General features: G+C 59.7%; 43 protein-coding genes and 1 tRNA gene (2 of these 44 running past the window's edge). 1 reads left to right on the top strand and 43 read right to left on the bottom strand.

From position 1 onward, the window contains the following. The 4 genes from PLH32_06845 to PLH32_06830 form a co-directional block, all read right to left on the bottom strand. Nucleotides 1–792 carry the 5' portion of a GGDEF domain-containing protein gene (locus tag PLH32_06845; protein ID HQJ64313.1) on the bottom strand. The gene continues 378 nt to the left of window position 1, outside the view, so 792 of the gene's 1170 nt are visible here — the first part of the coding sequence; its start codon is at nucleotides 790–792; its stop codon lies off the left edge, out of view. Between the two features lie 224 nt (nucleotides 793–1016). Next, nucleotides 1017–1583: a hypothetical protein gene (locus PLH32_06840; protein ID HQJ64312.1), complete on the bottom strand. Its 567-nt coding sequence runs from the start codon at nucleotides 1581–1583 to the stop codon at nucleotides 1017–1019. A gap of 101 nt (nucleotides 1584–1684) precedes the next feature. Then, nucleotides 1685–3652, bottom strand: coding sequence for a helix-hairpin-helix domain-containing protein (locus tag PLH32_06835; protein HQJ64311.1), 1968 nt, complete (start codon nucleotides 3650–3652; stop codon nucleotides 1685–1687). Continuing rightward, nucleotides 3649–4614 carry a hypothetical protein gene (locus PLH32_06830; GenBank protein HQJ64310.1) on the bottom strand — a complete coding sequence of 322 codons (966 nt, stop codon included), beginning with the start codon at nucleotides 4612–4614 and terminating at the stop codon, nucleotides 3649–3651. Before PLH32_06830 ends, PLH32_06835 begins: the two co-directional genes overlap by 4 nt. Between PLH32_06830 and PLH32_06825 the strand changes: the two genes are divergently transcribed. Further along, nucleotides 4613–5482 carry a DUF4835 family protein gene (locus PLH32_06825; GenBank protein HQJ64309.1) on the top strand — a complete coding sequence of 290 codons (870 nt, stop codon included), beginning with the start codon at nucleotides 4613–4615 and terminating at the stop codon, nucleotides 5480–5482. The two genes, PLH32_06830 and PLH32_06825, sit on opposite strands and share 2 nt — an antisense overlap. 71 nt (nucleotides 5483–5553) lie before the next feature. Here PLH32_06825 and PLH32_06820 read toward each other — a convergent pair whose 3' ends face one another. The 39 genes from PLH32_06820 to PLH32_06630 form a co-directional block, all read right to left on the bottom strand. After that, nucleotides 5554–6954 (bottom strand): MBL fold metallo-hydrolase, encoded by a 1401-nt coding sequence (locus PLH32_06820; GenBank protein ID HQJ64308.1) that lies wholly within the window; start codon nucleotides 6952–6954, stop codon nucleotides 5554–5556. Between the two features lie 87 nt (nucleotides 6955–7041). Further along, nucleotides 7042–7704 (bottom strand): MtnX-like HAD-IB family phosphatase, encoded by a 663-nt coding sequence (locus PLH32_06815; protein HQJ64307.1) that lies wholly within the window; start codon nucleotides 7702–7704, stop codon nucleotides 7042–7044. Between the two features lie 95 nt (nucleotides 7705–7799). After that, nucleotides 7800–10520: a pyruvate, phosphate dikinase gene (gene ppdK, locus PLH32_06810; protein HQJ64306.1), complete on the bottom strand. Its 2721-nt coding sequence runs from the start codon at nucleotides 10518–10520 to the stop codon at nucleotides 7800–7802. Nucleotides 10521–10554: 34 nt separating this feature from the next. Then, entirely contained in the window at nucleotides 10555–12348 is a 1794-nt protein-coding gene (locus PLH32_06805; GenBank protein ID HQJ64305.1) for a S41 family peptidase, read from the bottom strand. Further along, nucleotides 12345–13019, bottom strand: a complete 675-nt coding sequence (gene tmk, locus PLH32_06800; protein HQJ64304.1) for a dTMP kinase — start codon at nucleotides 13017–13019, stop codon at nucleotides 12345–12347. The genes PLH32_06805 and tmk overlap by 4 nt, the downstream gene beginning before the upstream one ends. Then, nucleotides 13016–14359: an MATE family efflux transporter gene (locus PLH32_06795; GenBank protein ID HQJ64303.1), complete on the bottom strand. Its 1344-nt coding sequence runs from the start codon at nucleotides 14357–14359 to the stop codon at nucleotides 13016–13018. Before PLH32_06795 ends, tmk begins: the two co-directional genes overlap by 4 nt. Nucleotides 14360–14479: 120 nt before the next feature. Continuing rightward, nucleotides 14480–15793 (bottom strand): inositol-3-phosphate synthase, encoded by a 1314-nt coding sequence (locus tag PLH32_06790; GenBank protein HQJ64302.1) that lies wholly within the window; start codon nucleotides 15791–15793, stop codon nucleotides 14480–14482. A gap of 32 nt (nucleotides 15794–15825) precedes the next feature. Continuing rightward, the gene (locus tag PLH32_06785; GenBank protein ID HQJ64301.1) at nucleotides 15826–16479 is read right to left on the bottom strand and encodes a CDP-alcohol phosphatidyltransferase family protein; all 654 of its coding nucleotides are present in this window, start codon (nucleotides 16477–16479) and stop codon (nucleotides 15826–15828) included. Between the two features lie 6 nt (nucleotides 16480–16485). Further along, nucleotides 16486–17235, bottom strand: a complete 750-nt coding sequence (gene rsmI, locus PLH32_06780; GenBank protein ID HQJ64300.1) for a 16S rRNA (cytidine(1402)-2'-O)-methyltransferase — start codon at nucleotides 17233–17235, stop codon at nucleotides 16486–16488. Between the two features lie 84 nt (nucleotides 17236–17319). Next, nucleotides 17320–18705 carry a DUF2851 family protein gene (locus tag PLH32_06775; GenBank protein HQJ64299.1) on the bottom strand — a complete coding sequence of 462 codons (1386 nt, stop codon included), beginning with the start codon at nucleotides 18703–18705 and terminating at the stop codon, nucleotides 17320–17322. A gap of 18 nt (nucleotides 18706–18723) precedes the next feature. Beyond that, nucleotides 18724–19002, bottom strand: coding sequence for a hypothetical protein (locus PLH32_06770; GenBank protein ID HQJ64298.1), 279 nt, complete (start codon nucleotides 19000–19002; stop codon nucleotides 18724–18726). A gap of 34 nt (nucleotides 19003–19036) precedes the next feature. Then, a complete protein-coding gene (locus PLH32_06765; GenBank protein HQJ64297.1) occupies nucleotides 19037–21229 on the bottom strand; it encodes a S8 family peptidase in 2193 nt (730 codons plus the stop codon). A gap of 109 nt (nucleotides 21230–21338) precedes the next feature. Further along, on the bottom strand, nucleotides 21339–22109 hold the full coding sequence (locus PLH32_06760) for a hypothetical protein (protein HQJ64296.1): 771 nt from the start codon (nucleotides 22107–22109) through the stop codon (nucleotides 21339–21341). Between the two features lie 8 nt (nucleotides 22110–22117). Next, the gene (locus PLH32_06755) at nucleotides 22118–23518 is read right to left on the bottom strand and encodes a GWxTD domain-containing protein (protein HQJ64295.1); all 1401 of its coding nucleotides are present in this window, start codon (nucleotides 23516–23518) and stop codon (nucleotides 22118–22120) included. 138 nt (nucleotides 23519–23656) lie between these two features. Continuing rightward, nucleotides 23657–24709, bottom strand: coding sequence for a PorV/PorQ family protein (locus PLH32_06750; protein HQJ64294.1), 1053 nt, complete (start codon nucleotides 24707–24709; stop codon nucleotides 23657–23659). Nucleotides 24710–24811: 102 nt separating this feature from the next. After that, nucleotides 24812–28165: a T9SS type A sorting domain-containing protein gene (locus PLH32_06745; protein HQJ64293.1), complete on the bottom strand. Its 3354-nt coding sequence runs from the start codon at nucleotides 28163–28165 to the stop codon at nucleotides 24812–24814. A gap of 123 nt (nucleotides 28166–28288) precedes the next feature. Further along, entirely contained in the window at nucleotides 28289–31261 is a 2973-nt protein-coding gene (locus PLH32_06740; protein ID HQJ64292.1) for a TonB-dependent receptor, read from the bottom strand. Between the two features lie 48 nt (nucleotides 31262–31309). Continuing rightward, nucleotides 31310–32005, bottom strand: coding sequence for a DUF4397 domain-containing protein (locus tag PLH32_06735; protein HQJ64291.1), 696 nt, complete (start codon nucleotides 32003–32005; stop codon nucleotides 31310–31312). A gap of 616 nt (nucleotides 32006–32621) precedes the next feature. Then, on the bottom strand, nucleotides 32622–33215 hold the full coding sequence (gene yihA / locus PLH32_06730) for a ribosome biogenesis GTP-binding protein YihA/YsxC (protein ID HQJ64290.1): 594 nt from the start codon (nucleotides 33213–33215) through the stop codon (nucleotides 32622–32624). Next, entirely contained in the window at nucleotides 33212–34486 is a 1275-nt protein-coding gene (clpX, locus tag PLH32_06725; protein ID HQJ64289.1) for an ATP-dependent Clp protease ATP-binding subunit ClpX, read from the bottom strand. Before clpX ends, yihA begins: the two co-directional genes overlap by 4 nt. Before the next feature lie 27 nt (nucleotides 34487–34513). Continuing rightward, nucleotides 34514–35119, bottom strand: a complete 606-nt coding sequence (gene clpP, locus PLH32_06720) for an ATP-dependent Clp endopeptidase proteolytic subunit ClpP (GenBank protein HQJ64288.1) — start codon at nucleotides 35117–35119, stop codon at nucleotides 34514–34516. Between the two features lie 15 nt (nucleotides 35120–35134). Further along, nucleotides 35135–36427 (bottom strand): trigger factor, encoded by a 1293-nt coding sequence (tig, locus tag PLH32_06715; protein HQJ64287.1) that lies wholly within the window; start codon nucleotides 36425–36427, stop codon nucleotides 35135–35137. Nucleotides 36428–36571: 144 nt separating this feature from the next. After that, a tRNA-Leu gene (locus tag PLH32_06710) sits at nucleotides 36572–36654 on the bottom strand. A gap of 124 nt (nucleotides 36655–36778) precedes the next feature. Continuing rightward, a complete protein-coding gene (locus PLH32_06705) occupies nucleotides 36779–38806 on the bottom strand; it encodes a putative glycoside hydrolase (GenBank protein ID HQJ64286.1) in 2028 nt (675 codons plus the stop codon). 265 nt (nucleotides 38807–39071) lie between these two features. Next, nucleotides 39072–40472 (bottom strand): DUF2142 domain-containing protein, encoded by a 1401-nt coding sequence (locus PLH32_06700; GenBank protein HQJ64285.1) that lies wholly within the window; start codon nucleotides 40470–40472, stop codon nucleotides 39072–39074. A 13-nt stretch (nucleotides 40473–40485) separates the two neighbouring features. Beyond that, nucleotides 40486–42324: a glycosyltransferase family 39 protein gene (locus PLH32_06695; GenBank protein HQJ64284.1), complete on the bottom strand. Its 1839-nt coding sequence runs from the start codon at nucleotides 42322–42324 to the stop codon at nucleotides 40486–40488. A gap of 23 nt (nucleotides 42325–42347) precedes the next feature. After that, entirely contained in the window at nucleotides 42348–43322 is a 975-nt protein-coding gene (locus tag PLH32_06690) for a hypothetical protein (protein ID HQJ64283.1), read from the bottom strand. Then, entirely contained in the window at nucleotides 43291–44724 is a 1434-nt protein-coding gene (locus PLH32_06685) for an MBOAT family O-acyltransferase (protein HQJ64282.1), read from the bottom strand. Before PLH32_06685 ends, PLH32_06690 begins: the two co-directional genes overlap by 32 nt. Next, on the bottom strand, nucleotides 44708–45136 hold the full coding sequence (locus PLH32_06680) for a DUF2304 domain-containing protein (GenBank protein HQJ64281.1): 429 nt from the start codon (nucleotides 45134–45136) through the stop codon (nucleotides 44708–44710). The genes PLH32_06685 and PLH32_06680 overlap by 17 nt, the downstream gene beginning before the upstream one ends. Nucleotide 45137: 1 nt before the next feature. Continuing rightward, nucleotides 45138–45863: a glycosyltransferase family 2 protein gene (locus PLH32_06675; protein HQJ64280.1), complete on the bottom strand. Its 726-nt coding sequence runs from the start codon at nucleotides 45861–45863 to the stop codon at nucleotides 45138–45140. An 8-nt stretch (nucleotides 45864–45871) separates the two neighbouring features. Continuing rightward, complete coding sequence (locus tag PLH32_06670) at nucleotides 45872–46612, bottom strand: glycosyltransferase family 2 protein (protein ID HQJ64279.1); 741 nt, start codon at nucleotides 46610–46612, stop codon at nucleotides 45872–45874. A gap of 45 nt (nucleotides 46613–46657) precedes the next feature. Beyond that, on the bottom strand, nucleotides 46658–47743 hold the full coding sequence (locus tag PLH32_06665; protein ID HQJ64278.1) for a glycosyltransferase: 1086 nt from the start codon (nucleotides 47741–47743) through the stop codon (nucleotides 46658–46660). Nucleotides 47744–47791: 48 nt separating this feature from the next. Then, nucleotides 47792–49030 carry a glycosyltransferase gene (locus PLH32_06660; protein ID HQJ64277.1) on the bottom strand — a complete coding sequence of 413 codons (1239 nt, stop codon included), beginning with the start codon at nucleotides 49028–49030 and terminating at the stop codon, nucleotides 47792–47794. Further along, complete coding sequence (locus PLH32_06655) at nucleotides 49027–50256, bottom strand: glycosyltransferase family 4 protein (protein HQJ64276.1); 1230 nt, start codon at nucleotides 50254–50256, stop codon at nucleotides 49027–49029. The genes PLH32_06660 and PLH32_06655 overlap by 4 nt, the downstream gene beginning before the upstream one ends. After that, complete coding sequence (locus tag PLH32_06650; GenBank protein HQJ64275.1) at nucleotides 50253–51668, bottom strand: flippase; 1416 nt, start codon at nucleotides 51666–51668, stop codon at nucleotides 50253–50255. The genes PLH32_06655 and PLH32_06650 overlap by 4 nt, the downstream gene beginning before the upstream one ends. Nucleotides 51669–51674: 6 nt before the next feature. Beyond that, nucleotides 51675–53444: a carbamoyltransferase C-terminal domain-containing protein gene (locus PLH32_06645; protein HQJ64274.1), complete on the bottom strand. Its 1770-nt coding sequence runs from the start codon at nucleotides 53442–53444 to the stop codon at nucleotides 51675–51677. Between the two features lie 58 nt (nucleotides 53445–53502). Continuing rightward, nucleotides 53503–54831 carry an O-antigen ligase family protein gene (locus PLH32_06640; protein HQJ64273.1) on the bottom strand — a complete coding sequence of 443 codons (1329 nt, stop codon included), beginning with the start codon at nucleotides 54829–54831 and terminating at the stop codon, nucleotides 53503–53505. 13 nt (nucleotides 54832–54844) lie between these two features. Next, nucleotides 54845–56089, bottom strand: a complete 1245-nt coding sequence (locus tag PLH32_06635) for a glycosyltransferase family 39 protein (GenBank protein ID HQJ64272.1) — start codon at nucleotides 56087–56089, stop codon at nucleotides 54845–54847. Next, nucleotides 56086–57671, bottom strand: the 3' portion of a protein-coding gene (locus PLH32_06630) for a glycosyltransferase family 39 protein (protein HQJ64271.1). The gene runs 181 nt beyond the window's last position; the window shows 1586 of its 1767 coding nt (coding positions 182–1767); its start codon lies beyond the right edge, outside the window — the gene reads right to left on this strand; its stop codon occupies nucleotides 56086–56088. The genes PLH32_06635 and PLH32_06630 overlap by 4 nt, the downstream gene beginning before the upstream one ends.

Here is a 57671-nt window from a genome sequence, read left to right as displayed (position 1 = left end):
GACCACCCGTAAGGCCTGATCTCCTGCGAGATGGCCATAGGTGTCGTTATAGGCCTTGAAGGTGTCGAGATCAATCATCAGCACAGCGAGACTGCGGTGATAGCGACGAGCCCGTTGCAACTCGGCCGGATAACGGTCAGCAAAATAGCGCCGGTTCCAGATCGCGGTTAGAACATCGGTCATGGCCTGGGCCTCGGCGTCGCGGACGCGCACCTGCGCGGAGAGATGCATGGCAAAAAGCTCCATCAGCTTGCGCAACAGATTGCGCTCGCGGACGGTGAACGCGGTCTCCTTGCGGCGCAGCAGGATGAGCCAGCCCAACGGAGCGTCGCCCGGTCGGGCAATCAACAGATCGAGACGGCTGGCATAAGCCGCAGGCAGGGCGAATGCCTCGCGCGGGGTCAAGATATGGCCATTGCGCCAGGAGAGCTGCAGCGGTGCGGCCTCCTCCAGAACCGGCGGCCACGCCAGCGCCAGCTTAAAGCGGCCGGGTTCGCGCACCCACAGGGCAAACCCGTCGACGCTGAAATGGCGCTTGAAAAAGGGAGCCAAGGCAAGAAAAGCCTCGTCGCCGCCACCAAGATGCGATAACAATCGCGTCCAGCGGATCACCAGCCGCAGCACTCTGATGCGCCGCTTCAGGCGTTTTTCGCCCAGCAGCCCAAACGCCGACCCCTTGCCAGCCGCTTTTCCCGGCGTTACACTCGACAACAAGAGCGCTCCTTCAGTCTCTCCCGATTCTCTGCCATCCCCCCGCCCGTCCAGATGCCACGCCTTTTCCCCCTTTTCCATGTCGCCTTCCGTCGTGAAGGCCGGCAGCGCTTTGGGCTACAGCAAATTTGGTGCCCAGATTATATGGTCTTTTTGTGAGTAAGATTAAGAAGTTATAAGATATTGGCGTGAGAGAGTGGCCGGAGTTCAGCCAAACCGATGGACTTTCGGGCAGCGGGTAGAGGGACGGAAAGCAGTTGCGTGCGGAAAAACCACAAGAGACGGTATTCGGGACGGGATCGGGATCAGCAAGCTGTGAGCGGCGAGGGGACGGCTTTGGGCCGGCCGAGATAGGCCAACAGCCCGGAAAACGCCCGCAGGGGATCCGGAGATCCCGAGCGAAAGAGAAAAGAGTAGTACTCCTCCCGGGCGGGATCGGCAAAACCGGCACGGACCGGAGCCCCGCTTTCCATCACAAGCGCGAGGCTGAAGAAATGCACCGCACGGTTGAGATCGACGGCCACGTCGTAGGGAGCATTGAAAATACGCTTTTTACAGGCGCTGTTCGGCCCGCCGCTGCGGTCGAGATCAGCAGGCCCCCAGACAATGAGCTGGAATCCACGGGCCATTTCGGTGGAGACGGGAATCGCGCCGTTTTGCACCAAGGTGACCTGAGCCTTGGGAAAAGTCTTGCGGATCTCCGCCAAAGCTGACACAAGGCGGTCATACTCCGCCGCCTGCTCCGGCAGACACACCAGAACCCGTTGCGCCTCCTGGAGCAGCGCGCTGAAGCTGAGGGCGTTGCTCCCCCTCGCAGCACGCCTGCGGTAGCGGCGCAGCGCCAGAGCCTGTGCCATCTTTTGCCATGCCATAAGGAGATCCCTGAAATAAATGCGGCCATAATGTACTAAAAAATAGAACCATGGTCAACAGCAAAGTGTCGCCTGGCCGGAGGCGCCCTGGGTGGGCGTGATCACCGGCCCGGCAGACGCCAGTCGAGCTGCGCCCCCAGGCTCTGCCGCGCCGCAATGCGCCGGAGCTTCTGTCCCGTGCCCTCCGGCTCCGAAGGCTGCCAGCTCCATCGGGCTGAGAGCTGGAGCGCAGTCGCGAGCCGGCACTGGAGTAGCAGAAACGCCCGGCAACCCCGGCCGTAATTCAGGGGCAAGGCGAGCGCGCCGGGCAGATCATTTTCATAGATGTACATCCGGATTTCATAACTGCGGGCATCGAAAAACTGGTACCGGGCGACGAGGGCGAGGCCTCTCCCCAGTGTGAAACCGAGTTGCTGGTAGAGCATCCAGCCACTGCTGTCGGGAGCGGCCAGCCTGGCCAGGCCCTTCGCGGCGATCCGGAAGCGGCGATACTCCAGGCGGGTGCGCCAACGCATCCGGCCTGTCTGATATTCCAGCTGGGACGCAGCGCTCCAGAGACGGCGGCTGCACCAGCCCTTGATGTCGTTGCCGAAGCCGTCTTCTGTCGCCTCGATCAGCGTGTTCTCCTTGCAGCGGAGCTGGTGCAGGCAGGTTAATGCCGGCAGGGGCTGCCAGCTCAGTGTCAGGGTATAGCGAGTAGTCGGGATGGCCGGCATAGGTTGGCGCCAGGCGGGCGCGAGGTTACGGCCGATTTCGCAGGCGGCGGCGAGCCGGATCCGCCGCGGCAGATCGAAACGCAGAGCGAGGCGCCCGCCCGTTGTATTTCGCAGCTCCTCGTCGCTTGCCCCGAGCAGGCGGTGATATGCCGCGCCATGGCGGTGAAAGAGCAGCAGGCCCTCACCCCATCTCCCATGCAGCAGCGCTCCGGCTTCCAGAGCAGCACCACCGCTGCGGCAAAGCGCCGCTTCCGCAAAACCGGTCATACTGCTGAGCTGCAGTTCTGCCTCGAGCCCTTTGTTCCAGTTGCGGCGCCCGCTGAAGGCATGCCGCTTTTCAAGGGCCGGATCCACGGCAAACGCGCGGGAATAGTGCGCCTCCTGCCAGGCTGCGGCCAGGCGCAGGCGTCCCCCGAATCGGCGCTGCAGCCGCAGACCATAGCTGCTCGCATGCAGCGCGCCTCTGGCGGCCTGTTCCGCCGCACTACGGTGCAGGCCGCTCCACTGCAGCGCCCGGATGCATTCGCCCTCCAGAGTGGCATCCCAGCTTGCGTGCCCGGCGAAAAGGAGCAGCTCATTGCTCCACCCCCCGATAGTCAGGGCAGCGCCATCGAGGCCGCCGTTTTCGCCGGCCGACAAGGAGGGGCGCAGCTGGAGCGCATGCGGCCGGAATCCCGCGACGGGATCCGTGCCGCTGCCCCACGCGGTGCGGCCGGAAAAGAGCAGTCCGCGGCCGCTTTCGATCCGCAAGGATCCCAGGCACAGCCGGCTGGAGAGCCAGGGCATCTCCACGAGGAGGCCGCCGCGAAACAAATCAGCGGGAGATTTTTCGCCGGGGTCCTTTTCGCAGAGCATTCCGCCCGAGAAGGTCTGCCCCATCCGGAAACGCAGGCGCTGGTAGAGGCGCGCCGCACTCCCTGCATAGAGCGCAGCGCCCGCCTCCTGCGGCCGGGCCAGGGTCCAGCGGTGCCGCCCCTCCAGACTCAGGGCCTTCCTTCGGCCCCCCGGCAGCGGGCAGGAAAGGTAAGGCAGCAGACGACGGTACTCCGCCTCGTCGAGCTCCGGGATCGCCTGCAGATCGCTGACGCGGCGAAAGCCGCCCGAAGCGTGGCGCGCGGCAACCAGAGCAGAGGCGGTGGCGGTATCGATCCAGGGGAACTCCAGCCAGTCGCCGGCGCGGGCGCGATTGATGTCAAGAGGATGCCCCTCGCGCCACTCCAGAAATTCGATGAGCGACTCGACCCGCTCCTCGGCCGTCTCCGGATCGATCAGTTCTTCCCACGCTTCTTCCTGTCCGCGGAGGGCACCACTGCCCAAAAACACCAGGGCCGCGGCCAGCAGGCGCGCCTTCATGGCACCCTCCTCTCCCTCCGCACGCCGGCGGACCAGGAGAGCCCGCACTGATGGCTGAGACCGAGCCAGGGGTGGGTTGTGACGCTGTATTCGATGTCCAGAGCCTGAAGCTGCAGCGCAAAACCCGCGGCGAACCGCTGCCCGGCGGAATTGAATCCGGCGCGCAATGCCAACCGTTCATTCAGCAGGTACTCCGCGCCGCAGTGCAGTGCGATGGTCTGCCCCTTCTCAAGGACTAGATCGGCGTTGATCGAGGTGGATGGTGAGGCGGTGTACGCAAAACCGCTCTGCAGCGATTGGGCCAGTTCTTCCCGGCAGCGGCCGATGACGGCGTTGCCAAGATTGCGCAAACAAAAGCCTGCGCACAGGCGGCCGGAGCAGCGGAGCTGGCCGCCGAAATCGCAGAGCAGGGCGCTGGCCGTTCCATAGCGTTCGATGGCGATGCGCAGATGGCGCAAGGTCAAACCGAAGGCCAGGCCGGGGGCGAAAGCATGACCGAGACCGCAGGCGGTGGTGATTTCCCGGCAGGCGGAACAACCGTAATAACAGCAGGCTGCGGCAAGCCCTGCCGTGCGCCAGGACCGGCTGGCGCCGAGCTGCCCGCTGGCGAGCTCAGCGAGGCCAAAGGGACGGCTCAGCGTGCTGCTCAACCGCCAGAGCGGGGCGCCGGCGAGACCGGCCGGATTCTGCCAGACGGCTTCCCGCAGGAGAACACTGGCGACACCCGCCCCGCCCATGGCTTGCCAGCGGCATCCTGGAGCAGGATCCTCCACGGCCTGCAGACCCGCGGGATCCGCCGCTGGCAGCAGAAACAAAATCAGCAGGGAACGCCGGAGACCTCTTCCGCGTTTACCTGCAAGAGGAAAAAGCTTGTAATAATCGTAAAAATGTGGAATATTATAGGGTAGGGCCGGCGGCCGCCGTACCGGCCCCTGAACGCGCCCCAATCCGGAGTCTTTCATGCCTCAGTTCCCCCATACAACCGGTCGCAGCATAATGGTGCTGCTGCTCCTCCTGCTCTTCACCGCCGGCACCCTCCATGCGCAGCGGATCGAAGCGGTCGTTACAACAGACCTGCGCACCCTGCCGCTGGACCGTCAGGACAAACTGCGCGATTTCAAGGAGAAGGTGGAGCACTATCTTAATGCCTACAACTGGACCAACGATCCCTGGAACACCATCGTCTACCTCGATGTCCAACTCATTCTCGAGGATATGAGCACCAGCGCCGAGGAGCGTTACAAGGGCCAGATCGTCATCAGCAACAAGTATGACATGCAGCTGAGCGACAAGCGCTGGCGATTCGCCTATCAAAGCACCGACATCCTCAACCACGACGAGAATGTCATGAATTCCTTCACCAGCATGCTCGACTATTTCGTCTATATCATCCTGGGCATGGAATTCGACAAATGGTCGAGCCTGGGTGGCACGGATTATTTTCTCAAGGCCAAAAATATCGCAGAACAGAGCAAGTTCGGGCTGGGCCGGTACATTGAGGGATGGGATCGCAGGCTGGAGCAGATTACCTATTTAACGAGCCAACAGCATTTGCCTTTCCGTGAAATGGTCGATTACTACTTTTACGGCCTCTCGCTGGTCAAGGAGGACAATGCCAAAGCCCGCCAGTTTATCGGCAAGGCCGTTGAGATGCTCGACAAGATCGTGTCGAAGGAACCGGACAACGAATACGCCAAGATGTTTCTCAATGCGCATTACATTGAAATGGTCGAGGTCTTCCGCCGCGCTCAGGATAAAACGCCCCTGCGCACGCTGATGGTCATCGATCCGGTGCATGCGCAGGTCTACCGTAATATCATTGAAAAATAGCCGCGCAGCGGCAGAACCCGAAGGGGGCCCCGTTTTCGCCCGGAAAGGCATCACCTCTCCGGGCTTTTTTATCAGGCATGAACCTCAACACTTTCTCCGCGTTCGGGAATCCGCACCTCTTTCAGTCCCAGGCTGGCCAGTCCCTGTGCCAGCGCTTCGCTGCCCGTGAGTTCGCCGTGCAAAATGAAGAGATGGTCCAGTTTCTCCCGGTCGAAGTGGCTGATCCACTGGATCAGCTCGCGGTGATCGGCGTGGGCGCTGAAGGCGTTGAGTTTGACCACCTGGGCCGCGAGTCGGAATTCCTCGCCGAAGATCCTGACCGAGGGCTCCTGCTCCACCAGTCTCCTGCCGAGCGTATTCTCGGCCATAAAGCCGACGATGAGGATGGTATTGCGCTCGTCCTCGATGTTGTTGCGCAGATGGTGCAGGATCCGTCCGGCTTCGCACATGCCCGAGGCGGAGATGATTATACTGGGCTGTCGTAGGTCATTCAGTTTTTTGGACTCTTCGACCGTTTCGACATAGTGGAGCTTCCGGAAGCCGAAGACATCGTCGGTGCGCTCGAGCAACTCGGCGGTCTCCTCATCATAGCATTCGGGGTGGGCCCTGAAGACCGCGGTGGCGTTGACCGAGAGGGGACTGTCAACGAAGACCGGGATTTCCGGGATTTCGCCGGCCAGGGTGAGCTGGTGCAGCGCAAAGACGATCTCCTGGGTGCGGCCGACCGAGAAGGCGGGGATGATGATCTTGCCGCCGCGTTGGATGGTGTCATTGACTGCCTGGGCCAGCTTCTGGTTGACGGTGCTATAGTCGTCATGGAAGCGGCCGCCGTAGGTGCTCTCGGTGAAGAGGATATCGGCTTCCTGGAAAATGGTCGGATCGCGCAGGATCGGCATGCCCGGCCGGCCGAGGTCGCCGCTGAAGATCAGGGTGAGGGGCTTGCCGTCGTCGTTGATGTCGAGTCGCGTGATCGCTGAGCCGAGGATATGCCCGGCATCGAAAAAGGTAACGGAGACTCCATCGGCAATCGGCATCGTGCGCTCATACCCCACGCTGATGAACTGGTTCATTGCTTTCAGCGCATCGTGCGCGGTATAAAGGGGCATGACGGGCTTCATGCCGCTGCGAACGCGCTTCTTATTGACAAACTCGACGTCCTTCTCCTGGATATGCCCGGCATCCTGCAGCATGATACTGCAGAGATCGCGGGTGGCATGGGTGCAATAGACGGGACCGGAGTAGCCGAGCTTGACCAGCTGGGGAATATTGCCGCTATGATCGATATGAGCATGGGAAAGGACCATGGCGTTGATGCTCCTAGCGTCGAAGGGGAGTTCCCGGTTACGCTGGAACGACTCATCCCGTTTGCCCTGATAGAGGCCGCAATCGAGCAGTATCTTTTGGCCGCGGATCGTCAAGACATGCATGGTTCCGGTTACGGACTGCACACCACCGAAGAATTGGATCTCCAAGGTTCTCTCCTTTTCTCAAATCAACTTAGAAAACCAAACCCTTATAAGCAAGCCTTTTCAGGGGAAAAAAGCGCCACATCCGGCCGCTCACTCGGTTTCGTCCCGCTGCAGCTGAGCCAGGACATCGGCGAACGAAGTGAAAGCGTAATGCGGCCGGCCGGTCTCGCGGCACCATGCAAGCAGTTCCTTTTTGGCGAAGACAATATCGGCCTCGCGGGCTCCGCAGATATCGGAGCGGCCGTCGCCGATATAAACCGTGGTCTCGCCGGGTCGGCGCTCGCTGCGGACGTGGAGACCCTTGCAGTTGGCGCACTGGCCGCAGCCGAGGCCATACCAAGGAAACTCGAGCCGCACGCGGCCTTCCGGCTCCAGGATCATCCGGTTGGTGCGCAGGGGAATCCCATAGAATCCATGCGCAGCAAGGATGCGTGCAATATAGGCATCCATGCCGTCGCTGACTACCGCCAGTGGAAAGTGCCGCTCGCGGGAGTAGGCCACCAGGGAGGCAAACGTGGCGTCGATGACCAAAGGCCGGACAAAGGCGTCCAGTTCCGCCTCGGTCAGACGCATGGATTCGGCCTGGCGCCGCCACATCTCGCGGCCCTCCAGCCGACCCTGCCGCCAGAGTCCGACCAACCGCCACCAGCGGCTTTCGCTGCCAAAATGGGCAAAGACGAGATTGCCCACATCGCGTTTGGCGATGGTGCCGTCAAAGTCGCAAAAAATGCGCAATCTTTTCTTGTTGTCCACTCGACAGACTTCTCGTTCTCTTATTCCATTCTGGGGGCAATCGATAAAAAGCCCCGGGGCCTGCAGACCCCGGGGCTGGATGCGGTGAAACGAACTTACTTCTTTTCGCGGATCGTCGCCTGGGCAGCCGCCAGTCGAGCGATGGGGACGCGGTAGGGCGAGCAGGAGACATAATCCATGCCCGCGCGGTGGCAAAACTCCACCGAGGAGGGCTCGCCGCCGTGTTCGCCGCAAATGCCGATCTTGAGGCCCGGTCGGGCCTTGCGGCCGCGCTCGATCGCGATCTGCACCAGTTCGCCGATGCCTTCTTGATCGAGAATATTGAAGGGATCGGCCGGCAGGATTCGCTTCTCGACGTAATCGGGCACAAAGCCGCCGATATCGTCGCGCGAGAAACCGAAGCCCATCTGGGTCAGGTCGTTGGTGCCGAAGGAGAAGAACTCGGCCGTGCCGGCGATCTTGCCCGCCTGGAGGGCGGCGCGCGGGATTTCGATCATCGTCCCGTACATATACTTGATCGCCTTGACCTTGTACTTGGCGCAAACCTCGGCGTAAACCCGGTCGACAAGAACCTTCTGATCGATCAGTTCACGCTCGTGACACACTACCGGCACCATGATCTCCGGATGGACCTTCTTGCCCGCCTGGGTCAGCTCGACAGCGGCCTCGAAAATGGCGCGCACCTGCATCTCGGTGATCTCGGGAAAGGTGACGCCGAGGCGGACGCCGCGATGGCCCATCATTGGATTGGTTTCGTGCAGTCCTTCGACGCGTTTGATGAACTCGGCGGCATCGATGCCCAGCGACTTGGCCAGCTCGGTGCGCTTCTCAGCCTCCTGGGGCACGAATTCATGCAGGGGCGGATCGAGCAGACGGATCGTCACCGGCAGACCGTCCATCACCTCCAGGGTGGCCTTGATGTCCTTCTTCACATAGGGGAAGAGTTCATCAAGCGCCTTGCGGCGCTCGGCTTCGGTTTTGGAGATGATCATCTTGCGCAGGGCGAAGAGGGGCTTCTCCGAATTCTTTCCATAGAACATGTGCTCGGTGCGGAAGAGGCCGATGCCCTGGGCGCCGAACTCGAGTGCTTTTTTGGCGTCATCAGGGGTGTCGGCGTTGGTGCGCACCTTCATGCGGCGATTTTTATCGACCAGCTTCATAAACTGGACGAAGCGGGGATTCTCGGAGGCGTTGATCATGCCCAGTTGGCCGGTATAGACGTGGCCCCGGGTGCCATTGAGGGTGAACCAATCGCCCTCCTTGTACTCCTTGCCGTCGATTTTCATGGTTTTTTTGGCGGTGTCGATGTGGAGCGCCGAGCAGCCGACGATGCAGCATTTGCCCCAGCCGCGGGCCACGAGCGCCGCATGGGAGGTCATGCCGCCGCGGCCGGTGAGGATGCCCTCGGCAGCGCGCATGCCCTCGACATCTTCAGGATTGGTCTCTTCGCGAACCAGCAATACCTTCTTGCCCTGTTTAGCCCACGCCACGGCATCGGCCGCAGTAAAGACGATCTGACCGCAAGCACCGCCGGGACCCGCAGGCAGGCCCTTGGCGATCGCCACGGCTTTCTTTTCGGCTGCCGGATCGACGATCGGGTGGAGCAGTTCATCGAGCTGGGACGGCGCCAGGCGCATGACGGCGGTCTGCTCATCGATCAGTTTCTCCTTGAGCATATCCATCGCCATATTGAGGGCGGCGGTGCCGGTGCGCTTGCCGACGCGGCATTGCAGCATCCACAACCGGCCTTCCTGGATGGTGAACTCGATGTCGAGCATGTCCTTGTAGTGCTTTTCCAGATTGGTGCGGATCGTATCGAGATCCTTGTAGGTCTTGGGCATGGCTTTCTGCAGGGAGGCCATGTGCTTGTTCTGTTCGTTCTTGGTTGCCTCGTTCAACGGGGCCGGTGTGCGAATGCCTGCGACCACATCCTCGCCCTGGGCATTGATCAGCCACTCGCCGTAGAATTTGTTTTCTCCGTTGGCCGGATTGCGGGTGAAGGCCACGCCGGTAGCGGAAGTGTCGCCCATATTGCCAAAGACCATGGCTTGTACGTTGACTGCGGTGCCCCATTCATCGGGAATCCCCTCGATGCGGCGGTAGGCGATGGCGCGCTTGCCGTTCCAGCTCTGGAAGACCGCGCCGATGCCGCCCCACAGCTGCTTCTGGGGATCATCAGGGAAGGATTTGCCCAGAACTTCCTTGATCTTGGCTTTGAAGGCCTCGACCAGTTTTTTCAGATCCGCTGCCGTCATGTCGGTGTCGGAGGCGTATCCCTTCTCCTTTTTCAGAGCGGCCATGATGTGCTCGAGCTGCTGGCGGATACCCTTGCCCTCAGCCGGCTCAATGCCGGCGGCTTTTTCCATCACCACATCCGAATACATCATGATGAGGCGGCGGTAAGCATCATAAGCGAAACGTTCATTGCTGGTTTTCTTGATCAGGCCCTTGATGGTTTTGCTGGTCAGACCGACATTGAGGACGGTCTCCATCATACCCGGCATGGAACTGCGCGCGCCCGAGCGGACCGAAAGCAGCAGCGGGTTTTCGACATCGCCAAATTTGGCACCCATAATCTTCTCAACGGCCGTCATAGCGGCCGCGACATCCTTCTCAAGGTCGGCGGGATATTTCTTGCCATGCTCGTAATAATAGGTGCACATTTCGGTGGTGATGGTAAAGCCGGCCGGCACCGGGATACCGAGGTTGGCCATCTCGGCCAGATTGGCACCCTTGCCGCCGAGCAGCTCTTTCATTTTGGCCGTTCCTTCAGCCTTGCCGCCTCCGAAGGAGTAGACGAATTTCGTTTTGGGCATTCAAACCTCCTGATGGATCTTGATTGTTGATGGGTTATTTCTTTGTATTGCCAAGCAATTTGTTATAGGCTTGCTGGTTTCGGATCATTTCCACGCCCTTGACCACCGCTGAATCGCTGGCGAACCACGCCTTCCAGTATTCATCCCGGCCAAACAGCTTGCCGGAGATCTCCATCTTGAGGGCCCGTTTGAGTTCGTCCCTGGCGGCGAGCCGGTCACGCTCTTTCACCTGTTCGAACGCTGTCCGGATGGCCTCGATCTGGCCGGCGATCTGGGGGAGATAGCCCCCCTCCTTACCATACTTTTCGAGCTTGTCAAGTTCGGCGTAGCCTTCGGGCTTGTAATCGAACTTTTTGGCCTTGCAAAAGGCGTTGAACTCCTCGAGCAGGGCATCATCCACGGTAAAGTCTCGGGGCAAATTGGGATGGGCCGCGGCATAGTCGAGACTGAAATTGAAGAACATCGAGCGCCGCAGCAGCGCAAGCTCGTAACGGCTGGCCACCGGCTGTTTGATCTCGATGTCCGGTTTCAAGCCGCCGCCGCCGAGCACCGTGCGCTGGTTGCGGGTGACATAGCTTTTGGCCGGTTTGTTCTCCGCTTTTATTTCGGGCTGTGCGGCCGCGGCGTCGGGACCGCCTCCGTCCTCATCGTCAAGCCCGGATTCATCATCCGCCGCCTCCTGCGGGGCTGCCGCTGCGCCGTTGCTGTTGAGGAAGACCGACTGCGGACCGTAATTGAAGACATCCGGCTTCTGGATGTTGCGGCCGCTCGGGGTGAAGTACTGCATCGTCGTGATCTTGAGCTGAGCCTCACCACGTCGGTCGAGCGGCACCACCGTTTGTACCAGGCCCTTGCCGAAGGTCGGGCTGCCGATGAGCAGGCCGCGATCGAGGTCCTGGATCGCTCCGGCGACGATCTCGGAAGAAGAGGCGCTGTAGCCGTCGACGAGCACGATCAGGGGCAGGCTGCCGAGGACCGGATCCTTGCGGGCGCGATAGTCCTGGCGGCGGTACTCGCCGCGCCCTTCGGTGAAGACGATCATGTCGCCCTTGGCGACAAAGTTCTCGGCGACGGAGACCGCTGCCTCGAGCAGACCGCCCGGATTGCCGCGCAGATCAAAGATCAGCCCCTCCAGGCCCTGGTCCTTGAGCTTGACGATCTCGTCGCGGATTTGATCGCCGGCATCGCGGTTGAAGCTGCTCAAGCGGATCAGGCCGACGCCCGGCGCAATCATGCCGCTGAACTGGATATCGGTCACCTTGATCTCGTCCCGCAACAGGGTGAAGGTCAGGAGTTGCTCCTCGCCGACGCGACGGATCTTGAGCACCACCTCGCTCCCCTTCTCAGTACCGCGCAGCCGGTGGGCCGTCTCCGAGATGGATTCCCCCTTGGTGCTCTTGCCGTCAATCTCGATGATCTGATCGCCTTCCCGGATACCGGCGCGGGCCGCCGGACTGTCGGCGAAAGGCTGCTCGCCCACCGTGGCATAACCGTTGCGGATCTGAATGCGCATGCCGACACCAAAGTACTTGCCGCGGGTGATGATCTCCAGCTCATCCTTGCCGTCCTCCTCGAGGAAGACGGTGTAGGGATCGAGCCGGTCGAGCATGCCGTTGATGCCGGCGCGGATGAATTTCTTCGGATCGATCTCCTCGATGTAGCGGTCGTTGATCTCCTGATAGATCTGGCCGAAGAGACGGATGTTCTTCATGGCCTCATAATAGGGATCCTGCTTCGCCGGGGTGGCGGCATCGGGACCCTGCGCCTGAAGGGGTATAACGGGGAGCATGACCAATGCGGCCCAAAGCAAATGACGACAGGCTTTCATACACTCTCCTCTCCAGGGCGCTGCAGATGCAAATGCCGCTGGAATCTACTCATAACGAGCTGCCAGATATGGCGATGGATCAATTCGATCGGACGGTCACCCGGGATGACGTGAATGCGTTCCGGCTCCTGAGCGGCCAGCTGCAGATAGCCCTGGCGAACCCGTTCGTGAAACTCGGCGCTCGCGGCTTCCATACGGTCGGCATCGCCGCTGCGCGCAGCCAGCCGGCGGCCGACCTCCGCCAGCTCGACGTCGATCAGAAAGGTGGCGTCCGGCACCACACCGCAGGAACCGATGCGGTTGGCCTGACGGACCTGTTCCAGATCGAGACGGCGTCCGTACCCCTGATAGGCGGTGGTGGAATCGTAGTACCGGTCGCAGACCACCAGCTTGCCCTCAGCGAGGGCCGGCTGAATCATTTCTTCGCTCATCTGCGCCCGTGCCGCTTCGTATAGCAGCAGCTCGGCCCAGGGCGACAGGCCCGTCAACCTGCGATCCAGCAGGATCGCCCGGATGCGTTCCGCGACCTCGGTGGCACCCGGATCACGCAGGCTGACCACCGTGCGGCCCGTCTGGGCCAACCGCGCCCCCAGCAGAGTGGCCTGCGTGGATTTACCCGAGCCGTCAATCCCCTCGAAGGTGATCAGCAGGCCGGTCCGGGGCGCGTTCAAGCTGCCTCCCGGCGCCAGCTGCCGCCGGCGAACCGCAGATAATTCAGGCCGAAACGGATCGTCTCGTCAAGGCTCTGCACCCCCCAAACGCCGTACAAACCCCAGCCAAAGAGAAAGGCGGAGACCCAGTTCAGACCGATTTCAAAGACAACAACAAAAACGATGGTGAGCCACATCAGCCAGCTGAGGTCGCCGACCCCGCGCAGATTTCCGGAGATGACATTGTTGAGCGCCTTGGGGATCTGCGCAAAGGCAAAGAAATAGATGGCCATACGCCCCAGCGCCTTCACCTCTGCATCGGTGGTGAAAACGCTGATCAGCGGCTGCGAAAAAAAGATCATCAAGGCAACCATGGCTACCACGAAAACCGCCATCACCCGGTGCGCCGTGCGCGCCATGCGAAAGGCGAGATCGCTGTTTTCGGCTCCGAGATTCCGGCCCATCGTGCTCATCGCCGCCAGGCTGAAACCCATATAGATCATGGAAAGAACGTTCTGGATCCGCACAAATAGGGTCTGGGTCGAGAGGACCACCACACCCATCTTGGCCGTATAGCCGGTTACGACCAGCTGCCCTAGGGCCCAGGTCAACTGTTCGACCGTAGTCGGCCAGCCGGAATTGAAAAGCAGCTTGAAACTCTCCCAGCGTGGCGAAGCCAGCTCGCGAAAGGAGAGAAAGACTGAAACCTTGCGGCGCCGCAGTAAATAAAAGGTGACAAAAAAACCGATACTATGGGCGATGCCCACTGCTAGTGCCGCCCCCTGGACCTCCAAGCGCGGCAGCCCGAACCACCCGAAGACCAGGGTCGGGCAGAGGGCTAAATTGATGCCGTTGATCAGCACGTTGACCATCATGGAGTGGCGAGTGTCGCCAACGCAGCGGATGATCCCCACCGCCACAAAGTTGGTGACCAGCAGCGGTGCAAAAAAAGCCAAAGTGCGGAGATAGGTCACACCCGCATTACGGGCCAGGGCGACCTTCCCATCCTCCTCGATCAACCGGAACAGATGAATGGCGCCCGAATACCAGATCAGGCCGAAGAGAAAGGCCATGATGATGCCGATGATCATCGCCTGCCCGAAGATGTGGTTGGCCTGCCAGAAATCGCGCGCCCCGAGATGGCGGTTCATGATGATCCCGGCGCCCATCACAAAAGTCAGCAGCAGCGTGAGAAAAACCACTACGATCTGGATCGCCATGCCCACCCCGGCGAAGGCCTCGGCGCTGAGCCGACCGATAAAAATCGCCTCGATCGTCCACATGATCGTCTGTGAGGAGAGATCAATGACGGCCGGCAAGGAGGTCGTTAGGATGGATATTATGGGCGTGGACTTTTTCAAACGCGACCTGTCAACCTAGTTTCGGGCCTGATCTGCAGAGCTTCACCTTCTTTCCAATGGCAGCGCGCCCCGCCGCCGAAGACCGCGGTCAGCAGGGCGCTTTGCGTTCAAACACCGGGATCAGTCGTAGTATTCGAGCCCGAGATGGGTGATCAACTCTTCGCCGCGCAGATGGCGCAGGGTGTTCTTCAGTTTCATCAGCTGGATGAAGACATCATGCTCAGGATAGAGCCCGGGCACGGTCATCGGGCTCTTGAAGAAGAAGGAGAGCCACTCCTGGATGCCCTTCATATGGGCACGCTGCGCCAGGTCGATGAAGAGGGCGAGATCAAGCACGATCGGAGCGGCCAGGATGCTATCGCGGCAGAGAAAGTTGACCTTGATCTGCATCGGGTAGCCGAGCCAGCCGAAGATATCAATGTTGTCCCAGCTCTCCTTATTGTCGCCGCGCGGGGGATAGTAGTTGATGCGCACCTTGTGAAAGACATTAGCGTAGAGATCAGGGTTCAGTTCCGGCTGGAAGATGGTATCCAGAACGGAGAGTTTGGAGACTTCCTTGCTCTTGAAACTCTCGGGATCGTCGAGAACCTCGCCGTCGCGGTTGCCGAGGATGTTGGTCGAGAACCAGCCGGAGACACCCAGCTGCTTGGCCTTGAGCCCGGGAGCTATCAGAGTTTTCATGAAGGTCTGACCCGACTTGAAATCCTTGCCACAGATGGGGACGTTATGGCGCTTGGCCAGCTCTAGAAAAGCCGGGATGTCGATGGTTATATTGGGAGCGCCGTTGGCGAAGGGAACACCCGAGGTGATCGCCGCATAGGCGTAGATCATGCTGGAGGGGATGGCGATATGATTTTCACGCATCGCCTTTTCAAGCGTCTCGATCGAATCGTAAACCGGATCGTGTTCCTGGTAGATCTCGGTGCTGGCGCACCAGACGACCACAACACGGTCAAGGTTCTTTTCTTTCTTGAAAGAGGCGATATCCTGCTTGAGCTGCTCGGCCAGATCCATTTTCGTCTTGCCGGTCTTGATATGGGTGCCGTGCAAGCGCTTCACATAATAGTCATCGAAGACCGCCTTCATCGGCCTGATCGACTGCAGCTCCGGGCGGATCTTTTCGATATCCTCTGTGCTGAGCACACCAGCGGAGAGGGCGGCATCGTAGGCGTTGTCCGGAAAAATATCCCATGCGGCAAAGACGATATCCTGCAGATCAGCAAGGGGGACGAATTCCTTGATTTTGGGTGAACGGTTGTCGGTTCTCTTGCCGAGGCGGATGGTGCCCATTTGTGTCAGCGAGCCGATGGGTTTGGCCAGTCCCTTGCGGACCAGCTCGACACCGGCGATCACCGTGGTGGCTACAGCCCCAAGGCCGACCAGCATGACGCCAAGCTTCCCCTTAGCGGGATCGATCTGAACTCCTTTATCCATTATGGCACAGCTCCTTTTGGTATGAGGTGAATTTATTCGTGTGCGATGTCGGATGGCACTTTTTTCCATTTGGAGGTCGTCTCCGACCGCCAGATGTAGACCAGCCGTTGGATCGCGGTAAGATTGGCGAAGAAGGCAACGACGACCAGCATCACGACCAGCCATGTATCATTGATATAGGCCCCGAGGCTGAGCAGGACCAGGCGCTCGGGCCGCTGCATCACCCCGACCTTGCAGTCGAAGTGGAGTCCCTCAGCGCGGGCGCGGACATAGCTGACCATGAGGGAACCGGCCATGGCGATAAAGACCACCATACTGATCAACAATCCATGCGCTGCGCCCATGCCGGTCTTATGAACGAAATAGTAGGCAAAACCAAAAAAAACGGCGATCTCGGCATAGCGATCGAGCGTGGAATCATAGAGCGCCCCGAAACGAGTGACGCGGTTGGAGGCGCGGGCTACCGCACCGTCCAGCATATCCAGCATCCCTCCCAACAGCATCAAGGTGGCCCCCAGGCGTAAGGCGCCGCGGCCAAAGGCTACAGCGGCGGCGACAATGATGAAAAAGGAAAAAGTGGTGAACCAGTTGGGATTGAGATGGTAGCGCACCAGGGAGCCGACAAGGGGTTGGATGAGTTGTTTGAATCTGGTCTTGACGACGGGAGGAATCAGTTCGATCTTCATGGCGTCCTATTCACTCGCTTCCTTTGAATTTCGCGGCCGGCCGGCTACCATCACAACGAATTCACCTTTTTTGACCAGTGTCGCAGAGCCGGCGATCAGCTCGGCGAGGGTACCGCGCCGGATCTCCTCGAATTTTTTTGTGACTTCCCGGGCGATGGCTGCCGGGCGGTCGCCGAGAAGGGCATGCACTTCGCGCAAGAGGCGCTCCAGGCGCAGCGGTGATTCGTAAAAGATCATCGTCCGTGGTTCTTCCCGAAGGGCTTGCAGCCGGGTTTGCCGCCCCTTCTTGTGCGGAAGAAAACCCTCGAAAACAAAACGTTCGGCTGGCAGTCCGGAGGCGATCAGCGCCGGGACAAATGCGGTTGCGCCGGGCACGGCCACCACCCTGCAGCCTGCCTGGAGCGCGGCCCGAACCAGATAGAAACCGGGGTCGGATATCCCCGGGGTGCCGGCATCGGAGATGAGAGCGATGGAGGCGCCTTGAACCAGTTTCTGCACCAGCAGCGGCGCAGCCCGCTCCTCGTTGTGATCGTGATAGCTGGTGAGCGGCGTCGGGATGGCGTAATGCTGCAGCAAAATCCGGCTGGTGCGCGTGTCCTCTGCGGCAATCAGATCGACCGCGGCCAGAACGTCGAGAGCTCGCAGGCTGATATCGCGGAGATTGCCGATCGGTGTGCTGACCAGGTACAAGGTCCCGGGTTCGACTTCCGCCGGCTGAGCCTGGCCTGCGGCATTCCAGTCACCGGCCTCTTTCATTGCACTGCCTTCAGGCCAGCCATCCCTTATTTTCAAGTGAGGTTTCTTGTAAACTGGATAATTTACTCATTAATTGCCATAAAGTCAACAAAAAGGATGCTGCAGCCCCGCTGGTGTCCTGCAGCCGTCACAAGCAGCCCGGCGGCAACACATAAGATCGAGCTGGATCATGCCCTGCTGCCAGGCGGCGCCGCCTGGCAGCATCCCGGGCCGGCCGTCTTGCGGATCAAAGAGCTGATGGCGCATCCTCCGGGTGATTTCATTTTCCGGCGTCCTGGGGAAAAGGCGGAAGAGCGTGCGCACTGCAGCTCCGAGGCGGCCATCCTCACTCTCCTGCGCACAGGCAAGCAAGGCGGGCAAGAGAATATTGACCGCGATCTCGCGGCTGCGGCCGCGGCCGATCATACGGACGCGCCGGCGAGAGTGGGCCGATTGTGCAGCCATCATAAAGTCGTAATGGTCTGCCCAGAACCCGCCGACCTCTACAACCGCCAGATCCGCCAGCGCGGGGAGCGCCTGCACCGGGTCCGGGCTGGCGGTGACCAGGCCTTTCAGAGTGGAAAGCAGATCCCCGCGCCGAAAGCGCGCCGCCAGCCGGGCGCAGGCCGCGATGCGTCGTGTCGGAAAATTGGCGGGTCGCAACCGGAAAAACTGCCAGGACTCCGCGGCCATCGGCTCCAGATCGGCGCGACGCTGCGCCCGCCGCCAATACCGCTGCAGCGCCCGCACATAAGCATGCGGATGCCATCCCGCTGGCAGCAGTCCGGCGACGCCAAAGAGCAGCGCCTCACTGCACCGGATGGCCTCGTCATCCTCCAGTTCCCTGATCATGCCGGATAGCCGGTCGAAAGGCAGGCGCCGCGCTAGTTGGCGAAAGGGGGACTGATTCTTGCCATAGCCCAGCGCATCCAGCAGCCCGGCATAGAGAATTTGCTCCCAGGAGTCGTCCCGACGCATCTCCATAAGACGCGCGGCATGCATCCGCAGGCGCTCTTCTGCCGCGGCCTCCAGGCGCGCGAGGAGCAGCGGCGGGTCCAGGGCGGCCAGAAGGCAGGTACGTCGTTCATCCGCTGTGGCGGGCGGATGCGATAAAAAGGAGGCCAGGAGAGCAGGATCGATGAGGAGTGTGGGGGCTGCGCTGCCGTCGCAGCGGCGGGCGGAAAAAACAGCGGAATAGGTGGCAACGGCTACATGCAGGACCACCCGGTTATAGCGGGCATCGCTGTCGTGATGATGAAGGTACCACTCCGCGGCCGTCCGGTGGATCTCCACGTCGCCGCGCACCAGCTCTCCTCCAATGCGGAGCAGGGCATCGAGAAAATCGGGCCCGGCATCCAGATTATGCCGGCCGCAGTCGAGGATTTCGATCGGGCGCTGGTCCAGGGTGGTCAGATCGGCTCCGGACAGGATACCACTCTGCCAGAGGCGATGCAGCTCCGACTCCAGTCCCTGTGCCGCAGCATCCTCCATGGCGCCTCCCTGGGCGTCTTATGTTTCGGTCGCCGTGCGATGGTCTGACTTGAGGGCAGCCAGCATCGCCTCATGATGTTTAAGCTTCTCCATCCAGTGCTGAATTTCGGGATCGCGGCCGACCTCAGCGCCGGGATCGGAAGAGAGGAGCTCGAAGGTGCGTCCACCCAGCTCGGAGAAGAGGCGCTCGATCTCCCGCCGCATCGCGATGAGGTCAACATGGTATTTGATTTTGGTTTTCGCTCTGCGGGCCCATCCGGCCACCGTCCCTCCCTCCCTTTCGGTCAACGCACTCATCGAATGCAATCCTTTCACACCTGCTCAGGATTCTTTAAAGCAGGCAAATCTTGCGGACAATTCGCTTGTCCCGATACCGGAACACCATAAAATAGACGCCCGCGGCCAGCCGCCTCTGGCTGATATCTTGTCCATACCAGCGGACGATTCCTCGGCCGCCGGCACCCTCCTCCCGGTAGAGCAGGGCGGGAACGCGCTGCCCGATGGCATTGAACAGGGTAATTTCCGGTGAACGCGTGGTTACCGCATATTCGACCGCCGTGGAGATAACGAAGGGATTGGGCCAGGGCAGATAGGGCTCCTCCTCGACCGTCGGCAGGGAATCCAGGCTCGCTGTGGCGGCGGCATAGGCGTCCAGTTTGCCGTATCCCCATTGATTCACCTTGGTCGAACTTCCGACCGACCGCGCGGTACGAACCAGGAGCTCCCGCACCTGCAACGGCGTGAGATCGGCTTTTTTCTGAAGCAGCAGGGCGATGGTGCCGCTGACATGCGGGGCGGCCATGCTGGTTCCGAGCGTCAAGCCATGATGCGCATCCGGCAGAAGGAAGGCCTTAGGGTAACTCGCACTGGTGGAGGCGAAAACGCTGTAGCTGGAGAGCGGGTCTGCGTCGATGGAAAGTGTGCAGCCGATGATCCGCCCCGGCGCGGTGATCTCGGGTTTGATCCGTTCATCGCGGCTGGGACCGGCGCCCGAGAATTCGGCGACATCCCCCACCTTGATGGTTCCTTTGGTATCCAGGGTCAAATTGTTGCCGTCGAAATCCTTCCAGCTCTTGCGTGTGGTATAGGCGCCGACTGCGATGACACTTTTGCCGGTGGCCGGCACGGTAATCGTCGACCGGGTGCTCAGCCCCTCGACGAACTGCACGGTCATCGTTTCGCTGGCGAGCCAGAAATCGACTGCTTCACCGCTGCCGTTCACCTTGAGCTGCCAGGTCCCGCTGGCAGGGATGTTGCCCGCCCGATCGCTGATCTCGATAATGATCTCTTTGTCAAGGTTGAAGGGATTGGGGCCGCTGATAACCTCTCCGTCGTTCTCGTAATAGCCGTTCCAGATCATCACATAGCCGCTGGCCGTATTCTTGTCATAGTAGCCGCCGTAGTTGATGGGGCCGATGGTCTCATTGCCGGGCGTTTTCAAGGTCACCGTGGCCTGGCTATTGCCCTTGTACCAACCATCGATCAGAAGATAATCGTCGTTGTTCCCGGAATGGGCCGAATAGGCGGGAATCGAAAAGGAGACCCTGGCGCCGCTGCCGCTGGCGGCCACCCGGGCGTGGCTGCCCTTGTCGCCTTCATTGCCCGCTGCGGCAACGAAGATCCGCCCCGGACCGGAGAGGCCCTCGATAAAACGTTCGACCGCCGAGGTGCCATCGTGGGATCCGAAGGTGGTGCCGAAGCTCAAATTGATGACACAGGGGAGTCCGCTTGCGGCGGCGACGCTGTCGATGAAATCGATGGCGATGATCTGATCGTCCGAGCTGAATTCCGAGACATAAGGGTCACGATTGGCCTTGACTACGACCAGCCCGGCATCGGGCGCCATTCCGGCGTAGGTTCCAAATGCCGCATCGCTGCCGCCATCACCGGCGGCGATGCCGGCGACATGACTGCCATGACCACTGTAGTCGTGGGTTGCCAGACTGGCTCCCGCGGCGAGTGCGGCATTGATCTCCTCTTCCGTGTAGCGCACTCCCCCGTAATAGCCGCCCGGCTCGCTGAGGTCGAGGATCGCCTTGATGCGCGTCTTGCCATCCGGGGTAATGAAATCCTCATGACGCCAGTCGATGCCCGAATCCACGATGCCGATAAGGACACCGCGTCCGCTCAACCCGGTGATGCTGCGCGCCCGGATGCCGCCGACTTCGGGGATGCTGATATCGGTTGCGGGTCTGGCCATGGAAGCCGCCTCGAGCCATATCAGGCCCGGAGCAGCCGCCAGATCGGGGAGGATCTCGACGGGTGTCAGCAAAATCGCCAGATCGCCGCGACGCCAGCGCACCTTGGCGCCCCGTGCGGTGATCTCCGCTTCATCGATGCGGCCGCTGGCAATCACCGGAATCAGGTCCGGCGTCGATTTTTCCAGCACGTTCCTCGCCCGCACATCCCGCCCCTCCCTCCAGAGCATCCCCAGACGCGGGTCCATCCGGCCCGCTTCCGGGCTCGCCATCACCGGCGCCAGCAACAGCACCATCATCCCCAATACCCATTTGGCTCTCTTCAACCCTTCCACTCCCTTTGCAAAACGAAATCAAGCATCGCAGGTTACATTCCATACAACAAAACCTCCCTGGAGAAAGTTCCGGGGAGGTTTCACGAACGCCGGTCATGGATCACTTACTGGGAATAATCATCAGGTAGAGATCCAGTGTGCTCTGCCGGTAGACGGGCGCTTCACTTTTTTTGCGGATGGTGTAATTGTTCGTGGATCGCGCCAGGCCGAAACGGGGATCAAAGTATTCATGACCTTCGCCGCGTTGCACCCATAGCGTATCCCCGGAGGCGCGGTCACGGAGATAATTAAGCAAAAGCGGCCAGCGGACATCCAGAACCTTGAGCTTCTGCCCATGAGACGCCGGTACGGTGACTTCGGACCAACCCTCGAGCCGGGCTTCGCCGCGATAGCCGAACTCGAGCGCGCGCGCGTTTTTTTCCGCATCCACGACAATGAACTGGGTGTCGGCCCGCACACTCCAGGTGGTGCCTACTCCCCGCGTCTTGTCAAAGGCCAGACGTGGATAGCTGAAGAATACCGGCATGCCATAGGGAAAACCCGCCGCGGCGGCATAGGTCGCCAGATCAACCTGAACCTGAAGGGTGATGCGGCCTTGCGGATCGACGCTGTAGCTGTTCAACTTATTATTTTCGATGTAATAATGGCGTTTGACCGCTGTGCTGGAATCGCTGCGGACATAGTAGCGGGGGAAATACTCGAGCGCATGCTGGATACGCCGCAGGCTGTCCGTCACATAGGAGACATACTTGATCTGACTGCCCTCAGCAAGAGGCAGAAAGACCGGGACGGGAATGGATTCCCGCTTGCCGCAACCGGCAAGCAGGATCATCCCGCTGGCCAGGCAGGATCTCAGAAGGATTTTTCTCAAGAGCGTTCTCACATGGTAATGTCATCAGTAGCCGCAGGTTGCACCAGCCGTTCCCATTGCGGGTTGTAGACCTCGCCCCGCATAGTGGAATGGATCAGTTCGTACTGGTTGAAGCCCATACGGTCGACAAAAACAAAGATGACGCCATTCTCGATATTTTCATAATGCCAGATCTCATAGGGTTTGGTATCCTTGCCCACGGTATGGCGTTCGATGTCGGAGGGCTTGCCGTAGCGCAGAAAGACGATGCCGCGATCGCTGCGCCATCCGGATTTGCCCGGCCGGGAGAAATAGTTGGCCACGTACTCGCAATCCTTCATATAGCGGATGCGGAAATCCTGGGTCAGTGAATAGTCTGGAGGTGTCAGCGAGGCCCAGAATTTGTAGAGAAAGGCGCGCTTTGCGTCGGCCTCCTTGAGGCTGCGGTAGATATCGCGGTCCCCCTTGGAGGTGAGCGCGAAGAGTTTGTCGAACTCCTCATCCAGCTTCTTTAGATCGAAATCATCGAGGAAGTGCATCTCCTGGTCGCCCTGCGCGAAAACCGGCGCCAGGGGTTTGAGTCCCGGATTCTGGACGAGGAAGAGTTTGGACTTGCGTAGCAAAACGCCATTGGCCGAATCGGTAAGGGCATATTCAAGCTGGTAAGTCCCGCTGGGAATATCGCGCATCGGGAACTGACCGATCTCCCGGATGACATCCTGCTTGAGATCGCGTTCGTGGATAACCGGCGGCACCTGGGCCAGAAGTTCTCCCTGGCCGTCGAGGATGCGGGTAAGGACGCGGTATTTCAGCGCATGGAGATTTTTCTGCAGGTTATAGGCCTCAAAATAATAATAGAGGTCCCCTTTCTCTCCGCCAAAGGTGAATTCAGGATTGGGTGTGACACAATAAAAGCGCTTGCGGAACACTTCGTTGCAGCTGCTGTCGTAGGAGGCGATGGAATTGGCCAGTTGCAGATCGCTGAGGGCGAGATCGCGGGACCAGTTGGCGCTGGTCCAATCGACGCGCACCGAATCAAGACTGCTGCGGCGGGCATCGCGCGCGAAGAGGGTGATCTGATAATGCCGGCCGGGCGTCACCGGATAGCGGAGCATGTCCACCAGTTGCCGGCTGGCGGAGGTTGCGGCCGTATCCGCCAGGGTATTGCTGATGCGCCATACCTTGTTGGCCCACAGCGAGTCATCCTGAAAAATCTCCACGCTCATCATCACATCGCAGACAAATCCGCCATTCGCCTGCACATAGAGCGGGCCCCGTTCCGGCAGGGAAAAATAGATTTCCAGATAGGATTGGCCGTCGGATCCGAGGAATTGGGCAACGTCGATGCTGAGGTCCAGATGTTTTTGTTCCCGCGCCGCCGTCGTCGCGCAGCTTGACATCAGCAGCAGTACAAGCATGTACTTTTTCATGGCATTGTTCTCACGATGATCTGCAAAGATTCTGTCCGGAAATATACACTCTGCTGGTGAGAATTACAAGGGGAATTATACAGCAAAGGTCAGGGAGTATTCTCCCTGACCTTTGCGGGGGGAAAATGCCGCTCGGGATTAGAAGCCGAGGCTGAGGGTGAAGACGTTGTTGCCATCGAAATACTCGACGGCGCGGTAAGCATAATCAAACATAACTGTCAGACCGCCGAAATCCTTCTGGAAACCGCCGCCGGCTGTGAACCCGTAGATATGGTTCTGGGCACCCGTGGCATCCTTGTCGCCGGCCAGGGGCAGACCATAACCGCCGCGCAGAAAGATCATGTCTTCGAAGGAATATTCAGCGCCCAGGTTGGCATAGTCATCATCGTAGTTGTTGTTGACGATGGTGGTATGCAGGCTGAGCGAGTTTTTCTCGGCAATGTTGATCTTGTAGCTCAGTCCGAGATCGAGGGTTGAGGGCAGCTCATCCTTGCCGGCGACGACCTTGTAGAACGAGGTGGAGCGCTGGACGTCGAGCGGATTGGCTTTGAGCAGCAGGCCGTTACCGTCGTAGGTCATGCCCGGTCCGAGGTTACGCAGGGTGACTCCGATGCCAAGGCCGTTGATATCGCCGAGATTCTGATACTGAACGCCGATGTCAAAAGCAAGGCCGCTGGCGCCGACGCGATCGATCGTCTCGGAGATCAGTTTCGCCGACGCGCCGACGGAGACGCGGTCCGTCAGGGCCCGGGAATAGGTCAGGCCGAGGTTGAGGAACTGGGGCGAAAAGAGCGCCCCGGTGCCATCGGGAGCATCTTCGGTGGTGATGGCGATGTCTCCCATGGCCAGCGTTTTAAAGCTCAGGCCGATGCTGCCAAGGCCGCCGAATTTCGCGGCGACAGCGGCATAGGTGACATCGATGCCCGCCAGGTAGCTCATCTGCGAGAATTGCGCTGTGGCGCGATAGCTCGCGCGATCGAGTCCTGCGGGATTCCAGTAGATCGCGTCGATACCCTGGACACTTGCGGCCGTAGCGCCGCCCATGCCGATGTAGCGCGCTCCGACGGGAATCAGCAGCTCGGAAGCTGCATTGGTTCCTGCCCGATTGGAGGCGCCTGCGAAGGCCTGAGCAGCCAGGACCACCAGGATTGCCAAGGTCACAAGAACCGTTTTATTGAAAACAGCTTTCATATTCAATCTCCTATCAATTTTTTTGCAGAGATGTCTCACGATAGAATCCTTCGGTTGTGAACCCTGCACCGTGCGGCGGCAGCGCCGCCGCACGTCTGGCAATTAATAGATGGTCAGGAACTGCTGCTCACGCACCAAGGCCAGTTTGAGGGTCTTGGTTTTGCCAACTTCAGGCAGGTCAATGTGAACCAGGTAGACGCCACTGGCAGCCGGCAGACCGGACTCATTCTGCAGATCCCAGGTGGTGAACTGCGAGGGGTCGTTCTTCTCCAGGGTCCGAATCAGCACGCCAGCCAGGGTGAAGATGCGGATGGTCGCCTTGGCAGGCAGGTGGCTGAAGGTGACGAAACGGCTGAACTGGTTCTTCTCGACGATGTTGAAACCGTAGTAGGGATTCGGGAAAACCTGGATCTTCTCGATATCCTTTACCGCATCGGCCATCTGGTTGGTCGGGGAGACCGTGCTGAACGTGAAGACATCATTCGGGGTATTGAAATGATTGGCTTCAAGGATGACCTTGTCACCGGCCTGCGGCAGTCTGGCACCGCGGCGGCTCGGGACGCCGACGTACATCAGGTCGGTATTGGTCACCGTATTCAGCATGTCATTCGTGGTGTACATCGCCTGCGGGGTGGTCGAATAATCGCTCGCGAAGATGAACATGAATTCGCGGGTGGTATTCATGCCGCCCTGGGTGTCGTAGCGGCCGGGCATCCATACGCCGTTTACCAGACCGCCGACTGCATTGTTCTCATTGAAACCGACGTTGAGACGGCGCGGCGGATTGGCTTCCATATCATAGGCCGCAAAACAGACCAGGCGCATATCCTGGTAAGCATAGCCCGCGCCCGGATTAACGATATACGGCGCAAAAGAGGGATCAGCCGCCGGCGCGCTGGCCCGGCGCATGTACCGATAGGCCATCGAAGCGTTGGGGTCATTGGGATCGAGCGGATTGCCGAGCTCATCGCAAGCGGCAAAACGGATCTCGACGTTTTTGCATCCCGTAGCCGGAAGGCCGGTGCCGAAGAAATTTTCGGCCCAACCGAACAGGCCCGCCCAGCCTTCCATCGGCCAGAGGGTAGCTGCACCCGAGGGATCGTTAAAAGCTGTCAGGAAGCGGTTGGCGGCAGGTACATAGTTGTAGCCATTATCCTTCAGACCGGCGGTGGTCGGACCCGACACCTTGACCTGAACGCCGTCGACGATCAGATAATCATCGTCACCGGACTGATTGACCTGGCTGCTGAGTTTGACTGTACCGGTGGTGACGTCGGTGAGATCCCAGACACTGGCGCCGTCGACATCGCGGAAGGTCACCTTGTATTCATGCCCGGTCAGGCGGGTGTTGTCAATGACCTCAGCGGTCACGACCCCTTCGCTCGTCCCGGCGGCATGTTTGACTTCAAGCATGGTGTTGTTCGCAGTGGTCAGGCGGACACCCGGCTTGGTCGTCTGTGGTACAACACCCACAACCGTCATCGGGCTTTCCAGGGTCACGGTGGTTAGGCCTGGCGTACCGTTGTAGCTGTAGGCGGAAATACCGAAGTAATACATCCGGCCGTTGGCCAGCGGCATATCACGCAGGCGGTCGATCGTGATGGTCAGGGTGCGTTTGATGCCGGTATCCTTGCCGATCTGGGCCGGCAGAGAGAGCACCAGACCCGAGGCGGGATCGAAGGATTCCTGGACGATCGTGGTCACGCCGTCTTTCAGGTCATAGGTGGCCAACTTGACACCCTGGGATGCTGTCGCGCCTGCACTGGGGAGTTGATAGATATTATATCCTTCAAAAGCATAGCCCTTGTCGTTAAAGCCTTCCACCTTGGCGACCGCAGCGGGATCGACGGCCCAGTTGAGCAGGATCTGCTGATTCAGTTCGGTGGCCTGCACGGTCGGTTTGGGTGGCGCACTCGGCAGCTCAAAGAGCACGTCGAAGGCGTTCTGGGCGAATCGGTCGTAGAATTTCAGCACCGAGACCGAGGAGAGGCGGTCGGAGCCCATCGCAGCGGCAACGGCGACGACGGTTTCGACGGTATCACCCAGAGCAATCTCGGTCGGTCCGGAGACCAAGAGGATACGACGGTCGCCGGTATTCTCATCGATCCAGCCCGTCCCGGCAACCGGGTCGCCGGGGACGCGGAACATGGTGGTGGCGCCGGTTTGCGGATTGGTCCAGGGGGTCCCTTCGGGATACTGCGGCCGCGGTTTGTAGCCGCGCAGCAGGTTCCACCACTGCATCGTGCCGTCATAGGTCCGCTGAGTCGGATCCGAGTCGGTCTGACCCGCCGCAAAGAAAGCGAACGAGGTCATCGGCAGGTTCTTGTACCCGGCGCGTTTTTTCAGGCCGAAGATGCCTTCGCTGGCCGGATCATCGGAGGGAACCATCGGGCCGGCAAAAAAGTCGTACCCCCCCGCGGCCGGGGGATAGCCGGCAGCCGAGAAGGTAGGATCCGACGCTGCAGCGTTGTAGACATAGCCGAGGCTGAGGGTGGTGTCGCAGCCGGCAAAGTCGTCACCCGCTTCACCGTTGTCCGGATCCGACCACTGGCAGACGTACATATCGCTGATGGTGGCGTTGGCCGGGGTTTCGGCACGCCCCTTGTAAATGGCGCGGAACTGCTTGAAGATGATGTTGCCCATGGCATCGGCGCGTTTATAAGCCCATAGGGTGATCTGGAGCTCGAGGCCGGTCGGCACGCTGCCGTAAAAGTTGGAGCAGGCCGAAGGATCGAGATCGTTGACGATGAGCCAGACCACCTGATCGCCATTGGCATAACCGGGCTCGTCCCCTTCGGGGTAGAGAACCGGGGTGCCATCGGCGTTGAACTTGGGATTATACAGGCCGTCGCCCTCGGCATCATAGAAGGGCGCGCCCTTGTAAACCGGCCAATCGAGCCAGTCCGCCTTGTAGGCAGCGCGCAGCTGGGCGATCTGCCCGGCGGTGACGTCAGCGGCATTGACGCTGTTGACTTCGGCCGCGTCGAGTCGCAGATCATCATCGGTCAGCGTGGCGAAGTCCTTGCGGATACGCCAGATGCGGTTGACCTTGGCATAATCGTTCTTGTCTTCCGCGACGCCCTTGGAGAGAATGGCGCCGGGCACAGTGCCGATATCGTAGCACTGGCCCTCGATACGGATGGCCGGCTCGATGCCGTCATGGACCACACCGCCCATGATGAAACCATCCTGGAAGATGACCGCGGTGGAGGGAGTGCTGCCGCGCGGGTAAAAGAGACCCGAGTTGCCATTGGGCTGGTTGGCCGAGGTACCGTCGGAAAAAATCCACATGCCGACGTTGCCGATATTCACCAGGGTTCTGGTCATATAATCCGCGCTGGCTTTGTTCAGGTGCGCAGCCGGCAGGCTTCTCCCCTCGATCTTCGCATAGCTGGGTGCAACCTGGGCAAACCAGCACACGCTGAGGACGAGAAGAAGGATTACTAGTTTTTTCATTCGTGACCTCCGTAAGTACGATTTCTTTAGATGGGTCTAATCCGCTTCACATCGAACTTCGGGAGAGGCGCCCAAGGCGCTCTCCCGGGCCGGGTTTCCGGAGCATCCTTCCCGCAGGGGGGATCAGAACTCCAGGCGGATACCGGCACGGACCTGACGCGGCGTGCCCAGCAGACGACCACTCTGGGAGTTGCTGCCGTTGCCGTTGAGGTTGATGGCATCGTACATTCTCCAGAACAACTCACCGCCATGGGCCGCGGCGATCGAAGCGCTGGTCTGCGAATCGGATTTGAACCCATCATCCCACGCATTGCCGGTGCGCATGTAAACGTTGGTGACATTCTTCTTGTTGGTCAGGTTCATCGCATAAACGTAAAAGTTCGCGGCGACCGGGCCGAAATCGATGGTCTTGTCCAAACGCAGGTCGATGGTATAGTTCCACGGCGTCATCGAGCTGTTGACCGATTCCAGCGGATTGCGGTTACGCGAATCGGAGATCTCGCCGCCGACACTCTCATCCTGCTGGCCGAAAGCGCCTTCGCGCAGGGTATAGGGGTGACCGCTCTGGAACTGGAAGAGCAGATTGGCGCCCAGCTGGCTGAGGATCGGGCCGCCGTCATCCTTGCCGAAACGATAATCGACATTGACCGAGCCGACGTGCGGACGGTTGAAATCGAGCGGGCTGATGATCGTCGGGACCGCCACGCCTTGTTCGGTGCCGGCCAGCGAAGAGCCGGTGACCGAACCGGTGCCAAGGGCCGAGGAGTAGGTATAGTTGACCTGGGCGGCGACGCGGTTGGTGCGACGCAGGGTCATGGAGAACTCGACGCCCTTGGTGGTGGCGAAATCGCCGTTTTCCAGGATGTTATAGTAGGCGATGGCATCGTTGGGACCGCCCTGAATACGGCTGGTGGTGATCCAGTCCTGGATGTCCTTGTAAAAGACGGTGATATCGAAGGAGGCCATCTCGGCGAACTGCTGGTTGAAGCCGACCTCATACTGGGTGGTGATCATCGGGTCAAGGCCGAAACCCGGGGTGGTGGTGAAGAAGTTGCCGCCCCGGAAGACCGCATCCAGATAGCGCATGGTGATATAGATTTGGTCCAGCTTGGGGGCCTGGACGAACTTGCCATACTGCACGTGGAAGACGGTACGGTTGGTGGCCGGGAAGGCCAGACCGAGACGCGGGCTGAGGTAAAGGCCCGGATCCTTCTGGACGACCTTGTCGGCGATCAGGGTGTGGTTGGTCTGATCCCAGGCCGGATTGGCCATATCCTTGAACGTAAAATCATCGTTGTCGATGTAGTCGAGGCGCAGACCGGCGTTGATCACCAGCTGTTTGGCCTCGTACTTGTCCTGGAGGTAAGCGGCGCCGTAGGTCGGGTGCTTCGGGCCGTCGATGCCATTGACATTTTTATCGACTTCGTTGCCCCACATATCATAACCGATGTTGGTTCCACCGACCGCGACGTTCAGTGCGCCGTAATCAGCCAGATCGCCTGCGAGAGCACCGGCATAGACATCCGGATTGTTCAGGCGGTTGGTGAACATGCCGAAGGGCGCTGCTGTGAAGGTCCGGTAGGTCCAGTACTGGGCATCAGCGCCAAACTTGATTTCGTGGTTCTTCAGCTGGGTGGTGAAATCGTACTTGCCGCTGATGTAATTGCGTTTGGATTTGGAATAACCGGCCGGTGTACCCGGATCGGTGAAGCCGAAGCCGTAGATGTCGACGGTGTTGGTGACGTTGGCCGTCGACCATTTCAGGAACTTATAACCGGCCTTGGCATTGGCGATGCTGTCCGCATTCATGTAGTAGTCATCGCCAAAGATCCGATCGTAGGTCTTGTAGCGGCGGTCGAAATAGTCAAAACTGACCTCGTGGAAGGTATGAGGATTGATGATGTGGGTCAGCTTGGCGGTGTAGAGGCCGCTGCTGGTCTCATAGAGGCCGGTGCGGTCCTTATTGAGAATGTCGGCAATGTAAGCGCCGTTCTGGGCCTTGTTGTAGGAAAGGTTGCTGGCCAGACGGACGCGGACCTTGGAGCCGTCATAGACCAGAGTGCCGGCGCCGTTGAAGGTATTGCTGTTGTTCTCGTAGGTCCAGTTGTTGATCGTCTTCAATTCCGGATAGACTTCATTATAAGTCGTCGTCACCAGGGGGAAATGGGTGGCATCGACAACCGTCTCGGCATGCTTGAAATCGAAGCCCTTCCAGAAGCGCGGATCATCATCGGCCCAGAAGGTGTTCTGGCCGGCGAGGAAGAACTTGATCTTGTTGTTGGTGAAGGGAACCGGACCAGAGAGGGTCGTGGTGTAGTCGCTGTACCCCCAGGAGCTAGTGCCCAGGAAGGTCTTGCCGGGTTTGGCAAAGTTATCGGTCTCGCCCTGCAGGGTGAAACGGTAATTGGCGGTACCCGAACGCAGGGTCGAACGGATGATACCGGCGTTGGCGCCGCCGAACTCCGCGTTGTAGCCGCCGGCCTGGACCTGGAACTCTTCCAAGGCTTCAGGGATGACGGTCACGAGGTTGCTGCCGCCGACGACGTCGCGGGTGCTGGCGCCTTCGAGGATGTAGCCGATTTCCTCAGCGCGGCCGCCGCGAATGTAGATCTGGCCGTCCTTCACCAGGACGCCGGGCTGCAGCGAGATGATCGAATTGACACTGCGGGTCGGGATGTTCTTGAAATCCTCGACGCGCTGAATGCGCACGGCATTGGTGGCACTCTGATTGACCAGGGGGCGTTCGGCGATGATGGTGATGTCTCCGGCATTGAGGGCCTGGCTCGGCAGCTCAAAGTTGGTGGTCGTGGTCAGGTCGCCGTTGACGCCGACGTTGGTCACCGTAACCGAACGGAACCCAACGAACGAGGCGCGGATGGAATAAACGCCGGCCGGGACGTTGAGCATGACATACTTGCCGTCCACGTCGGTGATCGCACCCATGGAGGTGCCGGTGATGAGCACGTTCGCGCCGGGCAACCCCTCTCCGGTCTCCTTGTCGACTACTTTACCAGTAATCTTGCCGGTTTCCGCTCCGAACAGCAGAGCAGGTAAAATCAGGGTGCAAATGAGGGCGAATACGAATTTAAATTTCATAGAATAGCCTCCGTCTTGTATACGATAGACAACATCGTATCTCGCTCATTAATTGTCTTTTACGCCAACGGCGGTGAGGGTGCCGCCCTTGGCGGAGCCCATAACGAGAACCGTGTTGCGCTCCGTCCCGACCGCAACCGTCGTTTGATAGAGGGCATCCGTTCCGCCCGCAGCCTTGACGGTCACCGTATAATCGCCCGGAGCGACCTTTTTGTAAGCGCCGATCCCTCTATATGCGACATTTTTCCAAGAGAACGAGCCGCCCGGGCCATCCGCATAGATGTCCGCAGCGCCCGCATCGGCCGAGCAGTGCACCGGCCGGATGGCGCCCACCGAGACCGTATCCACAATCGTCGGGGAGTCGAAAATACGCCGTTCCGTCAGCTTTAGGTAGGTACGATCCGGCCCCTCTTTGTTCAGCAGAACAAAGGTGCCGCGGTAATCGGTCGACAGCGAGATCAGCAGGTAGTCGCCGTTGGAAAGGATCAGTTCCTTGGTGCCGGCACCATAGTCGGCATGGGGAATACTTCCCTTGAAGTCAAAGCTGCCTGCAGCCTTGCCCTGCACGCTGAGCGAAACGTTACCCATGTCCGTGGCAGCGTGAATGAAGCGGTACTCTGATCTCAACGGTGTCGGCGTGGGGCCTTCGGTCGGCACATCCACACAGCCTGAAACCAGAGCCAGGATGAGCACAAACGCTCCAATCAGCAATAACGTGGACTTGTGTTGAGTCTTCATAATCATGCACTCTCCTTTGTACTAGACCTTACCATGACGGTTTAGGTTGATTTGTAGGTTTTTTGAAACCTCTCACCTCCTGTGGCGTATAATGAGTCGAATACCGCATTGGATTGGTTTGTCAAAATCCTGGGCGGCTAATCCGCCTGATAAAAACCGGGGGCGGAAATAAATCACGCAACCCCGCCGAAAGCTGACACCTCCAGCCGGTTGCAAAGACCGCCCCCCTGCAACTATGGTTCTAAGGTATGGAAAGGAAACTTCTGATTCCGGAACATCGAGCACTGGTGTGAACAAAAAAAACAGCAATCTGGAACGAGTTACACAACGCGGCGGCCTGACCTTTCAAAGGGACCGCTTTTACTCATTCAATAGTTTAATACCGGACTGAGCCATCCTTGATTGTTGCACACTTTACGAGTAACGGATAGAAAGGCTGGTAACACCTTTAATTCGAAAGGGTTGTGAAGGAAAAACCGGACAATGATTATAAGCGATTCATTTTTAATGTACTTATGCATATCCTGCCGGGTTAGAAACAATATCTCCCTTGCAATTTGACAAATATACATAAAATCTTGATTTCCGTCAAGTTTTTTTTATCCGGGATCTCGTTTCCCCATTATCCGCCTTCCTCCAGCGCCGTTTGCAGCACCCGCCACAATTCCACTTTCCCCCGCCCGCTTTTGGCGGAAAAGGCCACCACCCCCTCATCCTCGCCGGCCCCAAGCGCCGCGCGCAGCGCCAGCAGGTTTTTCTGCAGCTCGCTCCCCGAAAGCTTGTCCGACTTGGTCGCCACCACAACATGGGCTTGTTCTCGCGCCCGTAGCCATTCCAGCAGCTGGGCATCCAGGCGCGAGAGGGGATGCCGCACATCCACCAGCACCACCACCAGCCGCAGATGCTCCGACGTAGTCAGGTAGGATTCGATCAGCCCCTGCCACTGTTCGCGCAGGGTTTTAGAGGATTTGGCGTAGCCATATCCGGGCAGATCGACAAAGTAGAATTTGCGGTTGACACGGTAAAAATTGAGGGTTTGGGTTTTACCCGGGGTGGCGCTGACGTGCGCGAGGTGGCGCTGGTTGAATAGTACATTGAGCAGGGTCGATTTGCCAACATTGGAGCGGCCAGCGAAGGCGATATGCGGCAGGCGATCTTTGGGAAGATCCGCCAACCGCCCTGCCGATGCGACAAATTCCGCCGCGGTTATCTTCACGCCGCCGAATCCTGCAGGGGATTCTCCGGCGCGGCCTTGCGCTTTTTGTAGACCGGCTCCGCCCCGCTGGTCACCACCGCAGCGGTCACCCGGCAATAGCCGATCTCCTTGCGGGAGGGCAGATGATACATGATCTTGAGCATGGTCTCCTCGAGCACCGAACGCAGCCCGCGCGCTCCGGTACGGCGCTTGCGGGCGATGCGCACGATCTCCTGCAGTGCCGCGGCGTCAAATTCCAGTTCCACCCCGTCCAGTGCCAACAGCCGCTGGTACTGCCGTGTCAGGGCGTTCCGGGGTTCGGTCAGGATCTGGAGCAAGGCTTCATCGTCGAGCTCATCGAGGGTGCAGAGAACGGGCAGCCGGCCGATCAGCTCCGGAATCAGGCCATACTGTAGCAAATCCTCCGGCTCCACCTGACGCAGCAACTCGCCCAGTCCGAGGGCGTCGCCCTTGACACTCTCGGCGCCAAAGCCGATCGCCATCTTGTTGAGCCGGCTGGCGATGAGCTTTTCCAGCGATTCGAAGGCTCCGCCGCAGATGAAGAGAATGTGGGAGGTATTGATGTTGATAAATTCCATCTCGGGGTGTTTGCGCCCCCCCTTCGGCGGCACCGCCGCGATGGTGCCCTCGAGGATCTTGAGCAGCGCCTGCTGCACCCCCTCGCCCGAGACGTCGCGGGTGATCGAGGGATTGCCGCTCTTGCGTGAGATCTTGTCGAGTTCATCAATATAGACGATGCCGCGTTCAGCGCGCTCGAGGTTGTAATCGGCCGCCTGCAAAAGACGGACGAGGATATTTTCGACATCTTCGCCCACATAACCGGCTTCGGTCAGGGTGGTAGCATCGGCGATAGTGAAGGGAACCTGAAGGAAGCGCGCCAGCGTCTGGGCGATCAGGGTTTTCCCGGTGCCGGTCGGGCCGATGAGCAGGACATTGCTCTTTTCGAGCAGGACCTCATCGGTCTTCGCCGTATGGTTGATCCGCTTGTAGTGGTTATAGACGGCGACGGCGATCGTCTCCTTGGCATGATCCTGGCCGATGACGAACTGGTCCAGTTCCGCCTTGATCTCCGCCGGCGTGGGCATCCGTTCAACCGTGGTGGTGGTGCGCCGCGCTTTTTCCCGGGCGATGATCTTGTTGGCGATAACGACGCATTCGCTGCAGATCGTCACATCCGGCCCGGTGACCATCGTCTCCACCTGCTGGCTGTTCTTGCCGCAAAAGGAGCAAATCACCAGGCGGCGGTTGCCGTTTTGTTTTTTCTGATCCATCAATACTCTGCTGAAAGGTAAGGGCGACTACTTTTTCCGGGTCCTGGCCAGATCCTTGCGCACCATGATTTCGTCGATGAGGCCGTATTCCTTGGCCTCTTCGGCGCTCATGAAAAAGTTGCGATCGGTATCCTTGACGATCCGCTCCATGGGCTGGCCGGTATGGTTGACGAGGATCTGGTTGAGCTTTTCGCGGATCACCAGGATCTCCCGGGTCTGGATTTCGATGTCACTCGCCTGTCCCTGCGCGCCGCCCATCGGCTGGTGAATCATCATCCGCGCATGGGGCAGGGCCGAACGTTTACCCTTGGCGCCGGCGGCCAGAAGCAGCGCCGCCATGCTCGAGGCCTGACCGATGCAGATGGTGGCCACGTCGGGCTTGATATACTGCATGGTGTCGTAAATGGCCAGGCCCGAACTGACGATCCCGCCCGGGCTGTTGATGTAGAGATAGACATCCTTGGCCGGGTCTTCCGCCGCCAGAAAAAGCAACTGCGCGATGGCCAGGCTGGCGACATTATCATCGATGGCTGTCCCGAGAAAGACGATGCGCTCCTTGAGCAGGCGCGAAAAGATATCGTAGGCGCGTTCGCCGCGCCCGGTCTGTTCTATGACAATAGGTACGAGTCCCATGGATTCTCCTCTGCACTAATGAGTTTCGTGGTCGTGCGTGTGCGGTTCATAGAGAGCGCGCTGGACCTCGCTCACTTTCGCCTCCCGGGCGAGAAAAGCATAGACCTTATCGTCCTCGAGGGCGTTGCGGAAGTGTTCACGTTGGTCGTTGCTGCTCCGGATCTTCTCCGCCCGTTGGGCGCCCTCCTCGCCGGCTGCCGCCATCGCGGTGAGGGCGTCCTCGAGTTCCGCATCGCTGACCGTCAATCCCTGCTGCTGGATGAGGCGGTCGCGGATGAGGTACCATTTGACGCCATGGATGGCCGAGGCGCGATAGTTTTCCGCCAGGCGCGCCTCATCGATGCTCTCCTTGCTCTTCTTCTTGACATCGGCAATGAGCATGGCGAGATAGTTGTCGACCATCGAGGGTGGGGCTTCGATGGCGTTTCGTTTGATCAGCTCGTCGGCCAGGGCCTCCTGGAAACGGGATTGGGTTTCGCGTTCGGCCTGCGCCTTGAGCCGCAAGAGGATGTCAGCCTTGAGTTCCTCGAGGGTATTGAAGGCGCCGAGATCCTTGGCGAACTCATCATCGAGGGCGGGCAGACGCCGTTCCTTAACCTCCCTGACCATGATCTGGAAGTGCTTTTCCGGAGCGGCGGCGCCGTTCTCGGAATCTGGCTGCGGCTGCAGGGTCAGGCGCCGTTCCTCGCCCGCACGAACACCGAGCAGCTGGTCCGTGAGTTCGGGGCGGTCGGCATGCAACCAGATGACCTCTTTCTCGTACTTTTGTCCCACGATGGGGACGCCGCTGGGGTCGAGTTCCTGGAGGTCGGCGATGATGAAATGGCCGGTCTGCGCTTCCCCTTCCACCGAATAGATCATCGCCTGGCGCGAACGCAGATTTTCCAGGGTGTGCTGGACATCCTCATCCCTGGCGACATAGACCGTCCGTTCCACCGGCATGCCGTGAAAGCCGCTGACCTGGAAATCGGGGCGGACGTCGAAGTGGAGAGCGAAAGTCAAGCCTTTCTCCTCGTCAAAATTAAGATTTTCGACGGAGGGGGTATTGAGATAATCGAAGCGGTTCTCCTTGAAGAGGGTGTCAATGGCCTGACGGATATAGAGATTGAACACCTCGGATTCGATATTTTTGCCGAACATCTTTTTAACCAGCCCCGGCGGGACTTTACCCTTGCGGAATCCCTCGAGGCGGACATTTTTCAGGGCATTGGCGTATTTTTCGTCCAGTTGGGGCTTGACATCAGCGGCGGGCACGGAAAACTCGACGATCCGGTGCCAGTTGGGCTGTGTGGTGATCCGGTACTCCACCTTTATTCTCCTGTTGATGCGCTGTGCGCGGCTTGCGGGTGATCGGCCCTGTCGTGGGCCGGTGATGGCAAAAAAATCGCCGTCTGCAGGCTGGAGGGGCACAACCGGGGATCCAGGTGCATCGGCTCTCGGTGTGGAAAAGCGTGCGAGAGGGGGGAGTCGAACCCCCAAGTCTTTAGGACACTAGATCCTAAGTCTAGCGCGTCTGCCAGTTTCGCCACTCTCGCCGATCGGCACGGATAAATATAGAAAATATGGCCCTTAAAGTCAATTGCTTTTTCCGGGACGAAAACGCCCGGCAGGGCAGGCTGCCGGGCGCAGGGGGAATAAAACGGGGGTGATCCGGCACGCTCAAGGCTTGATGATGCGGACATTGCGCGGCGCCGCCGGTGCGGTGGAGTCGATGTCGCTGCTCTGGCCGAGGAAGCGGAAGCGCATGGCGTCGGCCAGCACGACGCCGTCGGCGCCGCTGTTACTGAGACGCACCGAGCTGCCGGTACCGGCGGGAAGGTAGACCACCGCAAGCCGGTTCCACCGGCCCGCCTTTTGACGCTGGTTGATCGCGCCGCTGAATTTAGTCGCGCCGTTGACCAACACCGCGACCGGAGCGTTGCTCGCCTCCTTGCCGCTGTTGGCCGTATTGCCGGCCCAGCCGTGCCATTCGCTGATCTCGTAGAACCCGGCCACCCCGATGGTGGGGGTGAAGAGTGCAGATGCGGCATTGGCGGGCGAATAAGCCGCCGCATAGCCGATGCCATCCTCGCTGTCATCACTCCATTGCGAGTAGCAGGGGTTGCGGGTGGCGCCGAAGATATCTGTGGAGGGATCCTTGATTTCGGTCCAGGATCCGCTCAGGACGGCCTTTTCGCTGGCGGGCGAGGTGTCATTGTTGAAGCAGTTACCGACCATGATATCGGAGACGATGGTATCCGGCTGGGTGAAGAGGAGGATGCCATCCCCCTTGATATACTTGGGCGGGCTCTCCAGGGTCCCCTCCAGCACGACGCTTTGGAAGAGCTGACCGTTGTTCATCACCGGATCCTGGCCGCCCAGAAAGCGGTAATAGGGACCGGCATAGCCGTTGGCGGTGCGCAGTTCCGCATCGGTGACCGTGATGCTGCTGCCGGTGGGATTGGTGATGGCTGCTCCCTTGTCGAAGAAACGCACCCAGGCGCCGCTGCCCAACTTTTGCGGCGGCGACACAGGCTGACCCAGATCGCTGTCGAATTCATCGTAATAGAGCGAGATGTAGTAATAATCGCCGAAGGTGCGGCCATAATAGGCCCCCGCCATCAGGGCGGTGGTCAGGCCGTAGCGCATGTAGGCGAACTTATTCTTGGAATAGGCGCGGCGTTTTTCGGGATCATAGTCCTCGATCATGGTGTAGACCGGCTGACGGGCATTTTCCCAGACGCGGTTGACGCGGACCATCTCCTCCCAGGTCGAGGCGAAACGCATAAAGCCCTCCCACATCATGCCGTCGCAGACTTCGAGGCTGTAATCCTCCAGCGCACTGCCGGTGTTGAGGGCGATGATCGTCGGCTGTCCGGGATGGATCTGCTGCAGCCGCTGCCGCTCATAATTCAGCATCTTTTTGACGCCGTCCGCCCACTGGGCGTTGACCCATTTCAGACCGTGTTCGTCAAAATCATTCACCCGGTTGTAATCGAGATCGACGCCGCCGCTGATATCGTCCGGGTAGAAGAAGGTGCGGTAAGCATCGTAAAAGACGCCGTCAAAGTATCTGAAATCCTGCTTGGCAGGATCCCAGCGCTTGTCAATGAAATACTGCCAGACCGGGATGCCCTCCACCAAAGGGGAGAAGGGCGTGATGTTCTGCAGCATGCCGAATCCGACGAAGCGGACCGGAGTCTTGACGCTGTCACCGACGGCATGCATCCGTTGGAGATAAAAATCGCCGCTGGTGGCCACCCCGGTGAAGCTGGTGGCGGTGACCCCAGAATAGGTGAACCATTCATCACCGCCGAGCAGGGCATAGCGATACTTGTCGGCTGAGGTCGGGAAGCCCTCGGTGCTGGTCACAAAGATCTCGGTGTCGCCGGGCCGGGCGGCGCGGGTGAGTCTGGGGACATTGGGGCGGTAAATGAAACATGCGGGCGGAAAGCTCCCCGGCCAGACCCCCTGGCGGCTGGTGCCCAGGATGATCACATTTGGATTGAGAGCACGAATGCTCTCATTGAGAGCATAGGCGTTCGGTCCGGCGCCGCCGTGAATAACCAGATCATAGCGGGAGAAGAAGTTTTGCACCGCACCGCCGCTGATTCCGGCGGGCCGTTGAAACATGATGCGCGGAAAAGAAGAGGTATACTTTTGTGCCCATAGTCCCGAAGCCAGACCCAGGAGCATCATCGTGCTCATCCACACTGTCCATCCCCATCGACTTGACAAACCCATCCAACCTCCCAACTTAATACCAGTAGTATTCGGATCAGTTCTCTCCTCCCCATGGCCTTGTCCCCTTCCGGCCTCACGCCCACCACAAAGGATGGCGGAATTGGGCCATGCTGATCGGGAAACAGGCGATATCCAGGCCGTTTTTCACCATGGCCGCAGGTGCCTCCGGAATGCTGCAAATTTCCAGCCATTTTTCATAGGTTGAGCGGAAAGCAGCGATACGCCGGCCTCAATAATACCGCCCGATCAGCACCAGGGTGGAGAGCATGAGGGCGAAAGCGTACACGATCAGGAAGGCAGGTGCGGCCAGCGCCTTCACCGCGGGTGCCGCCCTCCAGCGGCGGTTCTGCCAGAGCAGCCAGAACGCCGGCGCCACCGGGATAAGATATCGCCCCTGAAAACCGACACAATGAGGCCCGCCAGGCGGCGAGGCGGTCAGATAAAGGGCCAGCAGCGACTGAAAAAGGGTACCGAGGAAGAGGAGCAACAGAACCAGTTTTTGCCAGCGCGAGAGCATCCATCCCTTCTCCAGCAGGGCGGCTGCGAGGATCACCAGTAGCACCGGAAGGAGCACCGTCCACGGCAGGACTACATCCAGGGAGCCCAACTGGCCGAGGTGCGATCGTAAATAGAAGCCCTTGAAGGTCCAGAGGCTGCTGAGGGCGGCGCTGAGAAAAAGCGCCGGATCCTGTGCCAGCAACCGCCGCTGCTCAGGATAGTTGGCAAACGGCGCATTCCAGTTGAGATCGCTCTGTACCAGGGCATTCCATCCCAGACTGATGCCGTACCCCAGCACCAGGAGCAGCAGACCGGTCAGCACATGAATGGGTCCGGAGCGCCATTTGGAACGGGGGATGAGGAACCAGAGCAAGGCGAAAAGGGCAAACCCCGGCTTGGCCAGCGCAAAGATCAGCAGGATCAGCGCGAAAGCCGCCAGCTGGCGGCCGCTGACAGGCCCGGGCTGGCGGGATATCGCGAGCATGAAAGCAAGGGATAAAAAGGCCAGACTGTTGGTCACAGCATCCGGATTGAATGCGGCGCCGAGGAATAGACTCATCGGCATCAGGGCGATGGCCAAAAGCAGCCAGCGCCCCGCCGGCATCAGGCGCAGTGCGAGGCGGATCAGCACCAGCCAGAGGGCCAGTGCGCTCCAGCGGCCCAGGTACATCATGACCAGAGGCGAAGCGCCGGTCACTCTTCCCAGCAGAATGCCAGTCACATGGGGAAGGTAGGCCGCGGGCGGATAGAGGGCGCTGGAAGGAAAGGGATAAAAACGCGACCGGTCCGGCTCCAGTGGCCGGCGCAGGAACCGGAACAGGCGGGCGGTGTCCTGCCGCTGGTCCCTGGAATGAAAACGCAAGCCGGGATTGATCTGCTCAATGGTCTCAATGATGCTAACCGGCAGCGTGCCCCCCTGCACCCCATTCATCCGCTCCGGCTGCAGACCACCCGCGGCGAGCTGCCAGGCGCGGCAAAAGTGGACATGCTCGTCGGGCGCCTGGAACGGCGGTGTGAGGATCGACCAGGCCAGCCCGAAGACCAGGCCCAAACCCAGAAACAGAGTTCCGGGCGTTAGCAGACGCTGCATCCGCGCAGCCAGGGCCGCGCCCCGGGCGGTCAAAAAGGACATCGAACCGTTCTCCTCAAGGCTGCGATGGTTTCCGCACCTGGTAAATTTTCACCTCAGGACCTGGATTTTCGGGAGTCGGTTTGAGATCATAGATCAGATCGGCATAATCGGGAAGCTCGGCGTATGCTTTGCGTATTCCCAGGACGCCATTCTCCTGGACCGGGCGTTTCCAGAGCTTGTCGGTGACGATAATATAATCGATGTGATGGCGCTGGACGTAGTCAACGTTTACCGAGTCATTGAAGGTGAAATTGACCAAATGGACCCGGTAGCCGGCGAGTTCGACCTCAGGCGTGTATTGCTCGCGGAGCACCAGCGCCTCTTTGGGCAGATGGATTACCGCCCAGTCGTAGGCGATCTTTTTGGTATTGGTCTTGAGGAGGTAGGCATCAAAAGCCCAGCTCTGCTTCATCATCATGATCCCCGGGAGCAGCAAAAAGAGCAGCAGTGCGCCGGCGATCGCCGCAGCAGCAGCCGTGCTGCGGCGCGGCTTCGCGGAGTCCGCGGTTCCGCCTGCTGCCATGAACCGCTCGCGCAGCTCATCGACCAGACGGACGATACCCCAGGCGGCCCACAGGGCGATCACCGGCAGCAGCGGCATCATATAGCGGTCGAACATCAGTTTCCAAGAGCCGATGTAGGCGTAATAGACCACGGCGAAGGTGATGAGGATCCAGTATTCGATCCGGCGCGCCCGGATTTGCAGCACCACGCCGCCGGCAGCGGCCAGGAGCAACAGGGGGGTAAAATTGTCCCAAAGATAGGTGAAATTGGTGATATAGCCGGGGGCTTTTCCGGCGAACATGCCGCTCCAGCTCGACTGGCTGATGACCATCTGAAAGAGGAAATCATGCGCGAAGGACTTGTAGTCGAGCAAGGCATAGGGGGTAGTGGCGAAAAAGGCTACGACCGCGGCCGCCAGCAGCAGCAGAATTCGGCTGAACTGCGGCATCCAGAGTTTGGCCGAGTACACCAGGGCCATGACGCCGCAGAAGGTGATGACAGCCAGCTTGGGGGCCATACCATGGGCCCGGGCGACGATCTCGTCGTAATATTTGACCCAGAGTTCCACGGGAATACGCTGCATCAGTTTCGGGGCCCAAAGATCGAATTTAGCCAGAACGGACCAGACCAGCAAGGTGGCGAGGAGCGCCGCAGCAGCGCCCAGGAGCATCTTGCTCCCGTTGCGCCATTCGCTGGTCAGGACCGGCCCGTAATGAATCCCGCGCTCCTTCGCCACGCCGTAAAGATGGCCCGTGAGGAGGGCTGCGACAAGAACCGCGCCGGGGATCTTGATCGAAACCGTTAGTCCCAAGGCGATGCCGGCGATCAGATAATCGGCCGGAGTACGGCGCTCGGTCATCCGCAAGGCGGCCCAGAGCGTCAGCAGGACAAAAAAGGTAAGCGGCACATCGGTGGTCGCGAAGTGGCTGTGCATCACATGAAGGGGGATGATGCTCAGGAAGAGTGCTGCGAGCAAGCCTGTCCGCACATCATGCAACCGTTTTCCCAGCCGATAGATGAGCCAAAACGAGGCAAGGCCGAAGAGCACGACCACAACCCGGCACAGGGTGTAGAGGGTCGAGAGATCATCCCGCCCGGAGGCGAAGAGAAAGTAGAGCCGCTCGAAGGCATACATGATGTACATCAGCAGCGAGGGGTAGAGGAAATTATGGGGATTGAAATCCCCGCTGAAAAACTGCCGGGTGGCGAGCACCAGCACCCATTCGTCATTGTGGTAGGCCATCGGCAGACCGAAGCGGATGCCGATCAGGCGCAATACAGCGCCGAGTCCGATGATCAAGCCCAGGATCAGGGCCGCCTGCCAGGTGGTCTTTTGCGTCGTCTTCATGTTCATCCGCCAGGAATAGGGCATCAGTGGCACGTCGAAGCGATGATGGATTTTAGCTTGTTGACAAAGATCGGCGTATAAGCCCGGCCGCCGGGTTCGTTCATGTGGATCAGATCCGAATAAAGGTTCTGGTCGAGGAACTGCGGGTACTCCGCGCTGGTGATCTTGATGAAGGGGGTATCCATTGAGCGCGCCAGATCCTCATACCAGGCGAGAATTTGCTCCACCTTGGGCGAAAGGGGCTGCACGGTTGGTGAGAAGGCGAGGACCACCAGGGCGCCTTTGTCGCGGGCGGAACGGATGAAAGCCTTGAGCACCTCGATGCGGCGGGGGTCGTAGACGGGCGCAGGGTTCGGGTCGAGATTGTCCGGAAAGTCATGCAAGGCACGGAATTTGGTCTTGCCGATCGGGACAAACCCGTTATCAGTCACCCCTGGTCGGTTGAAATAGTTGCTGGCCAGGCTGAGCAGGCGCGAATTATAACGGTAGAGGCGTGAGCGCAGCTTAATTTTCTCATTCCTTTGCCCGCCGGTAAGCAGACTGGCAATCACAGGATGATCCGCATAGGGCGCCATCGAGCTCATACGCCCAAGTTCCTCCTCCGCGCTTTCGGCCCTGGTGACATAGTTGGGCAGCAGGTCCAGCACAATCACACGGGGCGTATAGCGTTCCAGCATCAGCTGTTCGAGGGCATAGGCATAAAAAATATACTGGCCGTTGGCCCCGGCATTGAAAACCGTCATGCCAAGGCTGTCGCGCATGATTTCGGGGACGTAGTGACGAAAGGTGCGGGAGGAGCCGAAGCAGACGACGTCGTACGGCCGGCTGAGAAGCCAGTTCTCCTTGGACCAGTTCTCGCCGTAGAGCGTCTTGCGAAAGAAATGATCGATCACTTTGCCGATGACGTAATCGGCTGTGGCCAAAATCCCGAGGAAAAGGACCAGCTTGAGAAGGAAACGGCCGATCCTAGAACTGCGCGTAAATAAATTGGCTGCCATTGAAGATACCCGTGAGTAGAATGATGACCACAACGGTGCCGTAGGCCGCCCAACGCAGGACGAGCGAGCGAGCGTCGAGCCAGGCGGCGAGGGAGCGCCGTTCCTGCAGCAAATCCACTGTCAGCAGCATGGCGATGGCGGCCAGGCTGTAGAGAAACTGGTCCATGGCGGGGATGAAGAGCTTTGAATAATCGCCGGAAAAGATTTTCATCATGATCAGATTAGCCGTGGCCAGGTCATTGGCCCGGAAATAGACCCAGGCAAAATTAGCTAGCATAAAGGTCACCAGGACGGCGAATCCGTGGCGCAGGGCGGCGGGAACGTGCAGGGCGGCGGCGATCCGGTCCCGGCTCGCCTGTGTGAATTTGGAGCTGACCGCATAGAGGCCGTGCAGACCGCCCCAGATCAGAAAGGTCCAGTTGGCGCCGTGCCACATTCCGCTGACGAAGAAGACGATGAACAGGTTGAGGTAGGCGCGCGACACCGCCACCCGGCTGCCGCCGAGGGGAATATAGAGATAATCGCGGAACCACGAGGAGAGGGAGATATGCCAGCGCCGCCAGAACTCGGGGATCGAGCGCGAAAAATAGGGACGGTCAAAATTCCGGCGGAGATCGAACCCCAGCAGACGCGCAACGCCGATGGCGATATCGGTATAGCCGGAGAAATCGCAATAAATCTGGAAGGTGAAAAAGAGCGAGCCCACTAGCAGGGTGGCGCCGCTGTGGGGATCGGGATGGTTGAATACTGCATTGACGTAGATGGCCAGCCGGTCGGCCACTACTAGTTTCTTGAAAAACCCCCAGAGCATCAACCGCAGCCCGGAGGCGGCGCGGGCTCCGTCAAATTCGCCGATGCGCCGGAACTGCGGCAGCAGATTGCCCGCCCGCTCGATCGGACCGGAGACGATATTGGGAAAAAACGAGATGAACGCTGCATAGTAGCCGGGATGCCGCTCCGCCTCAACCTTGCGGCGATAGACATCGATCAGGTACCCCGATGCTGTGAAGGTATAGAAGGAGATGCCGACCGGCAGCATCCACCGTAGCAGCGGGAGGGTGACCGGATGCCCCAACGCGCTGCCCACATCCATCAGTGAGCGCGAGAAAAAGTTGAAATATTTGAAAAAGATGAGGATGCCGAGATTAATGGTCAGGCCGAGGATCAGCCAGAAGCGGCGCCTGGTTTCCCTTGTATCCTTCGCCATCTGCAGCCCGCAGAGATAGGAGACCCCGATGGCGACGAACAGCAACAGGAGATACTCCGCCTTGAAACAGGCGTAATAGAGCAGATTGCAAAAGAGCAGAAAGATCCAGCGGCGCTGCTGCGGCAGCATGAAAAAACACAGCGCCAGCAGGAGAAAAAACCAGCCGAAATTGATCGTATTAAACAGCATGCTCATCCCCGGATCTGCTATTGTTCGGATCCATACGCTCCGGCGGCTGGGAAAACCGCCCAAGGGCGTGACGCAGCAGCGCCAGTTCCTGGGCGAGCTTTTTAATCTGCTGCTCCGACCGGCTCGCCTTGATGGAAAAGTAGAGACTGACCAGGATGAAGAGGCCGAAGCTGATCGGGATCATCAACGCCGGGGCATAAGCAATTCCGGCGAGCACCGCCAGCCGTTCGAGCAACGCCCGGTTGGAGGAGAAGAGGATCAGCAGTATAGGGATCACCATCCATACCAGGGCGAAACGCTCGCTAAGCTTGCGCTGGCGGACCAGCTGTACGATAAAGAGCAGGAAGAGCAATCCCGCGCCGATTGCCAGATAAAGGATCCGGTTGCCGTAGAGGTAGGTGTGGGTGGTTTCCGGCATGTCACCGCCTCCGTCTTATTTTCACGATGATGATGGCAAAAATCACCTTGATCATATAAAAGAGGGTATTCAGGCCTGTGATGGAAGAGGCGCCGTGCACCCGTTCTTTCATGGTGATAGGAACCTCCCCGAGCCGGAAGCCATTCATCAGCAGCTCGATGGCGATGATCGGCTCGGGATATTCCTGCGGATAGTGCAGCCGCAGATAGTCTAGAGCCCGGCGGTTGTAGGCGCGGAAGCCCGAGGTGGGATCGGTGACCCGCTGTCCGGCTGCCACGCGGATGATGGCGCCGAGCAGGCCGCCGCCGATCCGTCGCGCCCGTGTGGAGACGATCTGGCTGCCCGACGCATAGCGCGAGCCGATGACCGCATCCCAGCCGTTGTCTGTCATCGCCTTCAGCAGTACGGGGATCTGATCCGGCGGATGCTGACCGTCGCCGTCCACTTGCATCACCACATCGTGGCCCTTCTCCCAGGCATAGAGAAACCCGGTCTGCACCGCTCCGCCGATGCCAAGATTGACCGGCAGGGAGACATGGTTGATCCCCTCGGCGGCCAGAACCGCCGCGGTCGCATCGGTCGAACAATCGTTTACAACCAGCACCTCTACGCCGGGCCACGCCTTCATGGCCTCATGCGCCACCGTCGCAATGCTCCGCTCCTCATTGTAGGCTGGAATGACGATGAGAACCCGCAGCGCGGAAGATTTAGCTGTGGAATCGGACATCGTTTGCCTCAGCGCCTGAATATCCGGAATGAGCCGAGATGCATCTTTTGCAGCCGGAAAGAGAGCGCGGTGCGCAATACCCCGAATCCGTAACGGACGCTGCGGCGGAAATTGATCGAAGAGGCCTCGGGGAAATATTTGGTCGGACAAGAGACCTCGCCGACGCTGTAACCGAAATAGACCGCCTGGGCGATCATCTCGTTGTCGAAGACAAAATCATTGGAGCACTGGTGCAGCGGCAAATCCGAGAGCAGCTCGCGCGAAAAGGCGCGATAGCCGGTGTGGTACTCAGAGATCTTTTGCCCGAGTAGGATATTTTCGACCAAAGTCAGGAGCCGGTTGCTGATATACTTGTAGAGCGGCATGCCGCCCTTGAGGGCGCCGCCGGAAATGATGCGGGAGGCCAGCACCATCTGGTATTGGCCGACGGCGACCAGCGAGGCCATCGCAGTCACCAGCTTGGGGGTGTACTGATAATCGGGATGGAGCATGACAACGACATCGGCGCCGCGCGCCAGGGCTTCGCGATAGCAGGTCTTCTGATTGCCGCCGTAGCCGAGGTTCTGCGGGTGGACGACGGTGTGGATGCCTAGCTTGCCGGCCACAGCGACGGTCTCGTCGGTACTGGCATCATCGACGATGATGACATCGTCGACGATATCAAATTGGATCTCCTGATAGGTTTTTTCCAGGGTCGCTGCGGCGTTGTAGGCCGGCAGGACGACCACCACTTTTTTGCCATGGATCATGGTTGGTTCAATACTCCTCTGGTATCAGTCAGATTCGATTAGAGATCAGGCGAGGAAGCGGTCGAAGAGCGCCTCGAATTCGCGCACCTGTTTGGCCAGCGAAAAATGCTCCTCCACCCGCTTCCTTCCCTCCCGCCCCATCCGCTCGCGCAGTTCCGGCGCGCCGGCCAGTTCCAGCATGGCCGCTGTCAGAGCGGCCGCATCTTCTTTCGGCACCAGCCTCCCGGTCTCGCCGTCGACCACCATCTCCACCGTCCCCTCCACGGCAGTGGCGATCACCGGCAGCCCGGAGGCCATCGCCTCGAGCAGGACGTTGGGGAAACCCTCCCACAGCGAGGGCAGGATGAAGACGTCGAAGGTGGCGAGGAGATCCTGGACGTCGCTGCGGCTGCCGAGAAAGTCGACCGCCTGGGCGATGCCCAGTTGCTGTGCCTGGGCTTCCAGGCCGGCGCGTTTGTCGCCGTCGCCGGCAAAACGCCAGCGCGCCTTCGGATAGGTTTGCAGCACCGGCGGGATAGCCTGCAACAGCCAGGTGTGGCCCTTCTGATGAACCAGGCGGGCCACGGTACCAAAGACGAAGTCGTTACCGGAGCGTGGCGCGTGCGGTTGATATTTTTCCAGGTCCACCCCGTAATAGATGGTGCTGATCCGCTCCGGCTTCATGCCGCGCAAGCCGCGGATGAAGGGATGGATCGAATCCGAGACCGCCGCAACATGGTCAAAGCGCCCGGCGAGGAGGCGGTAGGCGAGCACCTGGTACCACTCGAGCTGCCCGGTGATGACCTCCCAAGAGAGCAGTGCTTTGGGGCGATAGAAACAAGTCGCCAGGGCCGAGATGATATCCGCATAGAAGAGGGTGCTCAGGACCAGCTCGGTCTGGGTGGTGCGCATCAATTTCGCCAGCCGCCAGGGCAGACGGGGATCGAAACCGAAGGCCTTGGGCAGTACATGGGTGGGAAAGCCGAGGGCACGGAAACGCTCCTCCAGGGGTCCTCCCTGGCCGACCGAGACGATGGTCAGGGCGTATTTGCTGCGATCGAGCAAGCCGGCAAGTTCCAGCAGCTTGAGCTCGCCGCCGCCGATGCCAAAACCGTTGACGACCAGCATGACAGTATGTTGCGCCTCGGACATGGATGCCCTCTGCTATAGTTCTCTTATCATCCAAGCGTACTGAAAATTTCAGTGGCTGCGGACAAGCCGGCCATAGATATTCTCGATTTTTTGCACATGGGCTTCCGGGCCGAAAAGTGCCTCGGCCTTGCGCCGACCCGCTCGGCCCATCTCCGGCCATTGCGGCGCGCGATCCAGCATACGGTGCAGCGCCGTCACCAGGCTCGCCTCGTCACCGGCCTTGAAGAGAAAGCCGTCGCGGCCTTCCTCGATCAGCTCCGGGATGCCGCCGATCGCCGCTCCGACTACCGGCTTGCCGTGAGCCAGCGCCTCGTAGATCGAAAGCGGTGAATTGTCATAGACCACGGAGGGCACGGCGACGAACATCGCCCGCCGGACGATTTCGCGCAGTTCCGCCCCACTCCGGTAGCCCAGGAATTCGACGTTGCCCAGCCCCTCCTGACGAACATAGTCTTGCAGCGGCTCGCCGAGGCGGCCGGTGCCGATCACTTTCAGATGCGCTTCGGGCACCCGCCGCATGGCCCGGACCAGTTCGGCGACGCCCTTTTCATGCGACAGCCGGCCGACGTAGACAAAATAGCCATCATGCTCGTAGCAGGGATCATAGTCGTCCATCGGGATGGTATAGGGAAGCCACATGACCTGCGCCTCCGGATAACCATACTGGATCATCTTGCCTTGCAGAAAGCGGCTGGGCGAGAGGTAGAGATCGACCTGGCGGTGATAGGTCCGCAGCAGACGGTGGACATATGATTCAGCGGTAACCAGGGCCGAGGCGGCCAGCGAGTCGCGGAAACAGCGCCCGGCTGTCGCGTGCCAGAAGTGCTTTCCTGCGCACCGCTCGCAGACCCGGCCCTGTCGGTCGAGGAAGAGGTAGTCCGGGCAGAGGATCTTGTATTCATGCAGGGTAAAGACCACCGGCAGTTTTTTCTTCTTCAGTGAAAAGAGCACCGAGGGTGACAGATGGTGATATACGCCATGGACATGGGCGATATCGGGCTGGACCGCGTCAATGAGCGTTTCCAGCCGCGCTTGCGCCTGACGGTTATAGATCACGCGTGCAGCCGCCTTGAGGCCGTTGACCGGGCCGAGGTGTGCCAGTTCCTTGTCCGGTTCGAAATAGTCGACGAAATAGCCGCTCCAGGGGCTGGGGAGGTTGCGCGGATGGTGCATGGCAAAGGGGATGACCTCGTGGCCCTGGCGCTGCAGCAATTCGGTAAGGTTGAAGAAGTAGCGCTCCGCACCGCCCTCGATGTAGTAGAACTTGTGGACCATGAGGATCTTCATCGGCCGTCCTCCCCCGCGGCGCTGCGCAGCCGGTGTGCATCGATCACCTGCTGGCAAATCTTTTCATAGGCCAGGGCTTTGTGTTTCCAGGTGTGCTGCTGGATGATGGTCTCGCGGGCATGCAGGCCCATCTCGCGGGCGATTTCGGGATCCTCGAGCAGCCCCGAGATGGCCGAAATAAAGGCATCAAAATCGCCCGGCGGACAGAGCACGCCATCCCAACCATCGCGGATGATGCGCGCCAGCTGACCGATGCGCGTGGTCACCACCGCCTTGCCCGAGGCCATATACTCAAAGACCTTGACCGGGCTGTAATAGAAGAACGGCAGATTGGGATAGGGCGCCAGCACCACATCCATCAGCTGCAAATAGTCCGGGATCTCCGTATGCGCCACATAGCCGGTCTGGACGACATTCCGGCTCAGGCCATGTTTCTCGAGATAGCGCCGGATGGACTTTTCCTGCCCACCGCCGGAGCCGACCAGGAGGAATTTCGTCTGCGGATAGCGTACCACAATCGCCTGGATGATGCGCAACAGGTTGTCGATGCCGTGCCAGGCGCTCATCGAGCCGATGAAACCAAGCACCGGCGCGCCACGGAGGCCGAACCGTTCCACGAGCGCGGGCGCGGCCGGACGCGGAGCAAATTTGTCGACGTCAGCACCGTTGCAGACCACCGCGGTGCGTTCGGGATCGATCTGGTGCTGATCAATGAAATAGCGCTGCAGCTCGCGCGACTGCATGATGGTAAAATCGCTATGCCGCAGCACCCAGCGCTCGATCAGGCGCGGAATCACCGGGATGCGCCAGTACTGCTTCTGAAACTGGAGGGCCTCATAGAGCGGCGGACTGTCCGCCTCGATAATCACGGGCAGATCGAATTTTCGCGCGGTTTTTATCGCCGAGTAGAGATAGAGATCGAGCCGGGCAATGAGGACATCCGGCTTGAAGGCAGCCACCTTCTCCGCTTCGATCCGGGCGAATCGCCGGTTTTCGAGCAGCAGCTTGAGATCGTGGACGAGAAAGGCCAGATGACGCTTCAGAAAATCGCGCATGCTCCGCTTGAGGGTGCCGGCTGGCGGTCCCCCCGGCTGGTCCTTGAACCAAACCATCTCGACTTCGTGCCCGATGCGGCGCAGGGCGGCGAAGAGCTCCATCGGCTTGATCGCCGAGCCCAGCGAGGCGCCATAAATATCGTAGAGATAGTTGAAATAGAGAATTCTCATGCCGCTTTCACTCGTTTGAACTGCCAGATCTCCTGCCAGGTGATGGTTTTCAGGGCGAAGAGGATGGCGAAATAGAGGGTGGCTCCGATCCCGACCACCGCGAAGACCGGCCAGCCGCGCAGTCCGTAGAGAAAGGCGCTCATCACGATCGCGGCGAAGAGGCCATCCAGGATGAAACGCTTCTCTGTCAGCCGGACGATGCGGCTGTAGGCCAGGATCAGGGTTGCCGTCAGTACCAGCGATTCGGTGACCAGCGAGGAGATGCTCGAACCGACGTGCGCAAAGGGCGGGATCAGCAGATAGTTAAGTGCGGTACTCAGGATCAATCCGCCGATCTGGATGATCACCAGCTTGCCCTGGTTGTTGGTCGCACCGAACACGCCGGCAGCGAAGATATTCAAAAAGAGCACCGCGGCCGTTCCGCCGAGAATCTGAAGCGCCGGGATGGACGGGGCATAGGCGGCGCCGTAGAACCCGAGGATGACCGGCCGGGCGAGCAGCGCAACGCCCGGCACCAGCGGGATGGCCAGCAGCAGCAGCCACTTGAAACCGCGGGTGAAGAGGTGATTGAGATCGCCGGCTGGACGCCTCGAGATCCGCGAGAGCGCCGGAAAGGTGGCGATCATCAGCACCGTCGGGATGAAATTGGTCAGGTCGATCAGCTTGTGCGCCGCCGCGAAAAAACCCCAGTATTCGGGCCCCTTGAGCCACGAAAGCATCAGCATGTCAATGTGCGAATAGACGGTGGTCAGAAAGACCGAGATTCCGAAAACCACCGCCCCGCGAAGCATTGGTAGAAACTCGCGGAGGCTGAAGGCCAGGTCCGGGCGGACGAACTTGCCGAACAGCGGCCGGAGACAAAAAAGCAGACTCGCCGCCGCTGCAGCCACAAAAGCCCAGGCCAGTCCGGTCAAGCCTCCCCCCAGCAGCAGCACGACGACTCCCGCGGCTGTCGTGAGCACTTTTTCGATGCTCAGGGCCAGCGATTCCCACTCCATCTGCTCGAAGGCCCGGAAGAGCGCGATCGCCAAATCGCGGAAGGAACAGAGCATCGCATAGAGGGTGAAAATCCAGACCGTCCGCACCGTTTCCGCATCGTAGCCGCCGATTTGCAAGTAGATCGCGACAAAGAGCAGGCTCAGGGGGATCAGGGCCGCCTTGAGACCGACTGTATAGGCGAAATAGCGCTGGGCGCGTTCCCGTTCCCTGGCAATTTCACGCGTCACCCACATGTTCAGGCCGAGATCATCCGCCAGCATGGTGAAGAACATAACGGTGGTGGCGAGATTGTACCGGCCGAAAGAGGCCGGTCCCAGCAAACGTGAAGCCACGGGCAGGAGGATCATCGCCATGGCGATGCGCAACACCTGCCCGATACCGACAAACAGCGTATTTAGACGGACGCTCGACACGCCGGCCTACTCGCGCGACCGGGCTTTTTCGGGCGTCGGCGAGGTGACCAGAAAATTGGAGATCGCCAGATACTCGAGATATCCCTGGGTGAAGGCGCGGATGGCATCACCCGGCGTGCAGACGATCGGCTCCTCGTGCATGTTGAAGCTGGTATTGATCACCGAGCTCAGGCCTGTCAGCTTTTTGTACTCCTTGACAATATGGTAGTAGACCTTGTTGGTCTTTTCATCGATGAGCTGGGGACGGGCGGTGTTATCGACATGGACCACCGCCGGGCACCTCTGCTGCATCGATTTGGAGCAGTTGAAGGTGATGGTCATGAAGCGCGCCGGATATTCATTTTTCGCGATGTGCTCATAGTTCTCTTCCATGTCCTCAGCCAGTGTCACCGGCGCAAAGGGCATGAATTCAGTGCGTTTGAGTTTGTGGTTGAGCCAGTCGTTGACGGTCTTGTCGGTGGACTGGTAAAGGATGGTGCGGTTGCCGAGTGCGCGCGGACCGTACTCCATGCGGCCGTCGAAACGAGCCACCACGGCGCTCCGGGTCAGCAGTTCGGCAATCACCGGGGCGATGTTGTCGTGCCAGGTGTACTGGAGGCCTGCCTTTTTGAGTTCGGCTTCGATTTCGGCATCGGTGTAAGAGGGCCCGAGATAGACATCGTCGAGCCTGGGCATCGTGTGGATCTCCGGCCAGCCCATGCTCTTGTAAAAGGTATAGAGCGCCGCACCGGCGGGAATGCCGTTATCTCCCATAGCCGGAAAGATGAAGACCGACCGGGCGTTGGGCAATTCGGCGACCGCCTGGTTAACGCGGACGTTGGCGAAGACCCCGCCCGCCATGACCACGTCGATCGGACCGGTCTTTTGCAGAAATTGATCGACATAGCCTGCCACGGCCCGTTCGGTCAGCACCTGGACGCCGGCGGCGACATCGGCGGGAGTGAAGGCCTCGAACGCCTTTGGCAATGCGTCGCGGAACTTGTTATAATTGGTGCGATGGGGATAGGCATGCTGATACTGGGCTTCAGCCATGTAATAACGGAACTCGCCGTTCTCCAGGCCGAACATCTTTTCAAAGTGCTCGGCGACATGCTCGTATTGGCCGTGGGCCGCCAGTCCGGTGATCTTGCCCTCATGGCGCATGGGCTTGTAACCGAGGTACCAGGTGATGAAATTATAAAAGAGGCCCGGGCTGTGATAGCTGCTGACGCTCTTGAGGTGGGTCAGCCTGCCCTCCTCACCTAGCCAGACCTGACCGCATTGGCCGTCGCCCTGGCCGTCGAGGGTGACAATAAGAGCACGACTGCGGCCCGAGCTGAAATAGGCCGCTGCCGCGTGAGAGCGGTGGTGGTCGACGAATTCGATCGGCTTGTCGCCCAGTCCCACTTTCGCGAGTAGCTTTTTTGCGCGGTTGATGCGGAACTGGTTGTAAAAATAGGGATACCAGAGCCAGTATTGGTCCCAGGTGATGCTTTTACTCAAGAGGCTGGCCAGAATCCATTTGCGGTTCTTTTGCACCTTAAAAAGGTCATGGTGGATGTAGGCCTGCATCTCCGCAGCCGGCATGATGCCGATGGCGATCTTGTCAATATTTTCCGGTTTGGAGTTGGTCATTTTCAACACCATCTCCAGGCTCAGGATCGGCTCGCCGTCCTCATTGCCATTATGCAGCTTGATGCGAGAGAGACGTTCCTCCTCCACCGCTGCGAGTATCTTGCCATCCTCGATGATGGCGCTCCCTGCATTGTGATCGTCATAATAACCCAGAATGCGCATGCGCGTCTCCTCACTGTGATTCCATAGCATTATTGAACTTATTCGTTTGCATCGCTCCTCAGGCGCCGTAACCCTGGCTCAGCCGTTGTGCAGCCTGCTGCTCCATCAGAGCTTTCTTGCGTGCAGCCAGCTGCGCCCGGATGCGCGGATCGGCGAGCATCCGGCGCAGGTTGTAATCCATTTTGGCCGCAATCAAAACCACCGCAAAGGCGATCCAGATGTGGATCTTGACATACAGATTGCGATAATCGGGCGAGGGCAGCATCGCAATGGCGAAAGCGATCACCGCTGTCAGCCCTGCGGAGGCGACATGATAGATAAAGGGGTCCTTGGTGCTCCGCGTTTTAAAGCCGACGTAAATGAACGAAAAGAGCAGAGCGACGAACAGCAGGCCGCCGGGAAAGCCCAGTTCCGCCGTGACCAGCAGATAGGTGCAGTGGACGATCTGCAGGCCCGCCGTCTCCTTATTGACATATTCCTTATAGTTGTTGAGGCCCACCCCGGTGAAGGGATGATCCTTGATGATGCGGATGGCATCCAGGGCCAGGCTCTTGCGGCTCGAGGAGCGGTCGCTCAACATCGACTCCTCCGAGTCGCTGAAGCGCTCAACGATGGTGGTGCCGTAGCGTATGGTGCCGATTACCGCCACCACCGCCATCAACGCCAGCAGCCCGCGCGCTTTGCGGGTCAGGGCCTTGCCGCGAAAAAAATCGAAAGCGAACATGATGACCATCGCGCCGGCGAAACCCAGCCAATTGGCCCGGTTAAAGGTCGCATAGAGCGCAATCACGCCAAAGAAAAAGGCGATCACATAAAGCGGGTGAAACCTGGGCCGGAGATAAACCGCCATGCGAAAGACAAAGATGGACATCAGCGAAAAATAGAGTCCCGCCACGCTGGGATGGACAAAGGTGCCGCGCGCTTGCCAGTCGCCGGGCTGCTCGCCGAGGAAGGCAAGGCCGACCGGTCCGCGCAGCCATTGGTGGATCGCCACAAAACCCTGAAAAAAAAGACCCAGGGCAAAACCGAGAAAGAGATACTGCACATCCTGCTTGGAGTTGACGAAATTAATCAGCGCCAGAAAGATCAGCAGCGTCCGGATATTCATCACCAGCTCCTGGTTGAGCAGGGGCAGGTTGGGCGCGAAAAAGAGCCCGATCGCCGACCAGGCAAAAAAGGCGTAGGTGAGTACCATCGAGACCTTGGCCAGGGGCGACGGGGCGAGCCGCTTGCGCCCGAAAAAATAGAGCAGCAGCAGCGGCAGATCCATCACCAGAATGATGTCCGCGCCAAAAACGATGTCCTGAATGCTCTCGAACGTGATGCCCTGCGCCACCGTCGCGCAGAAAACGAAAACGATGAGGATATATTTAAAGATCTTTTGCATCCGCGTGCTCGCCTCAGGCCGCCCGCCATCGCTTCCAGCGCCCCCAGGCCTCCGCCAGGGCCAGGCTGGCAAAGAAGATCATCAGCGGCAGGATCGGAAACCGGTAGCGCGGCACCACCAGCAAAGCGACGTGGGCGGCGACATAATACGCCAGAAGGAGATAGATGAAGAAAAACTCGCGCCAACGCGACCGGGTCAACCAGAGGCCGACGCCAAAGAGGAGCAGAACCGGATAATAACTTACGGCGAGGACCACCTGCACCAGACCGCCGCCCTGGCGCTGCATCCCAGTCGGCGCTCCCTCATAGACCCAGAGCCAGAAACGGAAGAATTTACGGACCATGAGGCCGGCGCTGGCCAGGGGCGCCGCCTTGATGTTGTCAAGCGCGGCCCGGGTCAAGCGGCGATCGCGCTCGACCTGATTCAGGCCGGCCGTCATGCTATCCATAATCGCCATGGTCTTGTCATAACTGTACTTGCCGTCCAGGGGCAGATAGTTACCGGTCCAGAGCACATCGCCGGAACCCACCGCCACTGGCACAACCGCATGAAAGGTCTGATAATTGCGGAACGTCCACGGTAGAATCGGCAGGGCGAAAAAGAGCGCGAATAGCAGGGCCTGGCGCAGCGCGGCCAACCCCTCGCGGTGCAGCAACAGCGCCGCGAAAAAAAGGAGCGGCAGCAGCATGGTCACGCCACGGGTCAACGTCGCCAGACCGCCCGCCAATCCCGCCAACGCCAGACGTCCCGGCACCGGCCGGCGCAGAGCGCGCAGAGCCAGCCAGATGCTGAGCACAAACAGCAGAATAAAGATCGTTTCGGTGTACATATAGGTCGTGAGCACAAACAGCTCCGGGATGAAGAGAGTCAGCACCAGGGCAATCAGCGCCGGCAGCCGGCCGCCATACGACCGGGTCAGCTGCCAAACCACCAGCGCAGTCGCCGTCCCGAAGAGGCACTGCAGCAGCTCGACCACGACGGGATGCACCCCGGCCAGGCCATATACCGCAGCCATGAAAAAGGGATAAAGCGGAGCCACAAAGAGCGAGGGATGGGTGCCGTCCTCGCTGAAGCCAGCCCCTGCGAGCAGGTTGCAGGCGATGTGATGATAGGTGCTGGCATCAAGCGACGCCACTCCGCCGATGTTCTGCGTCAGCAGGACAAAGATCACCCGCAGTATCAGCCCGCCCAGGGCCAGACCCCAGACCAGCCGACTTTCGGCCCTAGGAGGGTTCCTCTTTTCCGGTACAGCATTCAAGATTCCGGCTTCTCCACTTTGACCCGGTACAATTCGATGACCGGGCTGATCTGCAGCTGGTTCTCGGGCTCGATCCGCTGCAGGAGCTCGCAGTGATCCCGCACCCATCCATAAAACCGCTCACGCTGCTCAACCCGGTCAGGATAGCGCTGGCGCGAGAGCGGCCACTCATAGCGCGCCCGGGTGAAGCTGTCCAGGACGATGTATTCGATCCCCTCCCGGATAACATACGCCTGTGCATCGTGTTCGCTGGTCCGCTGCATCCCGTGCGCAAACATCTTGGGCACCAGGCCATAAACCTCATAGATGCGGCGGTAGTCCGGCGAACGCCGGATGATTTCCAGATTCAGATCCCTGGCGCTCAACAGCGGCGGCGTGAATTCCTCCATGCCGATGCGGCTGCCCGCCGGCACGGACGCCTCGATCACGTCCTTCATGCGAGTTCTTGTATCCACCTGATACAATGCAAGATCGTAGCGCAGGGTTTTCACGAATTGGGGCAAGACGGCAAGACCGATGATAACACTGTTTATTATCAGTCTGTTGCGTTTACCACTTGGCCGGGCGGCGATGCAGGACAGCAGTTCCGCGGCAATCAGTAGCAAAAATGGCACCAAAGGCAGCAAGTGGCGCATCGCCTTGTAGTTCATCTGGCCGATCACCGCATAGAGGGCGACCGGGAAGATGAGGATGAGCAAATCCTCACGGCGGCGCCGCCAGATCATCCAAAGCATGCCGGCGACGCCGAGCAGGGTCAGCCCCCAACCGAGGCTGGCCGCGAAGGTATTGTCATAAAAGAAACCGTAACCCGGCGAGTGGGCGCCGGTGAAATAGGAAAAAAAGGTGCCTCCGGAACCGAGCTTGCCGGTCTGCTCGAACTCGGCGGTGCCGACGAGGCTTTGCCAGAAGCGATGGAAATCAACGAGCGGTAGGGGACAGGCGACCAGGAAGGTGACGAGCGCCGCCGCGGCCGCTAGCCAGATCCGGCGGTCGAGCCACACCCCGAGCCAGTCGGATCCCGCTCCGCTGGAAGCCCGGCCGGATTCTGCCTCCGTCATTCCGGTCTGCGCCAGCCGCGGCCGACGGTTGGCCCCGAGACCATGCGCAGCAAGGATAAGCAGGATGATCAGGCCGGCGTTGTACTTGGTCGCCACCGCAAGGCTGGCGAAAATCGCCGCGCCCAGATAGTCGCGCAGCCGCCCCTCATGAAGAATGCGGATGCTGTAATAGAACGACAGGGTGGTCAGCAGGGTCAGGAGAATATCCACGGTGCCAAAATGGGCATTCTTGACCGGCAAGAAGGTCACCGCCCAGAACGCGGCCGCCCAGAGGCCGGTGCGGCGGCTGTAGAGCCGTTTGCCAGCCGCATACACGACAATGATGGTCGCTGTCCCAGCCAGCACGGAAAGCCAGCGCCCGACCATATGAAAATGGAAGGGATGAAGATAATAATAGACCTTGACGGCGACCAGAGAGGTGGCGCTGCCGCTCGCCATCAAGCCGAGAATATAAATCCCGAAGGCCGCGGCGAGAACAAAGGCATAGAGAGGCGGATACCCCTTGAGCAGAAAAAAGGTCTCCT

Source organism: bacterium, assembly GCA_035419245.1.
Lineage (GTDB): Bacteria > Zhuqueibacterota > Zhuqueibacteria > Residuimicrobiales > Residuimicrobiaceae > JAKPUX01.
Note: the sequence above shows the minus strand (reverse complement) of the source record. Positions and strands in the feature narration are given on the sequence as shown.

Excerpts from the sequence above, each read along its gene's own strand:
- PLH32_06840 (HQJ64312.1), bottom strand. The coding sequence starts at position 1,583 with ATGGCATGGCAAAAGATGGCACAGGCTCTGGCGCTGCGCCGCTACCGC.
- PLH32_06835 (HQJ64311.1), bottom strand. The coding sequence starts at position 3,652 with ATGAAGGCGCGCCTGCTGGCCGCGGCCCTGGTGTTTTTGGGCAGTGGT.
- PLH32_06825 (HQJ64309.1), top strand. The coding sequence starts at position 4,613 with ATGCCTCAGTTCCCCCATACAACCGGTCGCAGCATAATGGTGCTGCTG.
- PLH32_06830 (HQJ64310.1), bottom strand. The coding sequence starts at position 4,614 with ATGAAAGACTCCGGATTGGGGCGCGTTCAGGGGCCGGTACGGCGGCCG.
- ppdK (HQJ64306.1), bottom strand. The coding sequence starts at position 10,520 with ATGCCCAAAACGAAATTCGTCTACTCCTTCGGAGGCGGCAAGGCTGAA.
- PLH32_06805 (HQJ64305.1), bottom strand. The coding sequence starts at position 12,348 with ATGAAAGCCTGTCGTCATTTGCTTTGGGCCGCATTGGTCATGCTCCCC.
- PLH32_06790 (HQJ64302.1), bottom strand. The coding sequence starts at position 15,793 with ATGGATAAAGGAGTTCAGATCGATCCCGCTAAGGGGAAGCTTGGCGTC.
- PLH32_06785 (HQJ64301.1), bottom strand. The coding sequence starts at position 16,479 with ATGAAGATCGAACTGATTCCTCCCGTCGTCAAGACCAGATTCAAACAA.
- rsmI (HQJ64300.1), bottom strand. The coding sequence starts at position 17,235 with ATGAAAGAGGCCGGTGACTGGAATGCCGCAGGCCAGGCTCAGCCGGCG.
- PLH32_06775 (HQJ64299.1), bottom strand. The coding sequence starts at position 18,705 with ATGGAGGATGCTGCGGCACAGGGACTGGAGTCGGAGCTGCATCGCCTC.
- PLH32_06770 (HQJ64298.1), bottom strand. The coding sequence starts at position 19,002 with ATGAGTGCGTTGACCGAAAGGGAGGGAGGGACGGTGGCCGGATGGGCC.
- PLH32_06755 (HQJ64295.1), bottom strand. The coding sequence starts at position 23,518 with ATGAAAAAGTACATGCTTGTACTGCTGCTGATGTCAAGCTGCGCGACG.
- PLH32_06750 (HQJ64294.1), bottom strand. The coding sequence starts at position 24,709 with ATGAAAGCTGTTTTCAATAAAACGGTTCTTGTGACCTTGGCAATCCTG.
- PLH32_06745 (HQJ64293.1), bottom strand. The coding sequence starts at position 28,165 with ATGAAAAAACTAGTAATCCTTCTTCTCGTCCTCAGCGTGTGCTGGTTT.
- PLH32_06740 (HQJ64292.1), bottom strand. The coding sequence starts at position 31,261 with ATGAAATTTAAATTCGTATTCGCCCTCATTTGCACCCTGATTTTACCT.
- PLH32_06735 (HQJ64291.1), bottom strand. The coding sequence starts at position 32,005 with ATGATTATGAAGACTCAACACAAGTCCACGTTATTGCTGATTGGAGCG.
- clpX (HQJ64289.1), bottom strand. The coding sequence starts at position 34,486 with ATGGATCAGAAAAAACAAAACGGCAACCGCCGCCTGGTGATTTGCTCC.
- clpP (HQJ64288.1), bottom strand. The coding sequence starts at position 35,119 with ATGGGACTCGTACCTATTGTCATAGAACAGACCGGGCGCGGCGAACGC.
- PLH32_06705 (HQJ64286.1), bottom strand. The coding sequence starts at position 38,806 with ATGAGCACGATGATGCTCCTGGGTCTGGCTTCGGGACTATGGGCACAA.
- PLH32_06700 (HQJ64285.1), bottom strand. The coding sequence starts at position 40,472 with ATGTCCTTTTTGACCGCCCGGGGCGCGGCCCTGGCTGCGCGGATGCAG.
- PLH32_06695 (HQJ64284.1), bottom strand. The coding sequence starts at position 42,324 with ATGAAGACGACGCAAAAGACCACCTGGCAGGCGGCCCTGATCCTGGGC.
- PLH32_06690 (HQJ64283.1), bottom strand. The coding sequence starts at position 43,322 with ATGGCAGCCAATTTATTTACGCGCAGTTCTAGGATCGGCCGTTTCCTT.
- PLH32_06685 (HQJ64282.1), bottom strand. The coding sequence starts at position 44,724 with ATGAGCATGCTGTTTAATACGATCAATTTCGGCTGGTTTTTTCTCCTG.
- PLH32_06680 (HQJ64281.1), bottom strand. The coding sequence starts at position 45,136 with ATGCCGGAAACCACCCACACCTACCTCTACGGCAACCGGATCCTTTAT.
- PLH32_06675 (HQJ64280.1), bottom strand. The coding sequence starts at position 45,863 with ATGTCCGATTCCACAGCTAAATCTTCCGCGCTGCGGGTTCTCATCGTC.
- PLH32_06670 (HQJ64279.1), bottom strand. The coding sequence starts at position 46,612 with ATGATCCATGGCAAAAAAGTGGTGGTCGTCCTGCCGGCCTACAACGCC.
- PLH32_06665 (HQJ64278.1), bottom strand. The coding sequence starts at position 47,743 with ATGTCCGAGGCGCAACATACTGTCATGCTGGTCGTCAACGGTTTTGGC.
- PLH32_06660 (HQJ64277.1), bottom strand. The coding sequence starts at position 49,030 with ATGAAGATCCTCATGGTCCACAAGTTCTACTACATCGAGGGCGGTGCG.
- PLH32_06655 (HQJ64276.1), bottom strand. The coding sequence starts at position 50,256 with ATGAGAATTCTCTATTTCAACTATCTCTACGATATTTATGGCGCCTCG.
- PLH32_06645 (HQJ64274.1), bottom strand. The coding sequence starts at position 53,444 with ATGCGCATTCTGGGTTATTATGACGATCACAATGCAGGGAGCGCCATC.
- PLH32_06640 (HQJ64273.1), bottom strand. The coding sequence starts at position 54,831 with ATGCAAAAGATCTTTAAATATATCCTCATCGTTTTCGTTTTCTGCGCG.